A 55,038-nucleotide genomic window follows, 5' to 3' on the forward strand; every position below is an offset into this window, starting at 1 on the left:
CAGTTCTGCGCCTCGGTCAGGACCAGGTCGATCTCCTCAGCCTGCCGCTTCATCTCCGCCGGTCCTCTCAGTTCCCGCTCAGCCGCTTCATCTCGACCTCGTGCTCCTCGTCGGCCGCCGTGAAGTTGCGGATCGCGCTCCGCACGGAGTCGTGCGTCTGCTGGAGCACCTCGCGGTAGGCGGTCATCACGGCGACGAACGACCGCGGGTCGCCGTCGGCGCGGGCCTCGAACTTGTGCGCCATCTTGTCGCCGACGGGGTTGGCGCCCAGCGGGGCGGGGCGGGCGAGTCGGCCGGCCCGCTCCAGCCACGAGTCGACCTGGTCGATCTGCTCCAGGAGCATCCGGCGCAGCTCCTCGCCGGTGGCGGGGTCGAGCGACACCTGCCCCGAGTTCACGGTCTCCTGGAGGGCCGCGACCTTCTTGCCGAGGGTCGGGGCCTCCGGCGGCGGGGCCTGCTCGCCCCCGTCTTCGGCGATGTACATCGTCAATCCCTCGCGAAGGCAGCCTGCTGGACGGAACACACGTTCCCGGTGACCTCCAACGCCCGGCCAACGCGGGGCCAACGCGCCCGTCAGGGGCGTCGCGGCCGCTGTGCCAGACTCTCCGACCACAAGGTGACTGCCCCGAAAGGTTGCAGGATGCGGGTGAACCTGCTCGGTCCGGTGGAGCTGGTTTCCGCAGGTGGGGAGCCGGTTCGCCTGGGAGCGGCGAAGCGCAGGACCGTCTTGGCGGCCCTCGCGCTGGAGCTCAACCGGGTGGTGTCCGGGGACCGCCTCCTGGACGTGGTGTGGGACGGGTCACCGCCGCCGCAGGCGAAAGCCGCCCTCCAAGGACATATCGCCCAGCTCCGGAAGGTCCTGTCCGGCGGTGTAGCGCTCATCACGCGCGCCCCCGGCTACGTGCTCACCGGCTCGCGGGACGCGGTGGACGCGTTCCGGTTCGAGGACCTGGTGGCGCGGGCCCGGGACGCGGCGGACGAGCAGGCCGTCGACCTGCTGCGGGAGGCGCTGGCGCTGTGGCGCGGCCCGGTGCTCGCCGACGTGCCCGGCGACCAGCTGCGCGAGGCGGTGACGGCGCGGCTGGAGGAGCAGCGGCTGGTGGCCGTGCAGGACCTGGCGACCAGGCTGTTCCGGCTGGACCGGGCGGCCGAGGTGGTGCCCGGCCTGCGCGACGAGGTGGCGGCGGACCCGCTGCGCGAGGCCCTGGTGGCGCGGCTCGTGCTGGCCCTGCACTGGACCGGGCGGCAGGCCGAGGCGCTGGAGCTGTTCCACCGGACGCGGGGGCGGTTGGCCGAGGAGCTGGGCGTCGACCCGGGTCCCGAGCTGCGTGACGCCTACCAGACCGTGCTGGCCGGTGACGCCGTGCCGCCGCGGGCGCCGGTGAGCCACGCCCCGGCCCAGCTGCCGCGCGAGCACCGCGGGTTCGTCGGCCGGGAGCTGGAGCTGTCGGACCTGCGCGAGAGCCTGATGGGGCAGGACTCGGCGATCGGGCTGCTGGTCGGGCCGGCCGGGGTGGGCAAGACGGCGCTGGCGCTGCGCTGGGCGCACCGGGTGGCGGGCGACTTCCCGGACGGGCAGCTGTTCGTCAACCTGCGCGGTTTCGACGAGACCGAGCCGCTGGACCCGCGGACCGCGCTGGTCGGGTTCCTGCGGGCGCTGGGGCTGACCGACTCGCAGGTCGCGGCGGACCTGGAGGACCAGGCCGCGCAGTACCGGTCGCTGCTGGCCGGGCGGCGCGTGCTGGTGCTGCTGGACAACGCCCGGTCGGCCGAGCAGGTCCGGCCGCTGCTGCCGGGCTCGGCGCGGTGCCTGGTGCTGGTCACCTCACGGCACCGGTTGGACGACCTGGTGGTGACGGAGGGCGCGACGTCGCTGCACGTGCCGACGTTGCCGGAGGAGAGCGCGGAGCACCTGCTGGCGGCGCTGCTGGGTCGCCCGCGGATCGAGCAGGAGCCGGAGGCGGTGGCCGAGCTGTGCGAGCTGTGCGACCGGCTGCCGCTGGCGCTGCGGATCGCGGGCGCGCGGCTGGCGTCCCGGCCGCGGTGGACGATCCAGTCGCTGGTGGACGAGCTGCGCGACGAGCAGGGTCGGCTGTCGGCGCTGTCGCTGCCCGAGGCGGGGCGCGGGGTGCACGCGGCGCTGGCGGTGAGCTACCGGGAGCTGCCCGAGGGCGCGGCGCGGCTGTTCCGGCGGCTGGGGCTGCACCCGGGCACGGACCTGGACAGCTACGCGGCGGCGGCGCTGCTGGACATCAACGTGGTGAGCGCGCGGACGCACCTGCGGACCCTCGCCTACGCCAACCTGCTGCACGAGTCCACGCCGGACCGGTACTCGCGGCACGACCTGGTGCGGCTGTTCACCCACCACCTGGCGGCGTTCGAGTCCGAAGCGGACAACAAGCTGGCCGCGGACCGGCTGCTGGACTACTACCTGCACGTGGCGGACTCGGCGCGGGCGCACCTGTCGGACCACGTGCTGCCGTTCGGGCCGCCCGAGCACCGGCCCGCGTCGTTCCCGGCGCTGTCGTCGCACGCGGCGGCGCTGGACTGGTTCACGCTGGAGGAGGCGAACCTCGGGCTGGCGCTGGACATCGCGGTGAACGCGGGCGAGCGCGAGCGGACGTGGCAGCTGGCGCTGTGCCTGGACGCGTTCCACTTCCGCCGCGGCAACCGGCTGGACCGGCTGGCGCTGTGCCGGATCGGGCTGGCGGCGGCGCGGTCGCTGGGCGACGGGCACGCGGAGGCGACGTTGCTGCTGCGCCTGGGCTCGACGCTGGCCGACCTGGGTCGGATCGACGAGGCGGTCGAGGCGTGCACGCGCGCGGCGGCGCTGGCGGGCGGCGACCGGGACCTGGAGCTGGCGGCGCTGGCGAACCTCGGGTACTGCCTGATGGCGGACGACCGGCTGGACCGGGCGCAGGAGGTGATCATGGAGGCGCTGGAGGTGGCGCGCGAGGTGGGCGACGACCGGACGCAGGCGAACCTCCGGAACAACCTGGCGAACGTGCTGCTGCGCAAGCACCAGCCCGAGGAGGCGCTGCGGCACGCGACGGAGGCGCTGAACCTGTTCCCCGCGGCGCCGTCCAAGGCGCACACCGCGACCCTGCACACGCTGGGCGCGGCGTCGCAGCAGCTGGGGCGGTCCGACGAGGCGCTGGAGTCCTACCGGGCGGGGCTGGCGCTGGCGGCGCGGCTGGGCGACCGGTACCAGGAGGCGCTGTGCCACCGGGCCATCGGTGACGTGCTGGAGCAGTCGGAGGGCGCGGACGCGGCCCGCCCGCACTGGCTGGCGGCGTTCAACCTGTACCGCGACCTGCGCCTGGCGGACGCCGACGACCTGGCGCGCAAGCTGTCGCCGGCCGCGCACCCCGCGTCCTGAACGCAGAACTCACCGGTCCCGAACGTAAGACACGGCGGACCTGAACGTACGACTCGCGATGCCCGAGTGGACGACTCGCGATGCCCGAGTGGACGACTCGCGATGCCCGAGTGGAGGACTCGCGATGCCCGAGTGGAGGACACGCGCGGAGCGCGTGAAGCTGTCGGCGTGTCCTCCGGTCCGGCATCGCGTGTCGTCCGGTCAGACATCGCGTGTCGTCCGGTCAGACATCGCGTGTCGTCCGGTCAGGTATCGCGAGTCGTCCAGTCGGGCGTGGTGGGTTGTGCGGTCAGGAGACTGATTCGGCGGCGGCTCGGCCGGCCACGCGGCCGGAGAAGAGGCAGCCGCCCAGGAAGGTGCCTTCCAGGGCCCGGTAGCCGTGGACGCCGCCGCCGCCGAAGCCCGAGGCCTCGCCGGCCGCGTAGACGTTGGGCAGGGGGTCGCCGGACGGGGTGAGGACGCGGGCGGAGAGGTCCGTGTGCAGGCCGCCCAGGGTCTTGCGGGTCAGGACGGAGAGGCGGACGGCGATCAGGGGGCCGGCCTTCGGGTCGAGGAGGGGGTGGGGCTCGACCACGCGGATCAGCTTGTCGGTCAGGAAGCGGCGGGCCTCGCGCATGGCGTTGACCTGCGCGTCCTTGCCCAGGCCGGAGATGACCTGGCGGTCCCGCTCCACGATCGTGCGGCGCAGCTGGTCGGCGTCGATCAGGGACGTGCCGGTCAGCGCGTTCATGCCGGCGGCCAGCTCGGCGGGGGTCCGGCCGAAGATGAACTCGTCGGACAGCTCGGCGAACGCCTCGACGGGCGCGACCGCGCCGGGCAGGGCGCGCTTGAGCACCATCCTGACGTCCTTGCCGGTCAGGTCGGGGTTCTGCTCGGAGCCCGACAGCGCGAACTCCTTGCCGATGATCCGCTTGTTCAGCACGAACCACGAGTGGTCGTGGCCGGTCTTGACGATGTGCTCCAGCGCGCCCAGGGCGTCGAAGCCGGGGAACAGGGGCACGGGCAGGCGTTGGCCGGTGGCGTCGAGCCACAGCGACGACGGGCCGGGCAGGATGCGGATGCCGTGGCGGCTCCACACCGGGGCGTAGTTGGCGATGCCCTCGGGGTAGTGCCACATGCGGTCCTCGTTGACGACGTCGCCGCCGGCCTCCTGCACCACCTTGAGCAGCTCACCGTCCACGTGGTCGGGCACGCCGGACAGCATGTGCTCCGGCGGGGTGCCCAGGCGGGCCGGCCAGTTGCGGCGCACCACCTCGTGGTTGGCGCCGATGCCGCCGGAGGTGATCACGACGGCCTGGGCGCGCAGCTCGAACTCGGCCACGGCCACGCGGGAGCTGGGTTCGCCGCGCTCGACCGCGCTGGGCTCCAGCACGGAGCCGCTGACGCCGTCGACCTCGCCCCCGGTGCCGGTCAGGCCGGTCACGCGGTGCCGGAACCGCAGGTCGACGAGGCCGCGCGCGACGCCCTCGCGCACCCGTCGCACGAACGGCGCCACGATGCCGGGCCCGGTGCCCCAGGTGACGTGGAACCGGGGCACGGAGTTGCCGTGCCCGCCGGCCAGGTACCCGCCGCGCTCGGCCCACTGCACCAGCGGGAACCAGCGGACGCCCATGGCGTGCAGCCACGACCGCTTCTCGCCCGCCGCGAAGTGCACGTACGCCTCGGCCCACCGCCTCGGCCAGTGGTCGCAGTCGCGGTCGAACGCCGCCGAGCCCAGCCAGTCCTGGAGCGCCAGCTCGGCCGAGTCGCGGACCTTCAGTCGCCGCTGCTCGGGCGTGTCGACCATGAACAGCCCGCCGAACGACCAGAACGCCTGACCGCCGAACGAGGCCTCCGGTTCCTGGTCGAGCAGGATGACCCGGCGGCCCGCGTCGACCAGCTCGGCGGTGGCGACCAGGCCCGCGAGACCCGCGCCGACGACGATGACATCCGCATCCGCCCCATGTGCCATCGGGCGAGTCTAGATCGAAGCGCACGTCGCGCAAGACAGTTGAATATAATTCACTTTTCTGAGGTGGGGAGAGCGATGTCCTACGCATCGGGCGAGGTCAACGCCCTGTGGCGGCCGGTCGACGCGGTGCCGACCATCGACCGGCCCCTGACCCGGGCCCGGCTGGTGGGCACCGGCGACGTGACCGACGGGCGGTTCGGGTTGTTCGAGTGGCAGATGCGCCCGCGCGCGGGCGGGCCGGCCGCGCACTTCCACAAGACGTTCTCCGAGTCGTTCTACGTGCTGTCCGGAACGGTCCGGTTGTTCAACGGCGAGACGTGGGTCGAGGCGACCCCGGGTGATTTCCTGCACGTGCCGGAACGGGGTGTGCACGCTTTTCGCAACGACTCCGACGAGCCCGCGTCGATGTTGATCCTGTTCGCGCCGGCCCCGCCGCGCGAGGAGTACTTCCGGGAACTGGCCGAGATCGGCGAGAGCGGGCGGCGGCTCACCCCGGAGGAGTGGACCGAGCTGTACGCCCGGCACGACCAGTACATGGTCTGAGGCCACGGTCCGAGGCCACGGCCGGCACGTCGTCCGAGGTCGGGGGTCAGGTCGGGGTGAGGTCGAGGTCAGGGCGAAAAGGCCGCCGGCCGTCCGGTGAGGGGGGAGTACCGTCCGGCCGACGGCGGTCGGGCGTGCGTGGGCGCACCTGCAACGCCTCGGGGAGAGGTGCCGCTTCGGGCTGAGGGGGAGGCGCCCTAGCGGTCCTGACGTCCGGTGCGGCGTCCACCGCGCCGACCACCAGTAGAACGGACGGTGTCGAACGCCTGTTCCGCCGGTGGCCGGGAGGTGTCGGGTATCACCACGCAGGTCAGCCGCCTGTCGCGGGGCCCGGCTGAACCGGTGTCGTCAGGCTTCGCCGCGCAGGTCGGCCACCCGCCGCCTGGCCCGGTCGAGCCGCTCCTGCGCGCCGCTCGCCCGGCGGCGCGCCCGCTCGGCGGTCACCGCTGCCTCGTGCTCGGCCCGCTGCGCCCGCCGGAACTCGGCGTGCGCCGCCGCGGCCTGCTCGGCCCGCTCGTCCAGCTCCCGGGTCGCCTCGGCGAGCGCGGCCTCCGCCCGCCGCACGTCGGCGTGCGCGGCGTCGACGTCCTCGCAGGCCTCGGCCAGCTCCCGCTCCCGGCGGCGCTCGCGGCGGGGCGCCAGCTCGTCGCGCACGGCGCCGCCCGCCGGCGCGGACCCGGCCCGCTCGACCGGCTTGACCAGCCGCCCGGCCCGGATCCGGGCGGCCAGCACGCGGTCCGCGACCGCCGCGCCCAGGGTGGCGCGCACCTGCCGCACGGCTTCCGACCCGAGCGGGTGGCCCGCCGTGCGCGCCAGGTCCTCGGCCCGCCGCACCAGGGTGTTCAGCGCGACCCGCCGCCGCGTGCTCAGCTGCCGCAGCGCGTTCCCGCGCAGCTCCTCCGCCGCCCGCAGCTCCTCGCCCAGGGCCAGCAGGTCGCCCAGCACGTCGGCCTCGCGGGCCAGCGAGTTCAGCGCCCACGCCGACGCCGTCGGCTTGCGCAGCGCCGCGATCGCCCTGGCCAGGGCCTGGTCGCCGAGTTCGGCGGCCCGTCGGGCGTGGGCGTCCCGGGCCGCGACGAACCCGGCCGGCGGCAGCGCGTACAGCTCGTCGGCTATCCGGTCGATCGGCACGACGTCCACGATGCCGACCAGTCTGCTCGTCATCGAGTTGATGTGTGGTTCGTTACCGATATCGGGGGTGATTCGGCGATTCACCGTTGACACTGGTTGACACACCGGCCGGTTGGCTCTTGACTGGAGGTGTCGCGGTCGTTCTCGACTCGGGCCGCACATTTCGCGCATTCGCGCAAGAGGCCGTTCAGTCCAATTAGGACTTTCCTGTTGCGCTGTTCGTCCTATTGTCCGGGCGAACCCGGGGGGATGTGCTTGCGCCAATCTTTTCCCACGAAGGGTTTGCGCCGTGATCAACTCGGTAAGCCGGTGGAGACACCGCACCGGTGCGGCCTTGATGGCCGCCGTGCTGGGCACCGCTGGGCTCGGTCTCACCGCCGGTCCGGCGGTCGCGCAGGAGGCGCCGACCGCGCCTGCGCCTGCGGACAAGCAGCTCGACAAGCAGGACCTGGAGCGGCTGGCCGAGGCCGAGCGCGCCGGCCAGGCGAACGTCACGCTCCTGGTCGCCGCCGAAGAGGGCCGGAGCGACTCCGCCGCCAACGACCTCAAGGCCCTCGGCGGCGTCGTCGAGGCCACCGAGCGGGAGGTCGACTACCTGCGGGTGTCGGTGCCGCGCGACAAGGCCGAGAAGGCCGCCAAGCTCGCCTCGGTGAACTCGGTGGACGTGGACGGCCTGGTCAAGCTGGACGACCCGCGCCCGGACGGCGCGACCACCCCGCTGCCGCAGCCGGCGCCGGGCGCGAAGACGCCCAAGAAGAACCCCTACATGCCGACGCAGGACACCAACGCGGCGCAGTTCACCGACCAGCACCCCAAGTGGGACGGCCGGGGCGCCACGATCGCGATCATGGACTCCGGCATCGACCTGGACCACCCGGCGCTGGCCACCACGTCGACCGGTGAGCGCAAGATCGTCGACTGGTACAACGCGAACGCCACGAACTCCGGCGACGGCACGTGGGTCCCCGTGGCCGGCTCGTACGTCGGCACGTTCACCAGCGGCGGCGCGACCTACAAGGCCCCGGCCACCGGCGGCCCCTTCAGCTTCGGCCTGTTCCGCGAGACGGCGGGCGACCTGGGCCTGGCCAACAGCGAGACCGGCGGCGACATCAACCGCGACGGCGACCGCGCGGACGCGTTCGGCGTGCTCCAGGACCGCACCACCAAGGTGGTCCGGGTGGACGTCGACGGTGACGGCGACTTCACCGACGAGACGCCGATGATCGACTACAAGGTCAAGAAGGACGTCGGCCACTTCGGCGCCGACAACCCGGCCACGCCGGTGCTCGACACCGTGGCGTTCGTGGTGCAGACCGACCGGTCGATCTACGACAACGGCGGCACCGCGTACGTCAACATCGGCATCTCCGCCGCCGCGCACGGCTCGCACGTCGCGGGCATCACGGCGGCGAACAAGATGTTCGGCGGCAAGATGCAGGGCGCGGCCCCCGGCGCGAAGCTGATGGCGGTCAAGGTCTGCCTGTCCACCCCGTCGTGCACCAACAGCGGCCTGATCGACGGCCTGCTGTACGCGGCGCGCAACGGCGCGGACGTCGTCAACATCTCGATCGGCGGCCTGCCGCCGCTCAACGACGGCAACAACGCCCGTGCGGAGATCTACAACCGCACGATCGAGGAGTACAACGTCCAGGTGTTCATCTCCGCCGGCAACAGCGGCGCGGGCGCGAACACCGTGGGCGACCCGTCGGTGGCCACCAACTCGATCAGCGTCGGCTCCTACATCACCAAGGGGACCTGGCTGTCGAACTACGGCTCGGTCACCTCGCAGAAGGAGGGCCTGCACGGCTTCTCCTCCCGCGGCCCGCGCGAGGACGGCGGCTTCAAGCCGAACATCGTCGCGCCCGGCTCGGCGATCTCGACCACCCCGCAGTGGCAGAACCCGGGCCCGGTGGCCGGCACCTTCGAGCTGCCCGCCGGCTACGCGATGCTGAACGGCACCTCGATGGCCGCGCCGCAGGCCGCCGGCGCGGCCGCGCTGCTGGTCTCCGCCTACAAGGCCGAGCACGACGGGCAGCGCCCGCCGGTGTCCGAGCTGCGCAACGCCATCCAGTCCGGCGCCAAGTGGGTGTCCTCGCTCCAGGCCTACGAGCAGGGCGCGGGCCTGTTCGACACCAAGAAGGCGTGGACGCAGCTCAACGCGCACCCGAACACCCAGGCCGTCACCACCTCGGTGGCCGTCAACACCCTGCTGTCGGGCCAGCTGGCCACCCCGAACACGGGTGTCGGCATCCACGACCGCGAGGGCGTGAAGGTCGGCCAGGAGTACACCCGCACCTACACCCTGACCCGCACCGCGGGCCCGAACCGCAACCAGCAGTTCCTGGTGAAGTGGCAGGGCAACGACGGCACGTTCTCGTCGAAGTCCCTGGTCACCCTGCCGCTGAACACGCCGGTCAAGTTCGACGTGAAGGTCAAGCCCCGGACCGCGGGCGCGCACTCGGCCGTGCTGAAGCTCGACAACCCCGGCACCCGCGGCATCGACGTGTTCACGCTGAACAGCGTGTTCGCGGCGGACGAGTTCACCGCGGCGGGCAAGTACTCGGTCACCAAGACCGGCGAGGTCGGCCGCAACCAGTCGAAGTCGTTCTTCGTGCGGGTGCCGGCGGGCGCCAGCGCGCTGAAGGTCGACATGGCGGCCGGCGGCGAGGCGGGCAAGGGCCAGGTCCGGTTCCTGCGCTACGACCCGTACGGCGTGCCGTTCGACACCACCTCGTCCACCAACTGCTACAACCCCGACGCGGGCGCGGGCTGCGCCGGTGGCTCGCCCACCAGCCGCACCGCGGGCAACCCGACGCCGGGCGTGTGGGAGATCGTGGTCGAGGCGCGGCGCACCTCCGACGCCGCCTCGGCGCCGTACTCGGTGACCGCGTCGGTGCTGGGCACCTCGATCAGCCCGAACCCCGACACCATCGAGTCGGTGACCGCGGGCACGCCGGTCGAGCGCTCCTACCAGGTGACCAACACGCTGGGCTCGTTCACCGGCAAGGTCGTCGGCGGGGCGCTGTCCAGCGCCCGCATCTCGCGGCCGACCATCGCCAATGCCGAGTCGCAGTTCTACGACGTGACCGTGCTGCCGGGCGCGACGCAGCTGCGCGCCACCATCGGCCGCCCGTCCGACGTGACCGCCGACCTCGACCTGTTCGTCCTGAACTGCACCAGCGGCACCTGCGTGCCGGCGGGGCAGCAGGCGGACGGCGACTCGGAGGAGTCGGTGACGGTCAACAACCCGGCGCCGGGCCTGTGGCGGGTCAACGTGGACGGCTTCGAGGTGCCCGCGGGCACCACGGAGTACGACTACATCGACCTGTTCGCCACGCCGGGCCTGGGCTCGATCCAGGTGACGGACGCGGACTCCGAGCGGATCGCCGGCGAGTCGTGGACGGTGCCGGGCGTGCTGACGGCCCTGGCCCCGGCCGGCGCCGGCCGGGTGCTGCGCGGTGAGCTGACCGTGCAGACCTCGGAGGGCGCGGTCATCGGCCGCGGCACGGTGCTCGTGCAGAACGTGGTCTGAACGTGGTCTGACGCTCGACGCAGGTGAAGGGCCGTCCCCGGTCAACCGGGGGCGGCCCTCGTCTTTCACGGCACGGGACCTCTCATGGCACGGGGCCTCTTACGGCACGGGCCTCTTACGGCGCGGGGTCGCCGTTGGACAGCGGTTCGTCCACGTCCACCTGCCGCACGCCCTCGACGGCGGGCACCCGCGCCACCTCGTCCACCGGCACGGTCGCGCGGACGTACCCGGCCCCGGCGTCCGCGGACTCGACGGTCGCGCCCAGTCCCCGCAGCCCGGCCGCGGCCCGTTCGACCTGCCCGGCCTCGGTGGAGACGGTCACCCCGACCGTCCGCGCGCCCTCGGCCTTCGCCCTGGCCAGCGCGTTCCGGGCCTGGGGGCTGAGCTTCACCGGCACCTCCGGGGCGGCGGACGGGATCGCGGCGGACGAGGGCGCGGGCGGGGTCGTGGCCACCTCGGACGCGTCGCCCGGCGCCGCGGGCCGCCCGCACCCCGCCAGGGCGAGCGCCAGGACCGCCACCGCCACCGGTTTCCGCATGAAGACCTCCGATCGGACCCGCTGACAGGACGGACCCGCCGACGAGCCGGGCCCGCTGACAGGACGGAACGCGGGGTCAGCCCGGTTGCAGCGGCTGGTCGGGCCCGCGGAACGCCTGCACGCGCTCCTGCCCGTCCCGGCTGTCGCCGAACACCCGGTTGTCCGACGCGCCGTTGGCCGCCGGCTCGACGGCCCGCCCGCCGGCGCGGGGCAGGTCGCGGACCCGCACCTGCGGCAGCGAACCGGGGTGGTTGGACCGCAGCCACGACACCAGGTGCTCGCGCACCACGCACCGCAGGTCCCACAGCCGCCCGGCGTCGGACGCGCTCACCAGCGCCCGCACCCGCACGAACGACCCCACCGCGTCGGTCACCTGGAGCACGCTCACCCGGCCGTCCCACAGGTCGCAGCCCTCCAGGGCGTGCCGCAGCTCCTGCCGCAGGTCCTCCACCGGCACGGTCCAGTCCAGGTCCAGCTCGACCGTGCCGAGCAGCGCCGACTGGGTGCGCGTCCAGTTCTCGAACGGCGTCTTCATGAAGTACGACGTGGGCAGGATGAGCCGCCGGTCGTCCCACAGGTGCACCACGACGTAGGTCAGCGTGATGTCCTCGATGCGGCCCCACTGCTTCTCCACGACCACCACGTCGTCGAGCCGCACGGCGTCGCTGAACGCGATCTGCACGCCCGCGAACACGTTGCCCAGCAGGGACTGCGCCGCCAGCGCCGCGATGGCGCCGATCACCGCGGTCGAGGCCAGTATCGAGGTGCCCGCGGACCTCGCGTCCGGGAACGTCATCAGCACCGCGGCCACCGCGAGCAGGCCCACCACGACCACGGTGACCCGCCGGATCAGCGTGATCTGGGTGTGCACGCGCCGCGCGTGCCGGTTGTCGGACACGTCGACCCGGATGCGCGCCAGGGTCGCGTCCTCGACCACCACCAGCAGCGCCGCGAGCAGCCAGGCGCCGGCGAGGATGAGCGCTATCCCCGTGACGTGCAGCGCGACGGGCCGCCAGTCGCCGCGGGCGACCACGCTCAGGGAGACCTGCACGGCCGACAGCACGGCCACGGCCAGCGCGGGCCGGTGGGCGTGCTCGGCCAGCTCGGCGAACAGCCTGGACCGCCGTCCCAGGCGGCGCACCACCCGGTGGACGAGCGTGACGACCACCAGCGCGACCAGCAGGGAGCCGGCGGACGTGATGACGGCTGCGAGCACGAAGGGGCACCTCCTCGTTCTTCGGGTACGTCTTCTGGGCCGTACCCACGAGTGGAGCAGTTCAGGCGCGTCGGAGGAAGTGTGCGATTTTCCCCACGAAAGCGACCAACCGGTCGGGCGTGAACCGCTCCGGGGCGGTGACGGCCAGCCGGCCCGCCATCTCGGCCAGCGCGAGCATGGCGTGACCGAGCAGCTCGGCGTCCAGGTCCGGGTCGCCCATGGCCTCGACGCCGAGGTCGGCCAGCTCGTCGACCTGCGCCAGCACCCGGCCCCGCACCAGCTCGACCTGCATCCGGAACTCCGGCGGGGTGCCCTCGGGCGGCACCAGGACCAGTCGCCAGCGGTCCGGGGCCGCCACCACCGCGTTGACGAACGCCCGGACGGCGTCGGTGTAGACGTCCTCGGGGGAGCGGTCGGCGAAGTCGGCGCCCGGGATGGCGGCCAGCACCTGGGCGGTGGCGCGCTCGGCCTCGCGCCGGAGCAGGGCGTCGAGCACCTCGGCCCGGTTCGCGTACAGCTCGTAGACCACGGGCTTGGTGACGCCGGCCTGCCTGGCCACGGCCTCCATGGTGAGCGCGTCGAACCCGCCGCGGGAGATGAGGGCGAGCGCGCCGTCCAGGAACTGCTCGCGCCGCTGCTCGGGAGGCAGGCGCGGGGCGTACTTCCGGCGCGTTGTGCTCACCGGGCCATATTGCTACGGTGTCGTAGCTTTTCCAAAGCTACGACACCGTAGCAATTCAGGGGGGCGGTCGGCCGTGTACGTGGAGTCCGACGGTGTGCGGCTGGCGGTGTTCGAGCGAGGAGACCGCTCCGCCCCGACCGTCCTGCTGGTGCACGGCTACCCCGACACGCACCACGTGTGGGACGGCGTGACCGACGTGCTGGCCGAGCGGTTCCACGTGGTCAGCTACGACGTGCGCGGCGCGGGCCGGTCCGGCGCGCCGCGCGGGCTGGCCGCCTACCGGCTGCCCGTGCTCGGCCGGGACCTCCTCGCGGTGGCCAGGGCGGTCAGCCCGGACGAGCCCGTGCACGTCGTCGGGCACGACTGGGGCTCCATCCAGGCGTGGGAGGCCGTGACCACCCCCGGCGCGCCCATCGCCTCCTACACCTCCATCTCCGGCCCCTGCCTCGACCACGTCGGGCACCGGATGCGCGGCAGCGCCAACCCGGACCAGCTGCGCCGCTCCTGGTACATCGCGGCGTTCCACCTGCCGTTCGTCGCGCCCCTGGTGTGGCGGCACGTCGTGGGCCCCCGCTGGGGCGAGGTCCTGCGGCGCGCCGAGGGCGTGACGGCGCCCGTGTCGCCGACCGTCGTGGAGGACGGCGTGCGCGGCATGGCCCTGTACCGGGCCAACTTCGTGCCACGGCTGCGCGCGCCGCGCGTGCGGCGGACGGACGTGCCGGTGCAGCTCGTGCACCCCCGGCACGACCGGTACGTGACCGAGTCCCTGACCAAGGGCGTCGAGCGGTGGGTGCCGCACCTGCGGCGGCGCGTCGTGGACGCCGGGCACTGGGCTCCGGTCACCCACGCCCGCGCCGTCGCCGAGCTGATCACCGAGCACGTCACCAGCGCCCGCACGGCCTGATCGGCACGTCGCGCGGGGACACGCCGCGCAGCGCTTCCCAGGCCTGCCGGCGACCCAGGTTCCAGGTGCGCCAGTCGTCCTGCTCGACGCGGCGGCCCTGGAGGGCGCAGGCGCGCAGCTCGCTCGGGAGGGTGACCAGCACGGGCACGGCGTCGTCGGACAGGCGGCTCAGGTAGGTCACGTCGATGTCGCCGGTCGCGCGCCAGCGGTCGACGTTCCGCTCGGCGGTGAACCGGTCGGGGTTGAGCGCGGCGATCGCGAGCAGCGCGGCCAGGCCCGTGCCCAGCACGGCCCGGGGCAACCACCGGCCGTCCAGCTCCACGCCCGCCGCCAGCACCAGCAGGTAGACCACGCCCAGCCACAGCTCGCAGGCCGACACCAGGACGCGCAGCACCGTGAAGCCGTAGGCCTGCTGGTACACCCACATGCGGGTCAGCGCGGACGCGACGATCACCAGCGTGAGCACGGCCAGCGCGCCCAGCAGCAGGCGCAGCAGCCGGCGGTCACCCGGCTCGTCCCGCCCGGCCCGGCGCGCCGCGGTCGCGATCACGCCCAGGGTCAGCGCGGTGACCAGCAGCAACTGCCAGAAACCGGAGCGGGCGTGCTGGGCGTAGGTCAGGCCCGTGGTGGCGAGGACGTGGTCGTCACCGCCGAACAGGGTGGAGACCTGCACGCCCACGAACGCGGCGAACAGCAGCACCAGCGCGCCCACCGGCAGCGCCCAGTCCCGGCGGGCCACCGGGCTCGCCGGCCCGCCGGGGGCGTTGGGGTCGTCGTCGGCGGTCAGCGGCACGGCGATCAGGCAGCACGAGCCGATCGCGCCCAAGCCGACCGCGAAGAACAGCGCGACCGACTGGGGCGGGGCTTCGGGCAGCGCGGAGGCGAGCAGGTCGGCGAAGGCCTGGTCGGCGCTCGCGAGCAGCGGGGTGAAGACCAGCAGCAGCCCGGCGGTGACCAGGGCGGGCCGCAGGAACGCCGGCGCGCCCCCCGCCCTGAGCCCGCGACCGAGCCACGGCACGGACCGCAGAGCGGCGACCGGCACGGCCACCGAGCCGACGAACAGGCCCCAGGGCGTGCGACCACCGGCGACGGCCAGGGAACCGGCGGCGCAGCCGGCGATCGCGCAGAGGGCGAACAGCCAGGAGGAGGCCGTGAAGGCGCCCGTGGCGAACAGGGCGACGGAGAGGACCGCCCAGCCGGGCCTGACCCGGCGGAGCAGGGCGAAGACGAGCAGGGCGGTGAGGAGCCAGCCCAGGCCGGGTCGGTCGGGCGGGAGGAGGACGGCGGCCCCGGTGCCGGCGGCGGCGCCGATCAGGAGGACGCGGGTGGGGGAGGGGTGGGAGAGGGCGGGGGGATTGGGGTCTGCGGGTGTGGGGCTGACGGGTGCGGGGTCGGAGGGTGCGGGGTCGGAGGGTGCGGGGTCGGAGGGTGCGGCGTCTGCGGGCGCGGGGCTGGCTGGTGTGGGTTCGGACGACGTGGGTTCGGACGATGTGGTTTCGGGGGGCGCGGGGTCGCACGGTGTGGGGTCTGGAGTTGCGGGGTCGTTGGGGCGGGCAGGGGACATCGAGGCCTCCGAGGGCGTGCGTCATCGCCCCCCGACAGCTTCCGGCGAGCCGAAAATGTCGGTGGTCAGTGGTTGAATGAAATCAGGGGGTCCCCTGGGCGAGGACCCGTGCGAAGCGGTGCGCCAGAGCGCCAGAGGTCGTTGGCGCCAGAGGTGGTGGGCGCCAGAGGTGGTGGGCGCCAGAGCCCCAGCCGAATCCTCAGCCGCCCCTCAACCCGCCCTGGCCGGGAGGGTCGCCCGGATCCGGCACCCGGGCCCGTCCACCACCGCGATCGTCCCGCCGTGCAGGTCGACCACCCAGCGGGCGATGTTCAGGCCCAGCCCGGTCCCACCGCCGACGGCCCGCTCACCCCTGGTGAACCGCTCGAACACCCGCTCCCGCTCACCCGGCGCGATCCCCGGCCCGTCGTCGGCGACCTCCAGCACCAGGTCCTCGCCCACCGACGCGGTGATCCGGACCTCGCCGCCCGCCGGGCCGTGGCGGGCCGCGTTGTCCAGCAGGTTCGCCACCACCTGCGCCAGCCGGCCCTCGTCCGCGTACACCACCGCCCCCGCCGGTGAGACGTCCACGGTGAACCGCACCTCCCGGGCCGCCACCGAGGCTTCCGCCACCACGTCCGCCAGCAGCGGTTCCAGGGGGAACTCCGCCCGGTCCAGCGGGTGGGCGCCGGCGTCGATGCGGGACAGGTCCAGCAGTTCCGCGACCAGCCGCCCGAGGCGCTCGGTCTGGGCCAGCGCCGTGCTCAGGGTGGTCGCGTCCGCCGGCGCCACGCCGTCCACGACGTTCTCCAGCACGTTCTGCAACGCCGTGATGGGCGTGCGCAGCTCGTGCGACACGTTCGCGATCAGCTCGCGCCGCTGCCGGTCGGCCGCGTCGAGGTCCGCCGACATCTGGTTGAACGCCGACGCCAGCTCGCCGACCTCGTCCCGCGCCGTCGCCCGCACGCGCCTGCTGTAGTCGCCGGCGCGCATCGCCCGGACCGCCGCCGTCATCTCGCGCAGCGGCCTGGTCATCCCGTGCGCCAGGACCTGCGAGGTCAGCACCACGATGGCCATCGTCCCGACCGTGGTGCCGGGCGGCAGCCAGCCGATCCGGTGCCAGAAGAACGCGAACCCGGCCGCGAACGCCGCCACCAGCAGGATGCCGATCTTCAACTTGATCGACCGCACCGGGTCCAGCGGCCTGGGCAGCAGCTCGGCGACCGCCGACACGGCCCTCGTCACGACCGAACCGGAACCCGCTCCCGCCCCGGCCGCCGAACCCGCCCCCGCCTTCACGACGACACCACCTTGGGCACCTCCAGCGCGTACCCGACGCCGTGCACGGTGCGGATCAGGTCCGCCCCGAGCTTGCGCCGCAACGCCTTGACGTGGCTGTCCACGGTCCGCGTCCCCGTGCCCTCCTGCCAGCCCCACACCTCGTTGAGCAGCCGTTCCCGCGACTGCACGGCCCGTGGCCGCTCGGCCAGGTGCACCAGCAGCTCGAACTCGGTCGGCGTCAGGTGCGCCTCCTCGCCGCCGCGCAGCACCCGGCGCTCCGCCAGGTCGATCTCCAGGTCGGCCAGCGCGATCCGGGCCGCCGACGCCGACACCGCCCGCTCCACCCGCCGCAGCAGCGCGTGCACCCGCGCGGCCAGCTCGCGCATGGAGAACGGCTTGGTCAGGTAGTCGTCCGCGCCGACGGCCAGCCCCACCAGCAGGTCGGTCTCGTCGCCGCGCGCGGTCAGCATGAGCACCGGCACGGGCCGCCGGGCCTGGACGCGGCGGCACACCTCCAGCCCGTCGAACCCGGGCAGCATCACGTCCAGCACCACGAGGTCCGCGTCGTGCGCCCGTTCGACGGCCGTCGGCCCGTCGTGCGCGAGCACGACCTCGAACCCCTCCGCCCGCAGCCGCGCGGCCACGGACTCGGCGATGGTCAGGTCGTCCTCGACCACCAGGACCCGGCGTGTCGTCACGCGTCCGACTGTAGGTGCGCGCCGTGGAGGCGAGCGGGGAAAGTTGTGAACGTCCTGTGGAGGGTGATCCGCCGTGGTCGAGAGCGGAACGACGCCGGAACAGGTGACCTGGGTCACGGGCCGATCGGGTCCGCGGCCCCGGGCTCCGAGAGCCGCACCGAGGGCCGCGGGACACCTGGCGCCCCGGTGTCGGCGCGGCCGCCTAGGGTGGCGGGGTGGGTGATGCCGTGCTGGAAGCGGTGCTGGAGAGGATCACGTTCGCCAACGAGGAGACCGGTTACACGGTCGCCCGCGTCGACACCGGGCGCGGTGGGGACCTGGTGACCGTGGTCGGCTCGTTGCTGGGCGCGCAGCCCGGCGAGTCGATCCGGATGCGCGGCCGGTGGGGCTCGCACCCCCAGTACGGCAAGCAGTTCGTCGTCGAGGACTACACGACCGTGCTGCCCGCGACCATCCAGGGCATCCGCCGCTACCTCGGGTCCGGCCTGATCAAGGGCATCGGGCCGGTGCTCGCCGACCGGATCGTCACCCACTTCGGCGTGGGCGCGCTGGACGTCATCGAGCACGAGCCGCAGCGGTTGGTCGAGGTGCCCAAGCTCGGGCCGAAGCGCACGAAGATGATCGCGGCGGCGTGGGAGGAGCAGAAGTCCATCAAGGAGGTCATGGTCTTCCTCCAGGGCGTCGGCGTGTCCACGTCACTGGCCGTGCGCATCTACAAGCAGTACGGCGACAAGGCCATCGACGTCGTGCGCGAGGAGCCCTACCGGCTCGCCAACGACGTGTGGGGCATCGGGTTCCGCACCGCCGACGTGATCGCCAAGGCCGTCGGCATCCCGCACGACAGCCCGCAGCGCGTCAAGGCGGGCCTCCAGTTCACGCTGGGCGAGGCCACCAACGACGGCAACTGCTACCTGCCCGAGAACGAGCTGATCGCCGCCGCGATCAAGATCCTCCAGGTGGACGCGGGCCTGGTCATCGACTGCCTGGCCGAGCTGGTCGCGGAGGAGGGCGTGGTCCGCGAGGTCATGCCGGACGGCGAGCCCGCGATCTACCTGATCGCGTTCCACCGCGCGGAGATCTCGCTGGCCAACCAGCTGCTGAGGCTGTTGGGCGCGGACGAGGAGCGGATGCCCGCGTTCCGGCGCGTCGACTGGGGGAAGGCGTTCGCGTGGCTGGGCGCGGAGCTGGAGGACCGGCAGCGCGCCGCCGTCCAGCTCGCCCTGACCCGCAAGGTCGCCGTGCTCACCGGCGGACCGGGGTGCGGCAAGAGCTTCACGGTCCGCTCGATCGTCAGGCTGGCGGTCGCCAAGGGCGCGCGCGTGGTGCTCGCCGCGCCCACCGGCCGCGCGGCCAAGCGCCTGACCGAGCTGACCGGCCACGAGGCCCGCACCGTGCACCGGCTGCTGGAGCTGAAGCCCGGCGGTGACGCCGCCTACGACCGCGAGCGGCCGCTCGACGCGGACCTGGTCGTGGTGGACGAGGCGTCGATGCTCGACCTGTTGCTGGCCAACAAGCTGGTCAAGGCCGTCGCGCCGGGCGCGCACCTGCTGCTCGTCGGCGACGTCGACCAGCTGCCCTCGGTCGGCGCGGGCGAGGTGCTGCGGGACGTGCTGGCGGACGGCGGGCCCGTGCCGAACGTGCGCCTGACCCACATCTTCCGCCAGGCGCAGCAGTCCGGCGTGGTGACCAACGCGCACCGCATCAACAACGGCGACCACCCCGTCGTGCAAGGCCTGCCGGACTTCTTCCTGTTCCCGGCGGAGGAGGCCGAGGACGCGGCGGCGGTGACGGTCGACGTGGTCGCCAACCGCATCCCGCGCAAGTTCGGCCTGAAACCGCGCACGGACGTGCAGGTGCTCGCGCCGATGCACCGGGGTCCCGCGGGCGCGGGCGGGCTCAACGCGTTGTTGCAGGAGGCCCTGACGCCCTCGAAGCCGGACCTGCCCGAGCGCCGCTTCGGCGGCCGGGTGTTCCGGGTCGGGGACAAGGTCACCCAGATGCGCAACAACTACGACAAGAACGTGTTCAACGGGACCGTCGGGGTGGTCACGGCGATCGACGCGGTGGAGCAGAGGCTGACCGTTCGGACCGACGAGGAAGAGGACGTGGACTACGAGTTCGGCGAGCTGGACGAGTTGACCCACGCCTACGCCATGACGATTCACCGCTCACAGGGCAGTGAATACCCCTGTGTGGTCATTCCAATCACGAATTCCGCGTGGATGATGCTCCAGCGCAACCTCCTCTACACGGCGGTCACCCGCGCCAAGAAGCTCGTGGTGCTGGTCGGGTCGCGCAAGGCCATCGGGCAGGCGGTCCGCACCGTGGGCGCGGGGCGGCGGCACACGGCGCTGGACCACCGCCTCGCCCGGGAGCTGTGAGCGCCGCGCCGCGCCTTTGTCGTTGCGCGCCAACGGATCCAGCTCAGGGCGACGTCCCCCGCGTGTCCCGGCCCTGCCACGACTTCGAGCAGGACGCCGACCGCATCCGGCACTACGGCGTGGAACCGGTGCCGGGGCTGCTCCAGACCGAGGCGTACGCGCGGGCGCTGTCCAGGCGCGGCGGGGTCCGACCGGGCGGTGGTCGACGACGTGGTGACCACCCGCCCGGAGCGGCAGGAGGTGCTGTTCCGGCAGCGGGCCGCGCGGGCGGGGTTCGTGCTGAGCGAGAGCTGCCTGCGCCGGGTGGTCGGCGGGGAGGAGGTGATGCGGGAGCAGTGGGCGCACCCGGGCTCCGTGACCAGGCGGCGCAACGTGCGGATCCGCTCGGCCGGCACGAGACCACCGGGCCCGCGCGGGGCACGGGGGCGTGCGTGAGGCACGGGGGCGTGCATGGAGCGGCCGTGGCGCGGGAGTGGCCGGGGTGCGGCGGTGTTGGCGGTGCGCGGCGGTGTGGCACGCGAAGTCCCGCGCGGGTGGCCCGTCGCCGTTCCCGCGCGGTCGTTCGCGTCCCCTCCGGGAGTTCGGTTCCCGTCAGGCCACCGGGAAGGCGACGTCGCAGACCTCGTCCTCCGCTCCCGAGGACGCCCAGTCGCCGAAGTAGACCTCGCGCGGCGCGGCGACGACGGTGCGGCCGTTCTCCTCGGCCCACCGGGCGACGGCGTCGAACGCCGACAGGATCTGCGGGTACACGACCTGCGCCTTGCGCAGCCGCACGTAGGCCTCGGTGTGGGCCGGTTCGACGCGGGACGCCACCTCCGGCGGCGCGCTCGCCGCGTCGATCGGGTAGCAGACCTCGGCGGGGCCGTTGCTGTCCTCGTTGACCTCCCCGTGGTAGATCACGTACGGCGGGGCCGACGCGCCGCCGTACGGTTCGGCCGCCTTCCTCATGCGCTCCCAGGAGGTGAGGATCCAGTCCTCCAACTCCGGTTGCAGCAGGTGACGCTGCTCGGTGAGGATCACGCGTTCAGGTACTTCCCGTTGCTCGACCCGGTACATCTCCAGCAGTCCCTCTCCGCTCGACAACACGACGCGGAGGTGCGCGGCCAGGCTCCGCTGGACGGCGATCCGCTCCTCGACGCCCGCCCAGTACGCGGCGAGCAGCCCGGCGCGGTCGGGCTCGGGCGCGGCGGCGATCCGGGCGACCTCGGTCAGCGGCATGTCCAGCCGGCGCAGCAGCGCCACCAGCCGGGCCCCGGTCAGCTGGTCCTCGCGGTAGCCGCGGTAGCCGTTGACGCCGTTCACCCTGGCCGGGCGCAGCAGGCCCTGGCGCTCGTACAGCCGGAGCGCCTTGACCGACAGCCTCGACCGGCGTGCGAACTCGCCTGTCCCCAGGAGCCGTTCCACCCGCGCATCCTCCACGGACCGGAACCCTGGTGCCTGCCCCAGGGGACGGGTCAAGCGGACCGGCCGAGCCGGCTGGTCGAGCGGACCGGCCGAGCCGGCTGGTCGAGCGGACGGGTCGGGTGCGGCGGCCTACTGGCGGTAGTTCTCCACCGTGCCGGGTCCGCGGGCCTCCGCGCCGTCCGGGTCCAGGCCCGCGTCACGGCGCGCCCGGCGCTGCCGGAGCAGGTCCCACGTCTGGTCCAGGGCGACCTCCACGTCGCGCAACCGCCGGGCGTCGCCCTCCGGCAGCCCCTCGCCGGTGTGCGAGTTCTCCAGCCGGTGCTCTTCCTCCACCAGCGCGGTGATGCGCGCGACCAGTTCCTCGTCCTCCACCACTCCTCCTCCACCCGGCCCCCGGGCCGGCCGCCGTCCGGGTCAAGATCCGGGTACCTCCGGGGGCAACCCTGAAACACACCGGTCGCGACCTGCGGTCATAACGCACAGCAATGGCCGGTTGGTGGGTGGGCAAGCAGCGCCGGGTGCTCCATCCTCCGAAGCACCCTGCCTAGGAGGAACGCGTGAAGTCGAGAAGACGCTCCCTGCTGACGCTGGCCGTGGCCGGTGTGGCGGCGGCCGCCGTGGTCACCGCGAGCCCCACGACCGCCGGACCCGCCCCCGAGGTCGCGGCGGCCCCGGCCGGTCCCACGTACGTGTACAAGGTGCGCGCCCCGCTGGGGTCCGCCGCGCAGGACCTGCTCGGGCGCGGGTTCGACGTGCTGGAGGACCGCGACGGCGAGCACCTGTTCGTGCTCGGCGACGCCGCCACGGGCGCCGGCCTCCGAGGAGCCGGGTTCACGGCGTTCGTCGACGAGGTGCTGCCCGCGCCCGAGTGGCAGCCGCCGGCCGCGAGGTCGCAGGTCGACGCCGCCAACGTCAACGAGACCTACTACGGCGGCTACCGCACCATCAACGCCCACTGGTCGCACCTGGACCAGGTCGCCCAGGACCGCCCGGACCTGGCGACCGTCGTCGACTACGGCGACTCGTGGCGCAAGACGCAGGGCGCGGGCGGCTACGACCTGCGGGCCGTGTGCCTGACGAAGAAGAACGCGGGCGACTGCGAGCTGAACCCGAACGCGACCAAGCCCCGGTTCTTCGTCATGGGCCAGCTGCACGCCCGCGAGCTGACCACCGGCGACGTCGCCTGGCGGTGGATCGACCACCTCGTCCAGGGCTACGGCGCCGACGCCGAGGTCACCGCGCTGCTCGACAGCACCGAGGTCTGGGTGGTGCCGATCGCCAACCCGGACGGCGTGAACATCGTCCAGCAGGGCGGCAACTCGCCGCGCTACCAGCGCAAGAACGCGAACACCACGAACGGGTCGAACTGCTCGGGCACGTCGTCCTCGCACGTCGGCATCGACCTCAACCGCAACACCGACTCGCACTGGGGCGAGTCCGGCACGTCGTCCAACCCGTGCGACCAGACCTACAAGGGCCCGTCGGCCAACTCCGAGGTCGAGACGCGGGCGCTCCAGGGCCTGTGGCGCTCCCTGTACCGCGACCGGCGCGGCACGGGCGCGGGCGACGCCGCGCCCGCCGACACCACCGGCGTCGTCATCTCCATGCACAGCTACTCGAACCTGGTGCTGTTCCCGTGGGGGTGGAGCGCGACCCAGAAGACCGGCAACGACGCCGCGCTGCGCGGCATGGCGCGGGACATGGCGTCGCTGGCCGGCGGCTGGCAGTACGGCCAGCCCGGCGAGGTGCTCTACAACGCGGCCGGCGCGACCGACGACTGGGTGTACGACGACCTGGGCGTCGCCTCGTTCGTGTGGGAGGTCGGGCCGTCGTCGGGCACGTGCTCCGGGTTCCTCCCGGCCTACTCGTGCCAGGCGTCGACGTTCTGGCCGACGACGCGGCCGATGCTGATGTACGCGGCGAAGAAGGCCGCCAACCCCTACGGCGGCGCGGGCAACCCGCCCACCGGGTGCGAGCGGCGGACCAACGACGCGGACGTGGCCATCCCGGACAACGGGGCGGCCGTGACCAGCACCATCACCATCACCGGCTGCGAGGGCGGCGCGTCGGCGTCCGCGCGGGTCGAGGTGCGCGTCAAGCACACCTACCGGGGTGACCTGGTGGTCGACCTGCTCGCGCCGGACGGGTCGGCGTACCGGCTGAAGTCGTCGAACGGCGACTCGGGCGACGACATCGACACCACGTACACGGCGGACGTGTCGTCCGAGGCGCGCAACGGCGCGTGGCGGCTGCGCGTGCAGGACGTGTACTCGGCGGACACCGGCCACCTGGACTCGTGGAGCCTGACCGTGTGAGCCAGGCGGGCCCGCGCGTCCCGGCGCGCGGGCCCGCCCCTCGGTGACCGGGACGGCCCGGAGCGGGTGGCGCGAACGTGGAACTCGGGGGTCCAGAGCGTTCGACGCGGTGGTCCTGAACGTTCGACTCGCGCGACCTGGGCGTACGACTCGCGCGACTCGGGCGTGCGACACGCCGGTGGGATCACCCGGTCGGGGGTGGTGGGCTGCTGTTCGCCGGAGGGGGAACCGGTGCGAAGTTGCTCTGCTCGGACCGTATTCGGGAGGTCGTGAGGTCATCCGCTTGTCGCGACCGGACAACGGTGTCCGGTCGCCCGGGCCCCCGGGCCCGGTAGCGCTAGCGGAAAGAGATCACATGCGCTCCTCTCCCAGGCGTGGCGTGCTGCTGGCGGTCGCCGCGCTGGTCGCCTCCACCACCCAGGCCACGGCACCGGCCGCGGCCGCGCCCGTCGCCTCCAGGTGCGGTCCGCTCGACGTCGTGTTCGTCCTCGACGACACCGGCAGCATGGGCGGCGCCATCGCCAACCTGAAGACCGGCGTCAACGCGATCGTCGACGACGTCGTCAGCGCGTCCGGCGGCGACTACCAGCTCGGGCTGGTGACCTTCAAGGACGACGTCACCGTCCACAGCGACCTGGCTCCCGGCAACGCGGCGGCGGTGACGGGCTACGTCACCAACACCCTCGCCGCGGGCGCGGGCGGCAGCGAGCCCGAGGCGTCCGACGAAGCCCTGAACACCGTGGTGAACAACCGGGCGGCGGCGGGCAGGCCGCAGAACGCCGACTTCGCCGGCACGTGGCGGTCCAACGCGATGAAGTTCGTCGTGCTGGTGACCGACGCCCGCCCCGGCGGCTTCGACGACGCCCACGGGCCCACCGACGTCGCCAACGCCGCGCAGTGGGCCAACGACGCCCTGGCGCGCGGCATCAAGATCAGCCCCGTGCACGTGCCGACGTCGACGGCGCACAGCCCGGTGATCGGGCCGATCATGCAGAACTACGCGACCACGACCGGCGGCCTGTACCTCCAGGCGTCGGCGACCGGCGAGGGCACGGCCGACTCGATCCGGAAGTTCCTGACCGACTGCCGGCGGACGGACGTGTTCGTGCGCGACCAGGTGACCGACACCGGCGCCGAGCCCAACCCGAACGGCACGGTGTGGAACAGCCCGGACATCAAGGTGTGCCCGGGGCTCGCGGACTGCGCGGGCATCCAGCCGGTGGTCGGCGCGACGAACTACGTCCACGTGAAGCTGAACAACCTCTCCGGCTCGGCCACCGGCACGCTCAAGGTCTACCGCACCCCCGCCGGCGGCGGCACGACGTGGAACAGCGCCACCAACGGCGACTGGGTGTTCGTGGGGCAGCAGGCGCTGACCGTGCCGACGGGCGGGGTCGTGGCCAAGGTCCCGTGGGCGAACGTCCCCGGTCCGGGCCACTTCTGCCTGCTGGCGCGGTGGGTGTCGGCGACGGACCCGATGACGTTCGCGGAGGGCCCGAACACCGCGCTCAACACCAAGAACAACAACAACATCGCCTGGAAGAACCTCCAGACCGTGCGCGGCCGCGTGCTGGAGCCGGTGCGGTCCTGGTTCACCCTGGGCAACGCGACCGGCCGGGAGGAGGTCAGGACCGACCTGGTGCTGACCGGTGAGAAGCCGGTGGCGGGCGCCGTGGTGATCGACCTCGGCCGGGAGCTGTTCGAGCGCTGGCGCGCGGGCGGCGGCAAGGCGGAGGGCGTGAAGCAGGTCGGCGAGACCGCGTTCCAGGTCGACCCGAGGCGGGCGGCGCTGCTCGGCGTGCCGCTGCGGGCGGGCGAGCGGTTCACCGCGGAGCTGACCTTCACCCCGGAGGCGCCGGGCGACTACCTGGTGAACCTGGTCCAACTGGTGGAGGGCGAGGACCACGGCGGCGTCGCCTACCGAGTGATCACCGACCGCTGACGAACGAACCCACCCGCCCGACCTGGACGTACGACACACCCGACCTGGACGTACGACTCGCCGAAACCCCGGCGAGTCGTACGTCCGGGACCCGCGAGTCGTACGTCCAGGTCGCGCGAGTCGTACGTCCGGACATCGCGAGTCGAACGTTCAGGTCCACCGTGTCGAACGTTCGGGACCGGTGAGTTCTGCGTCGGGATGCGGAAGGGCCCCGCAGGGGGGACGCCTGCGGGGCCCTTCCGGGTGGTGCGTGCGGGTTTACTTCAGGCCGCTGGCGATGGCGGTGACCAGCTCACCGTTGCTGGTGTCGCCGTCGAGGGACCAGAAGAAGGCGCCGCCGAGGCCCTGGTTCTTGGCGTAGGACATCTTGCCGCCGATGGTGGCCGGGGTGTCGTAGCTCCACCACTGGTTGCCGCAGTGCGCGTACGCGGTGCCGGCGATGGTGCCGGTGGCCGGGCACTTGGTCTTGAGGACCTTGTAGTCCTCGATGCCGGCCTCGTAGGTGCCGGGCGCGGCGCCGGTGGCGGTGCCGCCCGGGGCGGACTGCGTGACGCCGGTCCAGCCGCGGCCGTAGAAGCCGATGCCCAGCAGCAGCTTGGACGAGGGGACGCCCTTGCTCTTCAGCTTCTGGATCGCGGCGTCGGAGTTGAAGCCCGCGGTGGGGATGCCGGGGTAGGACGTCAGCGGGGAGTGCGGGGCCGTCGGGCCCTGCGCCGCCCAGGCGCCGAAGTAGTCGTAGGTCATGACGTTGTACCAGTCGAGGTACTGGGCCGCGCCGCCGTAGTCGGCCGCGTCGATCTTGCCGCCGTTGGAGCCGTCGGCGGTGATGGCCGCGGTCACCAGGTAGTTCTGGCCGAAGCGGGTGCGCAGCGCCTGGGAGAGGGTCTTGAACGAGCCGAAGCCGCTGGTGTCGCAGGTCAGGCCGCAGGCGTTCGGGTACTCCCAGTCGATGTCGATGCCGTCGAACACGTCCGCCCAGCGCGGGTCCTCGACCAGCTTGTAGCAGGACTCGGCGAACGCGGCCGGGTTCTGCGCGGCCTGGCCGAAGCCGCCGGACCAGGTCCAACCGCCGAAGGAGAACAGCACCTTGATGTGCGGGTACATCTTCTTCAGCTTGCGCAGCTGGTTGAAGTTGCCGCGCAGGGCGCCGGTGTCCCAGCTGTCGGCGACGCCGTCGACGGAGTTCGCGGTGGTGTAGCCCATGTCGTAGTCGGCGTAGGCGTCACCGATGGTGCACTGCCCGTTCTGCACGTTGCCGAACGAGTAGTTGATGTGCGTCATCTTCGCGGCCGAGCCGGAGGTGTGGATGTTCTTCACGAAGTACTGGCGGCCGTAGACGCCCCACTGGGTGAAGTACCCGAGGTTGATGCGACCGTGCGGCTGCGGGTTGCCCGTGGTCGTGGTCGTGGTCGTCGTCGGGGTGGTCGTGGTGGTGCTCGTCGTCGTGGTGGTCGTCGTGGTCGTGGTGGTGGTCGGGTTCGACCCGCCCGCCTCGCACGACGCGCCGTTCAGCTTGCAGTTGGCCGGGGCGGAGTACGCGCCCGAGTAGGTCACGTTGAAGCCGAAGCTGACCGAGCCGCCGACGCCCACGTTGCCGTTCCAGCTCGGCTTGACCGTGACGTGCTGGCCGCTGGTGGTCTGCGAGCCGTCCCAGATCGAGCTGACCCGGTGGCCGGCCGGCAGGTCGAACTCGACGGTCCAGGTGCTCAGCGCGGTGGTGCCGCTGTTGCGGATGGTGAACTTGCCCTCGTAGCCCGTGCCCCAGTCCGAGCCCTTGCTGAAGGTGGCCGAAACGCCGCCCGCGCCGCTCGCCGCAGGCGCGACGACCAGCCCCACCACCAACGTGGCGACCGCCACGAACAACGCTGTGACATGCCATCGGATCTTGGACATCGTGCTCCTCGTCAGGGAAGGAGTGCAGGGGATGTCACCATGTGGTTCAGACCACTTAACGGTCAAGGTCTAGACCATTTGTGTCACTCGAATGGAGTAGTGATCGTACCTCCGGAATCGGTTCCGCGGAAGCCGACCACTAGGGGGCTCCGCCGAAGCCGACCACTAGGGGGTTGTCAGACTTCGGTAGCACTCCGATCACCACCGTGGAGTGACGCCACGGCGCCGTCGTGACGGCAGGCTGGTGCCCTCAACGTCCAAGGGAGGACACGTTGAAGGTCAAGAGGGGAATCGCCCTGGCCGCCGCGATGGGGTTGGCGGTCGTGGGCGCGAGCGGGACGGCGGTGGCCGCCCCGGGCGGTCACCGGATCGACCGCGAGGTCGTGCAGGGGGCGCTGGACGAGATGGCGGCCACCGGGGCGCAGGGAGTCCAGCTCCGGGTCGTCGACGGGCGGCACGAGTTCACCGCCCGCGCCGGCACGGCCCGGGTCGGCTCGCCGCGCCCGGTGCCGACCGACGGCCGGTTCCGGATCGGCAGCATCACCAAGACGTTCGTCTCGACGGTGGTGCTCCAGTTGGTCGGCGAGGGCCGGGTGGAGCTGGACGCGCCCGTGTCCCGCTACCTGCCGGGCCTGCTGCCGGACGGCGACCGGATCACCGTGCGGCACGTGCTCCAGCACACCAGCGGCCTCTACAACTACACGGACGGGCTGCCGCTGGACCCGAGCGAGTTCGAGTCCATCCGGTACAAGACGTGGACGCCGGCCGAGCTGGTCGCCCTGTCCACGGCCAAGCCGCTGAACTTCGAGCCGGGCGCCGACTGGAGCTACTCCAACACCAACTACGTCGTGGCCGGCCTGCTGATCGAGGAGGTCACCGGCAAGCCCTACGGCCGGTCGGTCGAGCAGCGCGTCCTGCGCCCGCTCGGGCTGCGCGACACGTCCGTGCCGGGCACGCGGGTCGAGGTGCCCGGACCGCACGCCCACGGCTACGTGCGGGCGCACGGCCAGGTCGTGGACATCACCGAGCTGAACCCGTCCGTCGCCTGGGCGGCCGGCGAGATGATCTCGACGACCGCGGACCTGGAGCGGTTCATCGACGCGCTGCTGGACGGCCGCCTGCTGCGGCCCGCCCAGCAGCGGGAGCTGCTGACCACCGTGGAGGAGGGCTACGGCCTGGGCATCGAGTCCACCGAGCTGCCGTGCGGCGTGACCGCGTGGGGTCACGGCGGCGGCATCCCCGGCTACTCCAGCACGCTGCTGAGCACCCCGGACACCAAGACGCGCCTGGCGGCCTCGGTGACCTCGACGCCGGACGGCGGGCCGGTCAACGGGGCGATGGAGTTGTTGACCGAGGCGTTCTGCTGAGCCGGGTGTTCTGCTGAGTGGGGTGTTCGGCTGAGTGAGGTCGTCCGCCGGGTGAAGCGGTTCCGCCGAGCGAGGTGGTCCGCCGAGCGAGGTGGTCCGCCGAGTCGGCTGCTCGGTGCGAGGGGGCTCCCCGATCCCGGGGGAGCCCCCTCGCGTCCGACCGCGCCAGGGGGTGGGGCGCGGTCGGAGGAGGGCGGCGGCCGGGGCGGCCGGCTGCCGCCGGGGTCAGCGGGTGGCCAGGAACTCCTCCAGCCGTCCCACCACGAACGCGTGGTCCTCGGCCTGGGGCAGGCCGGAGACGCCGACCGTGCCGACCACGCCGACGCCGGCCACGGTCACCGGGAAGACGCCGCCGTGCGCGGCGTAGCGGTCGGGGTCCAGGCGGGAGTCGGCCTCGAACGTCCGGCCCCTCGCCCGGAAGCCCTCGCCGACGCGGTAGGAGCTCTGCCCGTAGCGGTCGACCACGCGGGACTTGCGGTCGATCCACGCGTCGTTGTCCACCGACGTGCCCGGCAGGGCCGCGTGGAACAGGCGCTGCCCGGCGCGCCGCACCGAGATCGTCACGGGCAGCCCGGCCGCGCGGGCCGCGTCCAGCAGGAACGCGCCCAGGGCGAGCGCGACCTCGTTGTCGAAGGACGTGAACACCAGCCTGGCCTCCTGCTCGGCCAGTTCGTCCAGCAGGCTCACGGCGACACCACCCCGTCCGGCGCCCCGGGTCGACCACATGTCGACAAATCGTCAGATGACCTGTTCCTGGTCGGGGACTCCTCCGCCGGCCCGGACCGCGCGGGGCGCGAGTCGGACAACCTGGTGCTCAGGGACATGAACCCATTAAAGCAACACTGTGTAGTAATAGCCAGGCGTGCCATGATGACCCCGTGCCCAACTTGCGCTTCCTGCGGGGATACAACGACGCGGTGGTGCTGGGCCTGGCCCGGTCCGGCGCCGTGACCAGGGTCGAACTCGCCGAGCGCAGCGGCCTGACCCCGCAGGCGGTGTCCAAGGTCGTCGGCAGGCTCATCGGCGACGGCCTCCTGGTCGAATCCGGCACCCGCAACGTCGGCGTCGGCAAACCGCGCACCCTGCTCAAGCTCGTCGCCGACAGCAGGCTCGCGCTCGGCGCCCAGGTCGAGCGCGACGAACTGCGCGTCGTGCTCACCGACCTCGCCGGCACCGTCCTCGACCGCGCCGTCGCCCCCCTGCCACCCGACTTCGACCCGCCCACCTTCGTCACCGAGCTGACCCGCCTCGTCGACGGGCTCCGCAACGACCGCCTCATCGGCGTCGGCATCGGGTTCGTCGGACCCCTCGACCACCGCACCGGCGTCGTCCACGACCCCACCGGCCTCACCGCCTGGCACGACGTGCCACTGCGCTCGTGGGCCGAAGAACGGCTCAACCTGCCCGTCGTCCTCGACAAGGACACCAACACCGCCGTGGTCGCCGAGGCGTGGCGACGCGGCGAAGAACTGCGGGACGCCGTCCTCGTGCTCGTCGGCACCGGCCTGGGCATCGGCATGCTGCTCGACGGGCGCGTGCACCGCGGCGTGCGCACCAACGCCGGCGAGTACGGGCACACCACCCTCCAACTCGACGGCCCGCGGTGCGTGTGCGGGCGAGCCGGCTGCGTCGAAGCGCTGCACAACCTCGCCGCCGCCCGCGGCGACCTCGTGGGAGCGACCTCCGTCGTCGGCGTCGCGGTCGCCGACCTCGTGCAGCTCCTCGACATCGACCACGTGGTCCTCGCGGGCCGCGCCGTGCTCGCCGAACCCACCGCCTACCTCGACGGCGTCCGCGCCCGGCTCCCCAAGGACGAATGGCTGCCCGTGGACGTGTCGATCACCCCCCTGGGTGACGACGTGGTCGCCGCCGGAGCCGCCATGCTCGTCCTGAGCGAGTTCTACGGCCGACCCCGCTGACCCATTTTGGAGATGCCCTGCTCACGGGCACTCGTGCGGGTGATTCACTATCCGGCATGTATGCGCTCCGGTACGCCGTCGGCACCGACCCCGGCCTGCGCCGTGAAGCGAACGAGGACTCGGTGTACTACAGCGAGCGCCTGTTCGCCGTGGCCGACGGAATGGGCGGCCACGCGTACGGCGAAGTGGCCAGCTCGATCGCGGTCGGCGTCATGGCCGAACTGGACACCGACACCGACGACCCCCTCGGCGCCCTCTCCGAAGCGGCCCGCCAGATCGCCATCCGGCTGACCGACCTGGCCGAGGAGAACTTCGACATGCGCGGCATGGGCACCACGCTCACCGCGCTGCTGTGGGACGGCGAGCGGTTCGCCGTCGGGCACATCGGCGACTCCCGCTGCTACCTCGTCCGCGACGGCGAGCTGACCCAGGTGACCCGCGACCACACCATGGTCCAGGCCCTGGTGGACGACGGGCGCATGTCCGCCGAACAAGCCGACGAGCACCCCGGCCGGTCCATGCTCATGCGCGCCCTCCAAGCGGGCAGCGAGCACGACCCGGACCTGTTCTTCCACGACGTCCACGAGGGCGACCGCTACCTGCTCTGCTCGGACGGCCTGTCCGACGTGGTCTCCGCCGGCGAGATCGCCACCCTGCTCACCACCGACCCGGACGGCGACGACACCGTGCGCGCCCTCATCGCGGCCGCCAACGAACGCGGCGGACCCGACAACATCACCTGCCTGCTGGTCGACGTCGCCCCCGCGAACAACCCCGCGTGGCTGCCGAACTGGCTCGCGCGCTGAGGACGGGAGCCCAGACCCGTGCAAGCTGACCTGCCCCCGCACGTCGACCTCGCGTGGCGCGACCCGGACCTGGAGCACGCCGCCCGCGCCCTCGTCGTCCGCGACATCGCCCCCGCCCTCGAGCTCCTCGCCCGCGACGCCCCACCCGACCAGCGCGACCTGCGCGTCGAGGTGCTGGGACAAGCGGGGCAGGACGTCCTGGTCGACCTCGACGTCGCGGCCGAGCACGAACCCGACCGCCTGCTGCTGCTCGGCAGCGCCCTCAACGCCGCCGCCTGGTGGGCCAGGGGCGCGCTGTACGCCGAGCACACCACCGACGAACAGCTCGAACGGTTCATCGACCTCACCAGCCGGGCCAGGGAGGCGCTGAGGCGCGCCACCGAGGCCGCACCGGCCGACTCGGCGCCGTGGAGCGCTCTCATGAGCTGCGCCCTGGGCGCCCCCGAACGCGAAGGCGAAGGCGGCGAGGTCTTCGCCGGCGTGGTGGCGAGGGCGCCCGACCTGGTCTCCGCCCACGAGCGCAGGCTCCAAGGCCTGGCCGCCAAGTGGTACGGCAGCCACGAGCAGATGCTCGACTTCGCGCGGGGGAGGGTCGTCGACCTGCCGAACGGGCACCCGCTGCTGGCCCTGGTGCCCGCGGCCCACATCGAAGTCCACCTGCACGACAGCACCGCACCCGGCATGATCCGGAGGTGGCGGGCCATGGACTACCCGGGGCGGCGGATCGTGCGAGCCGAGGTCGGCGCCGCGTCGGACCGGCTGCTGGCCGGCGGGGGAACCGAACGGGCCCACGCGCGGTGGATCAGGGCGAACCAGGTGTTCGCCGCTTACTACAACTCGGTGGCGGACGTGGCGGGGTTGAAGCCCGAGGACGCGGCGCGGTTGGCGCGGCACGTGGCCGAGGGGGGCGAGCGGCCGGCCAGGTGGCCTTGGGGGTACTTCGGCGATCACCACGTGGCGTTCGAGAAGGCCCGGAGGCTCGCGGCGGAGTTCCGCTGAGCGGGGTTCCGCTGAGCGGAGTTCCGCTGAGCGGATCGGGCAGCGGGTGTCGCGGGTGAGTGGTAGATCTTGACGGCGGGCGGGTTGACGGCCTGAGCTGGGGCTTGGCCGAGAAGACGACACGTACGTGGCACATGGACCGGGTTCGGGATCGATGTCAACGCCTCGAACGTTGCCGGAAATATGGAGGCGGCGAGGCGGGGGTGCGATGCGAATATGGGTGTGGATGCGGGTGTGGGTGTGGGTGCGGTGCGATGTGCAGGCCGGGGCTGAGAGCGGTGAGGGCCGGGCTGAGCGGTTGTCGGGCTGAGCGGTTGTCGGGCTGAGCAGACGTCGAGCATCGGGCTGAGCCAGCGTCGGGCCGAGTGGAGCGAGTGGGTCGGGGCGCGTTGAGCAGGTCAGGGTGTCGGTACGCCGAGCAGGTCACGCAGGCCTTCCTCCCCAGCAGGCGTGAGGCGGACCGCCCGGCCGCTCCCCACTCCGCGCACCCAACCCCGCTCAAGCAGGTGGGCGCACAGGTACGCGCCCGCCGCCCCCGCGAGGTGGGAGCGGCGCTCCGTCCAGTCCAGGCACGCCCTGGCCGGCGCACGACGGGCCGTTGGACGGAACCCGAGGCCGGCGAACCAAGCCAAGCCCTCGTCGGTGACCGCGCACGAGTCGGTGAGCAGGCCGCAGTCGGTCATGGTGTCGGTGATGGCCACGCCCAGGCGGCCCGCCAGGTGGTCGTAGCAGGTGCGGCCCTGGCGCAGGGACTGGTCGGCGGTGACGGCGCGCAGGGTGTTCGCGGGCTTCGCCGGGCCAAGGTAGGCGAGTAGGCCCTCCAGCAGTCGGGCTTGGTCGGGGCCTGCCAACTGGACGTAGCGGTGCCTGCCCTGCCTGCGCTCGACCAGCAAGCCGCCGTCCACGAGGCGGGTCAGGTGCTCGCTCGCGGTGGACGGTGCGACGCCTGCCTCGGTGGCCAGTTCGCCGGCCGTCCACGCTCGGCCGTCCATCAGGGCCAGCAGGAACCGCGCACGGCTGCGGTCGGCCAGGAGGCCGGCCAGGGTCGCGAGTTCGTCGGCTGCCACGGGCGCCATTGTGGCCGGTGGATTGTTCGGCGCCCGCCGAAGTGAATCGGATCTACGTTGGCGCCGTGGTGGATCACGGAGTGCTGCTGGACGAGGCCTACGTCGTGCCGTCGGGGGCGCAGGGTGGGGCGGGGGCGAAGGGTGGGGCGGGTGGGGTGGGAGCGCAGAGCGGGGTGGTGACCGAGGGGGCGCCTCGGCCCGGGGAAGGGTCGGGGATCGCTTGGTTGCGGTCGCGGGTTGTGCGGTTCAGTGAGGGGGCCGACCACGCGCGGCGGCGCGGGGTTGTCGTTCGGGTGTTGTCCGGGGTGGACCCGGCGGATCTGCGGCGGCCCGGTGACCCGGTGGCGGTGCTGGCCGAGGCGCTGGGCGTGCCTCGTTCGGTGACGCGGGACGTGACGGCGGTGGCTCGCTGCTACCACCCGCACGTGCCGGTGGAGCCCGGGGCGGACGGGGCTGTCGCGCGGCTGGTCGCGGCGTTCGGCGGGGTGTGGGACGAGGAGACGGCCAACCGCATCGGGCTGCTGGTGCAGGCTTGCGCCGCCACCCGGGCGCTGATCGCGGGTGCCGAGCCGCCGGTGCCGGTGACGCGGCGGGTCGCGCCCGGTGGCGAGGTGGTCGAGGTGGACCTGAGGGGTGCGGAGTTCGGCGCCGGGCGGCACGCCTGTCCCGGGCGGGAGCACGCGTTGGCGCTGGCGGAGGGCGCACGGCTGTTCCACCGGCTGCACGACGACTTCCTGGTGCTGCCCAACGCCTGGGACTTCGCGTCGGCGGCCGCGTTCGTGCGGGCCGGGTTCCCGGCCGTGGGCACGACCAGCCTCGGCGTGGCGGCGGCGCACGGTCTGCCGGACGCGGCCGGGGTGGCGCGGGAGGAGGCGGTGGCGCTGGCGCGGCTGCTGGTGCGGCTGCCCGTGCCGATCACGGTTGACGTCGAGGCCGGGTTCGACCGAGCCGGGTTCGGCCGGGCCGGGGCCGCCTGGGCAGGGGGCGGCGGCGACGTGCGCGAGTTGGCCGCCGAGCTGCACGAGCTGGGCGTGGCCGGGGTGAACGTGGAGGACGGGCGGGGCGACCGGCTCGCCGACCCGGCCGACCACGCGGCGGTGGTGCGGGCGTTCAAGGAGGCCGCGCCCGGACTGTTCGTCAACGCCCGGGTCGACGCGCACTGGCTCGGCGTGGACCGGGGCAGCACGCTCGACCGGGCCCGGCGGTACGTGGACGCGGGCGCGGACGGGGTGTTCGTGCCGGGGCTGCGGGACGAGCGGGGGATCGTGGAGGTGGTGGCGGCGGTGCCGGTGCCGGTGAACGTGCTGGCGCAGGGTGACGTGGGCCGGTTGCGGGAGCTGGGGGTGCGGCGGGTCAGCACCGGGTCGCTGCCGTTCCGGGCGGCGCTGGGCGCGGCGGTCCGGACCGCGCTGGCCGTGCGGGACGGCGGGCGCGATCCGGACGAGGTGCCGGGGTACGCGGAGGTGCAGGGGCTGCTCGACTTGTGATGCCCGTGCCGGACCTCGTCGGAGGCGAACGACTCTTCGTGCGCTGTTGAATTCCTCCCACGTGCGAGCAGCTCCCGAACGCTGTTTCGTGGCGAACCGTCCAGTATGGACAGTCTTGTTCCTCGCCGGTTCTTCGGCTGCCGGTGGTCCGGGGCGACCGAAGCCGCTCCGACGACGTGGAGCAGTGCATCAGAGTTCGGCGTCCGGGAGCCACGATTGTGTCGAGGTGGCCCTTGCCGCAGACGCCGCCTTGGTCCGTCACTCCCGTAATATTGCGGGAACGCCGTTGTGTTTCTCGTCGGCGGCATGGGCGGCATTCCTCGGCTCGCTGCGGCATTAGGCACGTGAGCCTCTCGACGGTGCGGTGTGGAGCAGCAGTGCCAACAGGAGCACACCCAGCGCCACACCGCTCACCCCACCCGTGACCCACGCCCCGTACACGCCCAGCGCGAACACCTCGCTGCCCAACCCGGCCACCGACGTCACCGTGGCCCGCGCGCCACCGGTGATCCGCTCCTGCAACCGCGCTTCCGCCGCCACCCACACCAGCCGGTACGCGCCGTAGAACAGGGCCACCGCCACCAGACCCGCCGCGTGCCCGGCCGCACCCGCCAAGGCCAGCAGCACCGCCGCGCCACCCAGCAACGCCCCCAGCGGCGCCCCCGACAGCAGCCGCGCCCCACCCAGGGCCGCGCCCGCCGCGCCGACCAGCGGAATCGCCAAGGTGGCCAACGGCACCCACGCGACGGGCACGCCCCAGTCACGCGCGACCAGCGGGAAGTACTCCTCGAACGCGTCAACAGCCGCCAACGCCGCCACGAGCAGCACCGCCGCCCGGACGCCCGGCGCGCGCACCGCCTCGGACAGACCCGACCGCAGCACGGCCAGGTAGCTCTCCGGCTCGGGGCGCGGCGTCTCCGGCAGCCGGGTCGCGACGAGGGCCGCGGCCAGGCACGTCGCCACGCTCACCCACCCCGCCAGGGCGAAGCCACCGGTCGCGAACAGGACCGCGGCCAGCACCGCGGCCGGGATCTGGGCCAGCAGGCCGACCGCGGTGACGCGGCCCAGCACCCGCCCGAACGCCGACTCCGCGCCGACCGCGGCGAGGCCGTCGTGCAGCAGGGCTTCCAGTGCGCCGGAGGACAGCGCGCCGCCGACGCCCCACAGCGCGAAGCCCAGGGCGAAACCGGTGAAGCCGGGCGCGGTCAGCCACAGGGCGTAGCCGGCGGCCTGGCACACGCCGGCGGCGACGACCGACCAGCGGCGGGAGAACCGGTCCGCGAACGCGCCGAACGGCACCTCCGCCACCACCGCGACCGCGGACCAGATCGCGAACAGCGCGGAGACCTCGACGTCCGACAGCCCGGTGTCGGCGAACAGCAGCGCGTACAGCGGGTAGATCGGCACGGTGTCGGCCAGCGCCGCCCACCCCACCGCGAGGCGGGACAGCGGCCGGGCCGGGGGCGGCAAGGGGCGTCAACGGAACGGCACGACGCCAACCTAGCCACCGACGGCCCGGCCGTCACCGGGTTTCCACCCGGACCGGCCCGGGTCAGACCGGCTCGGACTCGGGTTCGGCCTGCCGCTCGTCAGCGTTCTTCCGCTTGGTCCCCAGCAGCACGTCGACGGCCAGGAACGCCAGCAGCGACACCCCGAACAGCGGCACGAACCAGCCGACCGCCACCGCCACCACGGCCACCACCGCCAACTGCCCCCGCGGCACCTTCCGCCACTGGCCGCGCGGCACCGGCCGGCCGAACCCGCGCGTCGGCCGGCGCAGCCACCACACCCGGTAGCCGAGCACGACCAGCGTCACCAGGCCCAGCCCGAGCGCGAGCAGCACCAGCTGGTTGGGCCAGCCGAACAGCACGCCCATGTGCGCGTCGATGCCCCACCTGGCCAGTTTCGCGGCCGGCGGGTAGTCGCTGAACCGCACCGTCTCCGCCACCTCGCCGTACACGATGGAGATCGCGTCGACCTGCGTGGGCCAGCCGCGTCCGATCTCGGTGACGTGCCACGGCATCCCGACCATCTCCGGCACGGTGATCTCGATGGTGGGCGCGTCGATGTCGCTGGAGGTCCGGGCGGTCTTCAGGATGGAGTCCACCTCGCCGGGGAACACCGGGATGGGGTTGCTCATGTCGTGGCCGGCGTGGTCGCCCGCACTGAGCGCGGGCGTGGACCAGTTCAGCGCCTTGCGCAGGTCGGCGACGTTCTCGCCGGCGTAGGTGGACCAGGTCAGGCCGGTCGCGGACAGGAACAGGGCGCCCACCAGCACCCACAGGCCGAGCGTGGCGTGCCGCTTGGTCGTGGGCTTGAGGCGCTGCGCGCGGCGGCGGCTGAACCACAGGAACACGCCGCCCAGCGCGACCACCCACAGCCAGGACGCGGCCAGCTCGCTGTAGAGCCGGCCGGGTTCGCCGAGCAGCAGGTTGCGGTGGACGGTGTCGATCGTGGTGCGCAGCGGCAGGACGCCGCTGGTGCCGTAGGTGTCGAGGGTGCCGACGACGGTCCCGGTGCCGGGGTCGACGAACACCGTGGGCCGCGCGTCGCCGCCCTCGTCGTTCGCGAACAGCACGCGCGTGGTGGCGCCGGGCTCGGGGGAGGGGCGGACCGCGACCCACTTGCGGCCCGGCAGGGCGTCCTGCGCGGCCTTCACCTGCTGGGAGAGCGGCACGGTCTGCTCGGAGGCGGGCACGCGCAGGTGGTCCTTGTAGATCCACGACTCCAGCTGCGGTGTCGCGGCGTAGAGCACGCCGGTCAGGGCGGCGATCAGCACGAACGGGCCTACCAGCACGCCCGCGTAGAAGTGGAAGCGCAGCACGAGGCCGCGCCAGGACTCGGTCATGGGGGAACTCCTAGGTGCGGGAGACGCCACCGCTCGGGCAGGGGCGGTGGTGCGGGAGAGGGCGACCTAGGAGACGGGTGGGCCGCGGCGCGGCACCGTGCGGCGGCGCAGCACCTCCGCCAGCGGCTGCGGCGGGTGGGCGGCGATGGGGATGCGCAGCGGCGCGACCGCGGGCGGCGGGCTCAGCCTGCGCGGCAGCACGGCCGCCACGGCGGCGGCCAGCCGGAACACGGCCTGCTCGAAGCCCGCGAGGGCGATGATGACGATGGCCGTGGCCAGGGCGTGGCCCAGCAGCATGGCGGGCGCGGGCACCAGCTCGCGCGGGTCGTGGGACAGCACGACGAGGAAGACGTGGGCGGCCACCTGCACCGCGCCGACCAGGCTGAGCAGTTCGCCGAAGCCGAGCTGCTGGTCGGTCAGCGGCAGGCACGTGCAGCCGATGGCCAGCGCGAACACCAGCAGGTGCGGCAGGGACGGCAGGTGACCGCCGCCCCCGGCGTGGGCGAGGACGGCCAGCAGACCGGTGGACAGCCCGACCGCGCCGCAGCGCACGGCGCGCGCGGCTCCGCGGGTCGCTGCTGGTGCCACGACTCAGCAGCGTAGCGGCGGAGGAGGTGTTGAAGAAGGGCTGTTGAGACGGGCCGTCCCCGTCCTGAACGTAGAACTCGGGGGTCCTGGACGTTCGACACGGTGGTCCTGAACGTTCGACTCGCGCGTTCTGGAGGTACGACTCGCGCGTTCTGGGCGTACGACTCGCGCGGCCGGAACGTACGACTCGCGGTGTCCGAGTGGAGGACACGTGATGTCCGAGTGGAGGACACGCGCAGGGGCGCGTGTTGTTGGTTGGGCACCGCGAGTCGTCCGGTCAGGGGCGGGGGTAGCGGTCCCGGGCCCAGGTGGCGTAGGTGCGTGCCGGGCGGCCCAGGACTTCGGGGACGTCGGTGGTGGTGATCGAGCCCGCGCCGGTTCGGACCGCGGCCACGGCTTCGGCCAAGGCGGGGGGCAGGGCGTGCAGGGGTACGTCTGCTGTGGACACGGGGCGGTTGAGGACGGTGGCCAGGATGGCGGCTTGCGCCGGTGCGCTGAGGAGTTCCGGGCCGGTCAGCGTGTAGGTCCGCCCGTGGTGGTCGCCGGTGAGGGCGGCCACCGCCACCTCCGCCACGTCGCGGGGGTCCACGACGCCCAGTTCCACGTCCCCCAGGGGGTTGGGCACCGGTTCGCCGGCGGCGATCAGCGGCGCCCACTGGAGCGAGTTCGACGCGAACAGGCCGGGGCGCAGCACGGTCCACTCGGGGAAGGTCGTGGTCCGCTCCTCGCCGGGGCGGTGCAGCTCGGTGACCGGGCCCACCGGCATCACGGACAGCTTCACCACGCGGGTGGTGCCCGCCCGTTCCGCCGCGTCCAGCAGGGCCCGGTCGTAGGCGGGCATCACGTCGGTCCCGGGACCGAGGAGGAAGAGCGTCGACGCGCCCGCGAACGCGGCGTCCAGGGAGGCCGGGTCGGTGTGGTCGCCGCGCACGTGAGCGCCGGTGGAGGTGTGCGGTGGGGAGGTGCGCGGTGGGGGAGGGGTGCGGGTCAGGGCGCGGAACGGGGTGCCGCGGGCGGCGAGCAGGCGGACCACTTCGCGGCCGATGGTGCCCGTGGCGCCGGATATGACGATCATGGGATCAGCCTCGCGCCGGGGTGGGGGAATCTCTTGGAGATTTCGGCGGTTGTGGAGCCCTGTGGACGAGCGACTGCGACCCTGGGTGACCGGCATCGCCTCTCGGACGTTCGCCGATGACACGTACGTGCAAGCGCCCGACACCGCCACGACCATCGTGCTGTGCTCCGCGTCGGAGGGGATGCACGTGGTCGGGCCGCGGGACACCGCTCGCTACTACGCGGCGCGGGGAGGAACGGGGGCGCGGCGGACTGCGGTTCGGTTGACGCCGGGGCGGGCGCAGGCCCTGCTGGACGTGCCGGTGGACGAGCTGGTCGACCGGGTGGTGCCGCTGGGTGAGTTGTGGGCCGGAGTCGGGGGAGGGGCTGCGGGCGGAGGCTGGGGCGGGGCCGGGGGCGGCGGTTCGCGGGACGCTGCCGCGTTGGTCTCGGTCGTGCTGGAGCGGGTCGCCTCGGTCGACCCCGGGCCGTCCGAGTTGGTGCTCGCGGCGGCGCGGTTGTTGCGCGTGCGCGGGGTGGCGGAGACGGCGCGGGCGCTGCACGTCAGCGAGCGGCAGTTGCGGACGGTGTTCACCAGGGCGGTCGGGTTGTCGCCCAAGCGGTTCGCGCGCGTGGATCGGGTGCGGCGGGTGGTGGCGCGCGGTGGGCACGGCGGGTGGGCGCGGGTGGCGGCTGAGCTGGGGTACTTCGACCAGGCGCACCTGATCGCCGAGTTCCGGGCCGTGATGGGGGTGCCGCCCGGGGCTTACCTGAAGGGGGACCTGCCGGCGGCCACGTTCTGCTGAGCGGGTGGGCGGGGGTGGCGGGGGAGGGCGGGTCAGAGGGGGCGGGCGAAGAAGAGGGCTGTTTCGCCCTCCGCCGGTGTGGACCGGTAGAAGGTGGTGTCCAGGCCGCACAGGGTGAACCCCATGCGCTGGTAGGCGCGCACCGCGGGCACGTTCACGCTCGACGTCTCCAGCCACAGCGTCCGCAGTCCCAGTTCGCGGCCGTGCGCGGCGGCCCGTTCCACCAGGGCCCGGCCGACGCCCCGTCCCCGGTGCCCCGGCGCCACGGTGAGCTGCCGGACGACCAGCCGCCGGTGCCACTCGACGACCTCCAGCGCGACGAAACCGCGCACCCGCGGCCCGTCGGCGGCGACGAACACGTCACCGGGGGGCTCGTCGTCCGGTGGGAAGACCTTGGTCAGCGGCGGGTCGACGGGGACGGCGCGCAGGGTGAGGCGCTCGGGTTCGGCGAGCACCTCGAACACGGTGTCCGTGGTGAACGAGTCGTCCAGCCGGGTCAGCCGGTCCAGGTCGGCGGGTCGGGCCGCGCGCAGCTCCACGACTTGAGGCTAGAGGCGGGCGGTGCGGACGGAGGAGCAGGTGATCGCCACGGCCTGCGCGACCAGGCCCCCCACCGCGATCCACAGCGCGGTCGCCATGCCGAGCCGGTCGGCGAGCAGCCCGCCCAGCGGCGCGCCGAACACGATCATGGCCCGGTTGAACGACCGCATGGTCGCGTTCATCCGGCCCTGGAGGTGGTCGGGGGTGACGGACTGGCGGTAGCCCATCTCCACCGGGCTCTCCAGGCCGATCGCGAAGTAGAAGACGAGCTGCGCGGCGCACAGCAGCGCGAACCCGCCGGTGGTGGACGTGGCGAACGGCAGCAGGACGTAGGCGGCGGGTGAGAGCCAGCGGCCGGCGAGCATCACCGGGCCCTCGCCGAACCGCCGTCCCGCCGGACCGGACAGCGACGCGCCGAGCACGCCGCCGACACCGCCGACCGCGAACGTCACGCCGAACAGGAACGGGTCGAACGCCAGCACGTCCAGCACGAACACGGTGTAGATCGCGCCGACCATGGCGGAGCAGAAGAACCACGCGTGCGTGGCGATCGCGAGCGGGCGCAGCACGGGGTGGCGGTAGATCCAGCGCACCCCGTCGCGGATCTCGCCGCGCAGGTCGCGCTTCGCCGGGACGGGTTCGGGTTCCGCGGTCCTCAACCGGGCCAGCACCAGACCGGAGACCAGGTAGGTGAAGGCGTCGAAGAGGAACGCGAGCGGCCCGCCGACCAGCTTCACCAGCGCGCCGCCCGCCAGCGGGCCGAGGCCCTGCGCCGCCGACCTGGTCTGCTCCAGCCGGGCGTTGGCGTCGGTGAGCTGCGCGGTGGGCACGAGGCGGGGCAGGAACGACTGGTGCGCCGCGTCGTGGAACAGCGACAGCGTGCCGAACACCATTACGATCGCGGCGAGCAGCGGCAGGGTGAGGGCGCCGGTGAGCGCCAGCACCGGGATCAGCGCCAGCACCGCGGCGCGGGCGAGGTCGGTGCCGATCAGCAGCGGCAGCCGGCGGCGGCGGTCGACCAGGACGCCCGCGACCAGGCCGAGCAGCAGGTAGGGCAGCCAGCGGGCCGCCTCCAGCAGACCTGCGACGGTGGCGGACGCGCCGAGCGTCAGCACGGCCACCGCCTTGAGCGCGAGCGTGGTGACGTGCGTGCCGGCCAGTGACACGGTGTCGGCGGTCCAGAAGCGGACGAACTCGCGCTGCCGACCCAGTCTGGTGTGCGTCATGTGCTCCCCCTGCCCACCCTGCCAGACGGGGTGATCAGGGGAAAGCAGGTTCCGCCCGGCGAGCGCCCGGTGGCGGGTGCGGTTGGCGTGCGGGGCCGGTTGGCGGGCGGCGCCGAGCGCGGCAGCGGTGGGCGGCTCGGGTGAGCCCGGCGCTCAGCAGGCGGCGGCGCGGTCGAGCAGGAGCTTGCGCTCGCGCTCGTTGCGGGTCAGGTCGGCGGCCCGCTCGAACTCCGACCGCGCCTCGGCGGACCTGCCCAGCTTCACCAGCAGGTCGCCGCGCACGCTGGGCAGCAGGTGGTAGTCCCGCAGCACGGGCTCCTCCAGCAGTTCGTCGACCAGCTCCAGCCCCACCGCCGGGCCGAACGCCATGCCGATCGCCACCGCGTGGTTCAACGCCACCACCGGCGACGGCGTGACCAGCGACAACGCCTCGTAGAGGCCCGCGATCCGGATCCAGTCGGTGTCCTCGGGCACGCGTGCCCGCGCGTGGCAGGCGGCGATGGCGGCCTGGAGGGTGTACGGGCCGCGCGGGCCGGGCGTCGACTCCGCCCGTTCCAGGGCGGCCAGCCCGCGCCGGATCAGCAGCTGGTCCCACCGGGCCCGGTTCTGCTCCAGCAGCAGCACGGGTTCGCCGTTCGGGCCGACCCGGGCCCGGGACCTGGAGGCCTGGATCTCCATCAGCGCGACCAGCCCGTGCACCTCGGGTTCGCGCGGCGCCAGGCCCGCCAGCACGCGGCCCAGGCGCAGCGCGTCCTCGCACAGCGCCGGGCGCATCCAGTCGTCGCCCGAGCTGGCCGAGTAGCCCTCGTTGAAGATCAGGTAGATCACGCCGAGCACGGACGCCAGGCGGGCGCCCCGTTCGTCCTCCGCCGGGACCTCGAACGGGACGCCCGCCTTGGCCAGGGTCTTCTTCGCCCGCACGATCCGCTGGGCGACGGTCGGCTCGGGCACCAGGAACGCGCGGGCGATCTCCGCGGTGGTCAGGCCGCCCAGCATCCGCAGGGTCAGGGCGACCTGCGCCTCGGTGGACAGCACCGGGTGGCAGGCGGTGAACACCAGGCGCAGCACGTCGTCGTCGATGTCGCCGACGCCGGTGCTCGCGTCCGGCGCGTGGTCGTGCCCGGTGTCGCGGCCGACCTCCTCCAGCTTGCGCCGGTAGTTCTGCGAGCGGCGGATGAGGTCGATGCCGCGGTTCTTGGCGGCGGTCATCAGCCACGCGCCCGGGTTGCGCGGCACGCCGGTCTCCGGCCACTGCTCCAGCGCGCTGACCAGCGCGTCCTGGGCCAGCTCCTCGGCCAGTCCCACGTCCCGCACCATCCGCGCCAGACCGGCGATGAGGCGGGCGGACTCCATGCGCCACACCGCCTCAACGGCGCGACGCGCGTCGGTAGCCATCACGACCCGGGATCAGATCAGCTACCGACGCGCGTCGGCAAGGCGGGTGGCCCGGCACGGGCCGGTCAGCCCTTGGCGCGGTCCTCCAGCTCGGCCCGCAGCTCGTTCTCGCGGTCGACCAGCTCCTGCGGCGCGTTCTCGAAGTCCTCGGAGCTGAAGACCTGGCGGATCTCGATCTGGGACTCGGCGCCGGTGGGGTTCGGCACCCGCTTGACCCACTCGACGGCTTCCTCCAGCGACTTCAGCTCCAGCAGCCAGAAGCCCGCGATCAGCTCCTTGGTCTCGGTGAACGGGCCGTCCACCACGGTGCGCTGGTCGCCGGAGAAGTACACCCGGGTGCCGTTGGAGCTGGGGTGCAGCCCCTCGCCGGCCAGGAGCACGCCCGCCTTGACCAGCTCCTCGTTGAAAGCGCCCATCGCGAGCAGCTCCTCCTCGGTCGGCATCGCGCCGGCCTCGGTGTCCGCGGTCGCCTTCACGATCACCATGAAACGCATCGTCTTCTCCGTTCGGTTCGTCCAGCCGGTACATCCTGGCCTCTACTACCGCGACGAACGGGCGGAACGGAGGATCGACACCACCCGCGATTTTTCTTCAAGATTTTTTACCGACCTCCTGACCTGCTGTTTCGTCGTCAACGGTCAGACGATGGGCTTCCCGCCGGTGACGCCGACCACCTCGCCGGTGATGTAGCTCGACTCGCCGGACGCCAGGAACACGTACAGCGGGGCCAGCTCGGCGGGCTGCCCGGGCCGCCCCAGCGGCGTGTCCTCGCCGAAGCTCTCCACCGCGTCGGGCGGCATGGTGGCCGGGATGAGCGGCGTCCACACCGGACCGGGCGCGACGGAGTTCACCCGGATCTTCCGGTCGGCCAGGTTCTGCGCCAGGCCCTTGGTGAAGTTGACGATGCCGGCCTTGGTGGTGGCGTAGTCGAGCAGCTGCGGCGACGGCTGGAAGGCCTGGATGGACGACGTGGTGATGATCGTCGAACCCTCGCCCATGTGCGGCACGGCCGCCTTGCACAGCCAGAACATGGCGTAGAGGTTCGTCTTCAGCACCCGGTCGAACTGCTCGGTGGTGATGTCGAGCAGGCCGTTCTCCTGGGCCATCTGGTGGGCGGCGTTGCTGACCAGGACGTCGATGCCGCCGAACTCCTCGACCGCGCGGGCCACCACGGCCGCGCACTGGGACTCCTCGACCAGGTCGCCGGGGACGGTGACGGCCTTGCGCCCGGCGTCCTCGATGAGCCGCGCGGTGTCGCGCGCGTCCTTCTCCTCGGCGGGCAGGTACGAGATGAGCACGTCCGCGCCTTCGCGCGCGAACGCGAGGGCGACGGCCCGGCCGATGCCGGAGTCGCCGCCGGTGATCACGGCCCGCTTGCCGGTGAGCCTGCCGGAGCCCCGGTAGGTCGCCTCGCCGTGGTCGGGGGTCGGGTGGACGTCGTCGGTCAGGCCGGGGTGTTTGATCACGGTGTCGGACATGACCGCAGGGTGCCCACGCTCCGGCGCTTCGAACACGCGTCGGCGGCGCGCCCCGGAAGTGGGACGCGCCGCCGCGACGGGGGCAGGGGGCTTACCGGCGGAAAGCGCGCCCGAGGGTGAAGGCGCCCGGCCCGAAGACGGCCAGCAGCAGGAACACCCAGCTGTAGACGGCGGCCAGTTCGCCCGCGTTGTGGATCGGCAGCAGCGCCTCCGGCTGGTGCACGACGAAGTACGCGTAGGCCATCACGCCGGACAGCACGAACGCGGCCGGTCGGGCGGCCACGCCCAGCAGCAGCAGGACCGCGCCGGCCAGCTCGATGACGCTGCCGTACCAGCCCGGCCACGAGCCGAGGGGGACCGCGCCGCCCTGGCCGTCGACACCGCCGAAGAAACCCAGGCCCATCAGGCCGTGGAAGCCGAACAGGAACGACACGACGATCCGGAAGACGCCCAGGACGACGTCGTTGCGCTTCGCGGTGCGGGCGTCGGTGTTCTCGTTGGTGGTGCGGGCGGCGGTGTTCTCGGTGGTGGTCATGTCCAGGTCCCCTCTGCGGTGGTCTCACCCCTGCGTCGAACGGGGACCCGGCGGGATCGACACGTCCGCCGAACTTCTTTCCAAGATTTTTTCGGGCGCGGGGGCTTCGAGGGTGAACCTGCTGGTCGGAGGGGGCAAGGGCTGCCCGCGGCGGAAGAACCGGACCTGGCGCGGGTCCTCCGCCTCGGCCCGCATCGCCTCCAGGTCGGCCTCCGTGGGCACGCGGGCGACGGACGGGCCGGGCCGGTGGTCCAGCGGCGGCGCGGGCGGCAGGTGCTCGTCGGGCAGCGGCGGCAGGTCGAGCCGCCAGGCGATCAGGCCGGGCGTCCCGGGCACCTCCTCCGGCTCCGGGTACGACCGGCCGGGCCAGACGTAGGGGACATCGTCGGGCACGCCGGGGAACTGCGGGCCGTAGTGCTCCGGCTCCTTGCGGATCAGGGAGGACTGGTGGCTGCGGTGCAGGTCCTCGTCGCCCAGCCACGGCGGCAGCAGGCCCTCCTCCAGGCACCACGACCACGTCGGCTCCCGCCCGCCGTTGTAGTCGAGCAGGACCGCGCGCACCCCGTCCCGGTGCCCGCGCCGCCGCCACTCGTCGCACACGGCCACCCCGTAGGCGACCAGGGCGGGGGTGAAGCCGCGCCACATCACGACCGCCGGGTGCCGCTTCCAGCCGTACTCGGGCCAGACGAGCGCGCGGAGCACCTGGAGCGTCTCCACCCGCTGCTTGCCGAGCCTGCGGGTGTCGAGGGCGGCCGCGCTGCGGCCGAACGTGGCGCACGGCAGGAACGTCTGCACCGGTCCCGTTTACCCGGTTGGGCGCGGATCAAGCGCCTCGTCGCCACATCGGGTGGTGGGGGAGGGGAAGGGGAGGAGGGAAAGGGCGGATGCGGGTGGCGTCCGGCCGGCGGTGGTTGGTCGTGGGCGGGTCGGGGCAGGCGGCCGGTTTCGTCGCGGGCGGTTGGCGGAGTGGCGGGCGGTTAGGGTGGCCGGGTGGAGTTCCAGCGCGCCCGGCGGCCCGAGCAGGTCGAACAGCGGCGGCGCGCGATCCTCGGTGCGGCCCGCGACCTGCTGCTGGAGCGGTCCCTCGCCGACATCAGCCTGCGCGAGCTGAGCTGCCGCGTCGGCCTGGCCAAGTCGAACGTGCTGCGGTACTTCGACAGCCGGGAAGCCGTCTTCCTGGAGGTGCTCGACGCGGAGTGGTCCTCCTGGCTCGACGCCCTGGGAACCACGCTCCCCACCGACCGCGACGAGGTGGCCGTGGCGACGGCGATCGCGTCGTCCCTGGCCGGGCGGCGGATGTTGGGCGCGCTGCTGGGCGGTGCGGGCGCGCTGGAGCGCAACATCACCGTCGACACCGCCCGCTGGTTCAAGGGCCGCGCGGGCGCGCACTCGACGCGGCTCGCCGACCTGGTGCGCGCCCGCCTGCCGGTGCTGGACGAGGCCGGGGCGCGGCACTTCGCGGACGCGGTGGTCGTCATCGCCGCCGGGCTGTGGCCACGGGCGGAACCGACCGAGGCGGTGGCGGTGGTGCTGCGCGAGTCGGGGTCGGCCGAGCCCGCCGAGGCGTTCGCGGCCGGGTTGACCGAGGCGCTGGTCAACCAGCTCGTCGGGCTGGTGGCCCGGTCGGCGAAGGGCTGACGCACCCGCACCGGGACCCGCACCTGCACCGGGACCCGCACTCGCGCCGGGGACCCCGCCGGTTATTCCCGCGATCGCCCGCGAACCCCACCTTCCCACCCTCTGGTCGCCCCTCCGCGCACCCCTCCGACCGACGCAGAATCCCGGTGGAGCGACCGAAAGGGGCGGCAATGGGAGACGGCTTGCACCTCGCCGTGGCGCTGGACGGGGCCGGCGACGCGCGGCACACCCCGGGTTACTGGGTGGACCTCGTGCGGGAGGCCGAGCGCGGGCTGCTGGACCTCGTGACGATCGAGGACGACCTCGGACCGGACGGCCGGCTGGACGCCGTGCTGGTCGCGGCCAGGGTGGCGCCGCTGACCAGCCACATCGGCCTCGTGCCGACCGTGGTCACGACGCACACCGAGCCGTTCCACGTGTCCAAGGCCATCGCGACCCTGGACTACGTGAGCACCGGCCGCGCGGGGGTGCGGGTGAAGGTCTCGGCCGACCCGGGGCACGCCGGGCACTTCGGGCGGCGCGAGGTCACCCCGGACGACCTGCCCGCGCTGCTCGTCGAGGCCGCCGACCACGTGGAGGCGCAGCGGCGGCTGTGGGACAGCTGGGAGGACGACGCGGAGATCCGCGACGTCGCCACCGGCCGGTTCGTCGACCGCGACAAGCTCCACTACGTCGACTTCGAGGGCGACTTCTTCAGCGTCAAGGGACCCTCGATCACGCCGCGCCCGCCGCAGGGGCAGCCGCCGGTGGCGGTCCTGTCCCACGAGCCCGCCGTGCTGGACCTCGCGCGCCGCGCGGCCGACATCGTCTTCACCACGCCGCACGCGCTGGACGAGGCAGTGGCGCACGCCGCCGACGCCGCGCCGCTGCACCACTTCGCCGACCTCGCCGTCGACTTCGGCGGCAGGACCGGGACCGGCTCGCCCGACGCCCTCGTGTTCACCGGCACGCCCGCCGGGCTGGCGGACCTGCTGGCCGAGTGGCACGCGGCGGGCGTGCGCGGGTTCCGGCTGCGGCCCGCGTCGCTGCCCGACGACCTGTCGGCGATCGTGTCCGGGGTGGTGCCCGAGCTCCAGCGGCGCGGCCTGTTCCGCACCGCGTACACCGCCACCACGCTGCGCGGGCACCTCGGCCTGCCGCGCCCCGCCAACCGCTACGCCGCCTGAGAGAGGAGCCGCGTGATGCCCAAGCAGGTCCACCTCGCCGCGCACTTCCCCGGCGTCAACAACACGACCGTGTGGAGCCACCCGGACGCGGGCAGCCACATCGAGTTCTCCTCGTTCGCCCACCTCGCCCGCACCGCCGAGCGCGCCAAGTTCGACTTCTTCTTCCTCGCCGAGGGCCTGCGCCTGCGCGAGCAGGCCGGGCTGATCTACGACCTCGACGTGGTCGGCAGGCCCGACACGTTCACCGTCCTGTCGGCGCTGGCCGCCGTCACCGAGCACCTCGGCCTCGCCGGCACGATCAACTCCACGTTCAACGAGCCGTTCGAGGTGGCGCGGCAGTTCACGTCGCTGGACCACCTGTCCGGCGGGCGCGCCGCGTGGAACGTGGTGACCTCGTGGGACGCGTTCACCGGCGAGAACTTCCGGCGCGGCGGCTTCCTGCCGCAGGAGCAGCGCTACGCGCGGGCCGAGCGGTTCCTCGACGCCGCCACGGCGCTGTTCGACTCGTGGCGCGACGACGGCCGGTTCGCCTACCGCGACGAGCACTTCGACATCTCCGGCCGCTTCGGGCTGCCGCGCTCGCCCCAGGGCCGGCCGGTGGTCCTCCAGGCGGGCGACTCCGACGAGGGCCGCGAGTTCGCCGCCGCCAAGGCCGACGCGATCTTCTCCCGGCACGCCGGCCTCGACGCGGGCCGCGCCTTCTACGCCGACGTGAAGGGCAGGCTCGCGAAGCACGGCCGCCGGCCCGAGGACCTGGTCGTGCTGCCCGCCGCCACGTTCGCGCTGGCCGACACCGACGCCGAGGCGCACGAGCTGGCCCACGAGGTGCGGCGGCAGCAGGTCAGCGGGCAGACCGCGATCAAGGTGCTGGAGCAGCTGTGGAACCGCGACCTGTCCGCCCACGACCCGGACGGCCCGCTGCCGACCGTGGACCCGCTGGTGAGCGGGGAGGACCACATCGCGCGCGGACGGGCGAGCGTGCGGATGCACAAGGACCCCGTGGCGGTGGCGCGGCAGTGGCGGGAGCTGGCCGAGGCGAAGAACCTGTCGATCCGCGAGCTGGTCATCGAGACGAGCGCGAAGCAGACGTTCATCGGCTCGCCGGAGACGGTCGCGGCGCAGGTCGACGAACTGGTGCAGGCCGACGCCGCCGACGGGTTCATCCTCGTGCCGCACGTGACGCCCGGCGGGCTCGACGACTTCGCCGACCGCGTGGTGCCGCTGCTCCAGGAACGCGGCGTGTTCCGCACCGAGTACACCGGGCCGACGCTGCGCGACCACCTCGGGTTGAGGCCGCTGCCCTAGGGTGAGGGGTGTGAAGGCACTCGTGGTTCGAGGTGGCTGGGACGGGCACTCGCCGGTGGAGGCGACGGACGCGTTCCTGCCGTTCCTGCGCTCGTCGGGGTTCGCGGTGGACGTGTCGGACACCCTGGAGGCCTACGACGAGGGGTTGCGGGCCTACGACCTCGTCCTCCAGTGCTGGAGCGACGGCGAGCTGACCGAGGAGCAGTTCGGGCACCTGGAGGCGGCCGTGCGGGCGGGCACGGGCCTGGCCGGGTGGCACGGCGGGCTGGTCGACGCGTTCCGGCACTCGCGCGGGTACATGCGCATGGTGGGCGGGCAGTTCGTCGCCCACCCCGGCGACTTCGTGGAGCACCGGGTGGACGTCGTGTCGACCCACCCGGTGGTGGCGGGGCTGAGCGGGTTCACCGTGCGCACCGAGCAGTACTGGGTGCTGACAGACGGGTTGAACGACGTGCACGCGACCACGACGTTCGCCGCCGAGGAGCCCTGGCACGCGCCGCTGACCGTGCCGGCGGTGTGGACGCGGCGGTGGGGCGCGGGACGCGTGTTCGCCTGCACGCTGGGGCACTTCCCGGCGGACCTGGAGGTGCCCCAGGTGCGGACGATGGTCGAGCGCGGCCTGCTGTGGGCAGCCGGCCGCGAGTGAGGTGTCAGCGCGTGCCTTCGAGGAACGCGCGCCAGGCGGTGGGGGAGAAGGTCAGGCGCGGGGCGGTGTTCTTGGAGTCCCGCACACCCACGGACACCGGCTCGAACGCCACCTCCACGCACTCCGTATTCGCGCCGCCGCTGTAGCTGCTCTTACGCCACTGCCTCGCCTCCGGGTGCACTCTGTTCCTCCCGCAGTCGGTCGTAACGGTCCGCCCACTTGGCGAACACCAACCGCGATTCTTCCTCACTCAGAGCCACCAGGTCGAGGTCGTTGCAGCACTGGCGGAACCGGTTCGTGGTCTCGAACTCATCCGAGAACAGCGCTACAGGCCCGCCATCGAGGTAAGAGACCGGTGGGTGGTCGTCGAAGGTCATGAAGCTGAAGGCGGAGTTCAGCGACGCCGGCAGCGCGGCCGCGAACGTCACCAACCGCACGCCACCCCGGAACAGCAGTTGCAGCATCTGCTCGTACATCACCTGGGGGCAACCCACCGCACGCATCAGGGCCGCCTCGTGGATGAAGAAGCGGCCCCATGGCGCCCGGGGCTTGTTGAAGATCTCCTGCCGGGCCATCCTCTCGATCACCCGGTGCTCGCCGTTCGTCGTTCCGATGAGTTCACGTGCGTAGTCCGCTGTCTGGAGGAGGCCGGGAACCATGAGGATCTGGTAGGACCAGATGACCCTGGCGGTCTGCTCGTGCAGGAGCAGTGCGCGCAAGGCATCGGGCACCGCGAGTTCATGTTCGCGGACGAGATGACCTGTGCTCGACTCCTCCGCCAAGGACATGATGTGGTCGTAGGTGGACTGGTCGGCGCGGAGGTGGCCGACGTAGCGGGCGATGTCCACCGCGCTGGTGCCGCGCGTCCCGCGCTCCAATTTCGATATCTTCCCGGCCGACCACCCCAATTCTTCGACGAGATCTCCGAACTTCAGTTCCGACTCGTAGCGGGCGCGGCGGAGGGCGTCGCCCAGCTCACGACTGAGCGCATTCGACATGCGTGAATCCATGCGGGCACGCTAAGACTGTCCCGCCGGTCTCTACCAGCCTCAACCGGTTTTTCCACCCCATGGGGCCACAGTTGTACCCGAGGGGCGGACGGTTCCCGATCGCTTTTGTTGCGCCGACGCAACAAAAAGAGCGGTAACCGAGTTAATCGGCACCGGGGCAAGGCGTTCACCCGTGACGGAACACCCGGCCGCGCCGCGAACAACCGCACCCGGCCTCCCACGGGCGGCTGTTGCGGGCCTCACCGCCTTGCTGCGGGGTCGAGAAGGGGAGGGAACCGGAGGCGGCGGTGCTGCTCTCGCGGTTCACCCGGGTGGTGGACGGCTGCGCGGGCCACCTGCGACCGCTGCTCACCGAGGCCCTGGGAGCAGCCGGGGACATCGCAACCCGTCTGACGGGAGGAGCCGCACCCGATCCGCCCGTGGTCCCGCCGGAACGGATCGAGCAACTGCGCCGCGAGTTGCCACCTCCGATCGCACGTGGCGAGCGTGGCCGCAAAACACACGGCCGCTGGTTCGACTCCAACGGCAACGCCGAACCGATCGTCAGCGGTGAGGATGCCGATTCCGACGCGGCCGACGCGATGCTGAAGGACACGGGAATGCGCGCCGCGTCGACCACGACGGCGGACGTGGAGATCAAGCTTGCCGCGCGCATGGTCCGTGACGGGATTCGGCACGCCACGGTTTTGATCAACGACACCCCGTGCGTCGGGCGCTTCGGTTGTGACACCCTCGTCCCGATCCTGCTCCCGGCGGGGGCAACGCTCACCGTGCACGGCATGAATGCCAAGGGTGAGAGGTTCCGCAAGCGGCACACAGGAGGTGCCAACCCGTGGTGGCGCTAGAAGCGTGGTTCGACAGGGAAGCGGAAGGGCCGACCATCGTGCACACCCCGGCCGAATTGGACGCGGTGTCGGACACCGTGGCCGGTTGGGCGGGGCCCAACACCGTTCAACTGCTCATCGCCGAGGACCCGGGCCGCGCGATCCTGGACGTGGGGTTGGACGCCGAGTACGCGCGCGGAGTCCTCTGCTACTCCGGCCCCGACGCGCCGGATGGGCTTATGAGTAAGGGCTCGGACACGGCCGAGGAGCCGCCTCTCTACTACTTCACCGGGTCGGACACCGAGTTCCCCGTGGACGCCGAAATCCCCCTCGCCGAGGTGCGCCGGGCCGCGCACGAGTACCTGGGCACCGGGGGCGCGCGGCCGGCCGGGATCGAGTGGCAGCCGCGCTGACCGGCGCGAACCCCGGCCCTCAGGCCCCCTCGGACAGCGGCGCGGGTTCGGAGTCGGCCAGGTTCTCCGGCAGCCTCAGCCCCTCGTGCAGCGGCACCAGTTCGGACTGGAGCACCAGGGCCGCGCCGCCGATCGCCGACGCGGTGGCGGCCGACCGCGACAGCCGCACGTCGACCCGGTGGGCGGCTCGGGAGAAGAACGCCCGGTCGAGTTCGTCGCGCACCACCGGCAGGTAGACCGAGCCCGCGATGGCGAAGCTCGGGCCGGTCAGGACCAGGACCTCCAGGTCCATGATGTTGGCCAGGGTGCGGGCGGCGGTGGCGATGTACCTGGCCGAGCGCTCCAGGATGGCCAGCGCGGACGGGTCGCCCCGGCGGGCCGCGCGGCTCACCGCGGCGAAGTCCGACGAGACGGACTTGGGCCTGCCGGTGAGGCCGGCGGCGCGGGCGAGGGCCGCGTCGGCGCGGGCGGCGGCGACCACGGCGGCCGGGCCGGCCAGGACCTCCACGCAGCCGCGCGCGCCGCACCAGCACTCGGGGCCGTTGGCGTCCACGCAGATGTGGCCGATCTCGCCGGCGTTGCCGCTGGTGCCGCGGTAGGTGATGCCGTTGATGACCAGGCCCGCGCCGATGCCCGTGCCCATGTAGATGGCGGCGGAGATGGCGGTGCCGCCGATGCCGCCCGACCAGTGCTCGCCGAGGGCGGCGGCGGTGGCGTCGTTGTCGAGCACGACCGGCAGCGCGGTGGCCCGCTCCAGCGCCTGGCCGAGGGGGAAGTCCTCCCACTTGCGCATGGACGGCGGGGTCAGGCCCATGCCGGTGGCCGAGCTGAGCGGACCGGGTGAGACCAGGCCCAGGCCGAGGACGCGGTTGCGGTCGACGCCGACGCCCTCGATGAGCGCGTCCACCTCGTTCGCCATGCGCTCCACCACCGCCTGCGGCTCGGCCGCGCCCGCGCCGGCCCTCGTGATGCGCGCGACGACGGAACCGCCCAGGTTGGTGAGCACGTAGGTGATGCCGGCGTGGTCCAGGTGCACGCCCACCGCGTACCGGGAGGAGTGGTTGAGCTGGAGCAGCACCCGCCGCTTGCCGCCGGTGGACTCGGCCCGGCCGGTCTCCACCACCAGGCCCTCGTCGATGAGCTTGCGGACCACGGTGGAGATGGTCGCGCCGGTGAAGCCCGTGGCGTTGATCAGCCCCACGCGGCTGATGGTGCCCGCCGCGCGGATCACGTCGAGCACGGCGGCCTTGCTGCTCGCGTGCTGGGTAGCCCGCGCAGGTCCGCTCACGTGGCCTCCGTCTTGGTTCGCTCGTCGGACGAAGGGTAGCAACTTGACCCGCAGATGAAGGAGAGGTGTTGACTTCGTTTCTTCATTGACTTAACAATCTGCCTCAACGCGGGACCGCGGCCGGTCCTGGGCCAGGAGAGGAATCAACGATGTTCCTGAAGGCAAGGCGCTCCTCACGGGCGCGCACGGTGGCGGCCGGGCTGGCCGCGGTGGCCGTGCTGGCGACCGCGTGCGGCGGGTCGAACAACTCGGGCGGCGGCGGCGAGAACGCGGACACGCTCATCGTGTACACCGGCCAGTCGGGCGACTGGCAGCTGAACTTCAACCCGTTCGCGCCCTCCACGCTGGAGGGGCCGGGCACGATCTTCGAGCCGCTGTTCTACTTCAACCGGCTCCGCACCGTCGACCCGCGCCCGCGCCTCGGCAAGTCCTACGAGTGGAACGCCGACGGCACCCAGCTCGACATCGAGCTGCGCGACGACGCGAAGTGGACCGACGGGGAGAAGTTCACCGCCCAGGACGTCGTGTTCACCCTGGACATGGTCAAGAAGAACCCGTCCATGAACGGCACGGGCTACAAGGGCGAGGCCACCGCGGTCGACGACACGCACGTCACCGTCAAGTTCACCGAGCCGTCCTTCATGGAGGGCCCGCAGGTCCTCGGCGCGATCTACATGGTGCCCGAGCACAAGTGGAAGGACATCGCGACCCCGGCGACGGACGTCGTCAACCAGCCGGTCGGCACCGGGCCGTTCCTGCTGGAGGAGTTCAAGCCCCAGGCGTTCACGCTGAAGGCGAACCCCGGCTACTACGCCGGCGAGCCCGCGCTGAAGAAGGTCCGCTACGTCGCGCTGTCGGGCAACCAGTCCGGTGAGGCCGCGCTGCGCCAGGGCCAGATCGACTGGCAGACCGGCCCCGTGCCGGACATGGCCAACATCGAGAAGAACTACCCCGGCTACAAGGGCATCACCTTCCCGATGAACCAGGCCGCCCTGTTCACCTGCTCGAACGCCGAGCTGGGCTGCCAGGGCCCGCAGACCGACGTGGCCGTCCGCAAGGCCGTCTACTACGGGATGAACCGCACCCAGATCAACTCCCTGGCCTTCGAGAACACCGCCAGCGAGATCTCGCCCGGGTTCGCGCTGCTGGAGCGCGACAAGGAGGTCATCTCCGGGGAGCTCCAGGAGAAGACCGCGCCGATGCAGCCGGACGTGGCCAAGGCCACCGCGGCGCTGGAGTCCGCCGGCTACGCCAAGGGCTCCGACGGCATCTACGCCAAGGACGGCAAGCCCGTGGCCATG

51 protein-coding genes and 2 pseudogenes (1 of these 53 only partly in view) are annotated in these 55,038 nt (G+C 72.9%); 24 read left to right on the forward strand and 29 right to left on the reverse strand.

What is annotated here, in order from left to right:
• Both ABD223_RS31255 and ABD223_RS31260 read right to left on the reverse strand, forming a co-directional pair.
• Positions 1 to 53, reverse strand: partial view of a PPE domain-containing protein gene (locus ABD223_RS31255; protein WP_344040224.1) — the beginning only. Its footprint begins 1,597 nt before the window's first position; the window shows 53 of its 1,650 coding nt (coding positions 1-53); it begins with the start codon at positions 51 to 53; its stop codon lies beyond the left edge, outside the window.
• Between the two features lie 14 nt (positions 54 to 67).
• On the reverse strand, positions 68 to 484 hold the full coding sequence (locus ABD223_RS31260; protein WP_344040225.1) for a hypothetical protein: 417 nt from the start codon (positions 482 to 484) through the stop codon (positions 68 to 70).
• A gap of 156 nt (positions 485 to 640) precedes the next feature.
• Here ABD223_RS31260 and ABD223_RS31265 point away from each other — a divergent pair, with 156 nt between their 5' ends.
• The gene (locus ABD223_RS31265) at positions 641 to 3,379 is read left to right on the forward strand and encodes an AfsR/SARP family transcriptional regulator (protein ID WP_344040226.1); all 2,739 of its coding nucleotides are present in this window, start codon (positions 641 to 643) and stop codon (positions 3,377 to 3,379) included.
• Positions 3,380 to 3,668: 289 nt separating this feature from the next.
• On the opposite strand, the gene ABD223_RS31270 is transcribed toward ABD223_RS31265, so the two are convergent.
• The gene (locus tag ABD223_RS31270; RefSeq protein ID WP_344040227.1) at positions 3,669 to 5,330 is read right to left on the reverse strand and encodes an FAD-binding dehydrogenase; all 1,662 of its coding nucleotides are present in this window, start codon (positions 5,328 to 5,330) and stop codon (positions 3,669 to 3,671) included.
• 75 nt (positions 5,331 to 5,405) lie between these two features.
• On the opposite strand from ABD223_RS31270, the gene ABD223_RS31275 reads away from it, so the two are divergent.
• A complete protein-coding gene (locus ABD223_RS31275; protein ID WP_344040228.1) occupies positions 5,406 to 5,873 on the forward strand; it encodes a cupin domain-containing protein in 468 nt (155 codons plus the stop codon).
• A gap of 348 nt (positions 5,874 to 6,221) precedes the next feature.
• Here the strand turns inward: ABD223_RS31275 and ABD223_RS31280 are convergent, their stop codons facing one another.
• Positions 6,222 to 7,037 carry a hypothetical protein gene (locus tag ABD223_RS31280; protein WP_344040229.1) on the reverse strand — a complete coding sequence of 272 codons (816 nt, stop codon included), beginning with the start codon at positions 7,035 to 7,037 and terminating at the stop codon, positions 6,222 to 6,224.
• Between the two features lie 304 nt (positions 7,038 to 7,341).
• Between ABD223_RS31280 and ABD223_RS31285 the strand changes: the two genes are divergently transcribed.
• The gene (locus ABD223_RS31285) at positions 7,342 to 10,536 is read left to right on the forward strand and encodes a S8 family serine peptidase (RefSeq protein WP_344040230.1); all 3,195 of its coding nucleotides are present in this window, start codon (positions 7,342 to 7,344) and stop codon (positions 10,534 to 10,536) included.
• A 115-nt stretch (positions 10,537 to 10,651) separates the two neighbouring features.
• Here the strand turns inward: ABD223_RS31285 and ABD223_RS31290 are convergent, their stop codons facing one another.
• From ABD223_RS31290 to ABD223_RS31300, 3 genes are all read right to left on the reverse strand, one after another.
• On the reverse strand, positions 10,652 to 11,074 hold the full coding sequence (locus ABD223_RS31290; RefSeq protein ID WP_344040231.1) for a lipoprotein: 423 nt from the start codon (positions 11,072 to 11,074) through the stop codon (positions 10,652 to 10,654).
• A 76-nt stretch (positions 11,075 to 11,150) separates the two neighbouring features.
• Complete coding sequence (locus tag ABD223_RS31295) at positions 11,151 to 12,290, reverse strand: mechanosensitive ion channel family protein (RefSeq protein ID WP_344040232.1); 1,140 nt, start codon at positions 12,288 to 12,290, stop codon at positions 11,151 to 11,153.
• Between the two features lie 61 nt (positions 12,291 to 12,351).
• On the reverse strand, positions 12,352 to 12,972 hold the full coding sequence (locus ABD223_RS31300) for a TetR/AcrR family transcriptional regulator (protein WP_344040233.1): 621 nt from the start codon (positions 12,970 to 12,972) through the stop codon (positions 12,352 to 12,354).
• 73 nt (positions 12,973 to 13,045) lie between these two features.
• Here ABD223_RS31300 and ABD223_RS31305 point away from each other — a divergent pair, with 73 nt between their 5' ends.
• Entirely contained in the window at positions 13,046 to 13,876 is an 831-nt protein-coding gene (locus tag ABD223_RS31305; protein ID WP_344040234.1) for an alpha/beta fold hydrolase, read from the forward strand.
• Here the strand turns inward: ABD223_RS31305 and ABD223_RS31310 are convergent.
• The 3 genes from ABD223_RS31310 to ABD223_RS31320 all read right to left on the reverse strand — a co-directional run bounded on the left by ABD223_RS31310 (position 13,854) and on the right by ABD223_RS31320 (position 17,398).
• On the reverse strand, positions 13,854 to 15,440 hold the full coding sequence (locus tag ABD223_RS31310; protein ID WP_344040235.1) for a DUF4153 domain-containing protein: 1,587 nt from the start codon (positions 15,438 to 15,440) through the stop codon (positions 13,854 to 13,856). The two genes, ABD223_RS31305 and ABD223_RS31310, sit on opposite strands and share 23 nt — an antisense overlap.
• Positions 15,441 to 15,650: 210 nt before the next feature.
• Positions 15,651 to 16,664, reverse strand: a complete 1,014-nt coding sequence (locus ABD223_RS31315) for a HAMP domain-containing sensor histidine kinase (RefSeq protein ID WP_344040236.1) — start codon at positions 16,662 to 16,664, stop codon at positions 15,651 to 15,653.
• 50 nt (positions 16,665 to 16,714) lie between these two features.
• Positions 16,715 to 17,398 (reverse strand): response regulator, encoded by a 684-nt coding sequence (locus ABD223_RS31320; protein ID WP_344040238.1) that lies wholly within the window; start codon positions 17,396 to 17,398, stop codon positions 16,715 to 16,717.
• Positions 17,399 to 17,613: 215 nt separating this feature from the next.
• Between ABD223_RS31320 and recD2 the strand changes: the two genes are divergently transcribed.
• The 3 genes and pseudogenes from recD2 to ABD223_RS31330 form a co-directional block, all read left to right on the forward strand.
• The gene (gene recD2, locus ABD223_RS31325; RefSeq protein ID WP_344040239.1) at positions 17,614 to 19,779 is read left to right on the forward strand and encodes an SF1B family DNA helicase RecD2; all 2,166 of its coding nucleotides are present in this window, start codon (positions 17,614 to 17,616) and stop codon (positions 19,777 to 19,779) included.
• Positions 19,780 to 19,841: 62 nt separating this feature from the next.
• A pseudogene (locus ABD223_RS43700) lies at positions 19,842 to 19,946 on the forward strand (Scr1 family TA system antitoxin-like transcriptional regulator); the annotation flags it as partial.
• A gap of 25 nt (positions 19,947 to 19,971) precedes the next feature.
• Positions 19,972 to 20,214: pseudogene (locus ABD223_RS31330) on the forward strand (Scr1 family TA system antitoxin-like transcriptional regulator); the annotation flags it as partial.
• A gap of 156 nt (positions 20,215 to 20,370) precedes the next feature.
• Here the strand turns inward: ABD223_RS31330 and ABD223_RS31335 are convergent.
• Together ABD223_RS31335 and ABD223_RS31340 are read right to left on the reverse strand one after the other, a co-directional pair.
• A complete protein-coding gene (locus ABD223_RS31335) occupies positions 20,371 to 21,183 on the reverse strand; it encodes a MerR family transcriptional regulator (protein WP_344040241.1) in 813 nt (270 codons plus the stop codon).
• Positions 21,184 to 21,312: 129 nt separating this feature from the next.
• Positions 21,313 to 21,555 (reverse strand): DUF2630 family protein, encoded by a 243-nt coding sequence (locus ABD223_RS31340; RefSeq protein ID WP_344040242.1) that lies wholly within the window; start codon positions 21,553 to 21,555, stop codon positions 21,313 to 21,315.
• Positions 21,556 to 21,740: 185 nt separating this feature from the next.
• Here ABD223_RS31340 and ABD223_RS31345 point away from each other — a divergent pair, with 185 nt between their 5' ends.
• Positions 21,741 to 23,498, forward strand: coding sequence for a M14 family zinc carboxypeptidase (locus tag ABD223_RS31345; RefSeq protein WP_344040243.1), 1,758 nt, complete (start codon positions 21,741 to 21,743; stop codon positions 23,496 to 23,498).
• 355 nt (positions 23,499 to 23,853) lie between these two features.
• Positions 23,854 to 25,440 carry a vWA domain-containing protein gene (locus tag ABD223_RS31350; RefSeq protein ID WP_344040244.1) on the forward strand — a complete coding sequence of 529 codons (1,587 nt, stop codon included), beginning with the start codon at positions 23,854 to 23,856 and terminating at the stop codon, positions 25,438 to 25,440.
• Positions 25,441 to 25,698: 258 nt separating this feature from the next.
• Here ABD223_RS31350 and ABD223_RS31355 read toward each other — a convergent pair whose 3' ends face one another.
• A complete protein-coding gene (locus ABD223_RS31355; protein ID WP_344040245.1) occupies positions 25,699 to 27,333 on the reverse strand; it encodes a glycosyl hydrolase family 18 protein in 1,635 nt (544 codons plus the stop codon).
• A gap of 272 nt (positions 27,334 to 27,605) precedes the next feature.
• Between ABD223_RS31355 and ABD223_RS31360 the strand changes: the two genes are divergently transcribed.
• Complete coding sequence (locus ABD223_RS31360) at positions 27,606 to 28,700, forward strand: serine hydrolase domain-containing protein (RefSeq protein ID WP_344040246.1); 1,095 nt, start codon at positions 27,606 to 27,608, stop codon at positions 28,698 to 28,700.
• 225 nt (positions 28,701 to 28,925) lie between these two features.
• Here the strand turns inward: ABD223_RS31360 and ABD223_RS31365 are convergent, their stop codons facing one another.
• Positions 28,926 to 29,426 (reverse strand): heme-degrading domain-containing protein, encoded by a 501-nt coding sequence (locus ABD223_RS31365; RefSeq protein WP_344040247.1) that lies wholly within the window; start codon positions 29,424 to 29,426, stop codon positions 28,926 to 28,928.
• A 152-nt stretch (positions 29,427 to 29,578) separates the two neighbouring features.
• Here ABD223_RS31365 and ABD223_RS31370 point away from each other — a divergent pair, with 152 nt between their 5' ends.
• From ABD223_RS31370 to ABD223_RS31380, 3 genes are read left to right on the forward strand one after another with little or no spacing between them, the layout of a single operon-like run.
• Positions 29,579 to 30,619, forward strand: a complete 1,041-nt coding sequence (locus tag ABD223_RS31370; protein WP_344040248.1) for an ROK family transcriptional regulator — start codon at positions 29,579 to 29,581, stop codon at positions 30,617 to 30,619.
• Positions 30,620 to 30,675: 56 nt separating this feature from the next.
• Positions 30,676 to 31,425 carry a PP2C family protein-serine/threonine phosphatase gene (locus tag ABD223_RS31375; protein ID WP_344040249.1) on the forward strand — a complete coding sequence of 250 codons (750 nt, stop codon included), beginning with the start codon at positions 30,676 to 30,678 and terminating at the stop codon, positions 31,423 to 31,425.
• 18 nt (positions 31,426 to 31,443) lie between these two features.
• Positions 31,444 to 32,424 (forward strand): hypothetical protein, encoded by a 981-nt coding sequence (locus tag ABD223_RS31380; RefSeq protein WP_344040250.1) that lies wholly within the window; start codon positions 31,444 to 31,446, stop codon positions 32,422 to 32,424.
• A 398-nt stretch (positions 32,425 to 32,822) separates the two neighbouring features.
• Here the strand turns inward: ABD223_RS31380 and ABD223_RS31385 are convergent, their stop codons facing one another.
• Entirely contained in the window at positions 32,823 to 33,500 is a 678-nt protein-coding gene (locus ABD223_RS31385; RefSeq protein WP_344040251.1) for an ArsR/SmtB family transcription factor, read from the reverse strand.
• 296 nt (positions 33,501 to 33,796) lie between these two features.
• On the opposite strand from ABD223_RS31385, the gene ABD223_RS31390 reads away from it, so the two are divergent.
• A complete protein-coding gene (locus ABD223_RS31390) occupies positions 33,797 to 34,978 on the forward strand; it encodes an isocitrate lyase/PEP mutase family protein (RefSeq protein ID WP_344040252.1) in 1,182 nt (393 codons plus the stop codon).
• 184 nt (positions 34,979 to 35,162) lie between these two features.
• Positions 35,163 to 35,318 (forward strand): DUF397 domain-containing protein, encoded by a 156-nt coding sequence (locus ABD223_RS31395; protein WP_344040253.1) that lies wholly within the window; start codon positions 35,163 to 35,165, stop codon positions 35,316 to 35,318.
• Here the strand turns inward: ABD223_RS31395 and ABD223_RS31400 are convergent.
• The 4 genes from ABD223_RS31400 to ABD223_RS31415 all read right to left on the reverse strand — a co-directional run bounded on the left by ABD223_RS31400 (position 35,315) and on the right by ABD223_RS31415 (position 39,489).
• Entirely contained in the window at positions 35,315 to 36,448 is a 1,134-nt protein-coding gene (locus tag ABD223_RS31400) for an MFS transporter (protein WP_344040254.1), read from the reverse strand. The two genes, ABD223_RS31395 and ABD223_RS31400, sit on opposite strands and share 4 nt — an antisense overlap.
• 82 nt (positions 36,449 to 36,530) lie before the next feature.
• On the reverse strand, positions 36,531 to 37,826 hold the full coding sequence (locus ABD223_RS31405; protein ID WP_344040255.1) for a PepSY-associated TM helix domain-containing protein: 1,296 nt from the start codon (positions 37,824 to 37,826) through the stop codon (positions 36,531 to 36,533).
• A gap of 66 nt (positions 37,827 to 37,892) precedes the next feature.
• Positions 37,893 to 38,414 carry a hypothetical protein gene (locus tag ABD223_RS31410; RefSeq protein ID WP_344040256.1) on the reverse strand — a complete coding sequence of 174 codons (522 nt, stop codon included), beginning with the start codon at positions 38,412 to 38,414 and terminating at the stop codon, positions 37,893 to 37,895.
• 277 nt (positions 38,415 to 38,691) lie between these two features.
• The gene (locus tag ABD223_RS31415) at positions 38,692 to 39,489 is read right to left on the reverse strand and encodes an NAD(P)H-binding protein (RefSeq protein ID WP_344040257.1); all 798 of its coding nucleotides are present in this window, start codon (positions 39,487 to 39,489) and stop codon (positions 38,692 to 38,694) included.
• A gap of 61 nt (positions 39,490 to 39,550) precedes the next feature.
• Here ABD223_RS31415 and ABD223_RS31420 point away from each other — a divergent pair, with 61 nt between their 5' ends.
• Positions 39,551 to 40,273, forward strand: coding sequence for a helix-turn-helix domain-containing protein (locus tag ABD223_RS31420; protein ID WP_344040258.1), 723 nt, complete (start codon positions 39,551 to 39,553; stop codon positions 40,271 to 40,273).
• 32 nt (positions 40,274 to 40,305) lie between these two features.
• Here ABD223_RS31420 and ABD223_RS31425 read toward each other — a convergent pair whose 3' ends face one another.
• The 4 genes from ABD223_RS31425 to ABD223_RS31440 form a co-directional block, all read right to left on the reverse strand.
• Entirely contained in the window at positions 40,306 to 40,812 is a 507-nt protein-coding gene (locus ABD223_RS31425; RefSeq protein WP_344040259.1) for a GNAT family N-acetyltransferase, read from the reverse strand.
• 9 nt (positions 40,813 to 40,821) lie between these two features.
• Complete coding sequence (locus tag ABD223_RS31430; RefSeq protein WP_344040260.1) at positions 40,822 to 42,039, reverse strand: MFS transporter; 1,218 nt, start codon at positions 42,037 to 42,039, stop codon at positions 40,822 to 40,824.
• Between the two features lie 153 nt (positions 42,040 to 42,192).
• Complete coding sequence (locus ABD223_RS31435) at positions 42,193 to 43,392, reverse strand: RNA polymerase sigma factor (RefSeq protein ID WP_344040261.1); 1,200 nt, start codon at positions 43,390 to 43,392, stop codon at positions 42,193 to 42,195.
• Between the two features lie 107 nt (positions 43,393 to 43,499).
• Positions 43,500 to 43,928 carry a YciI family protein gene (locus ABD223_RS31440; protein WP_344040262.1) on the reverse strand — a complete coding sequence of 143 codons (429 nt, stop codon included), beginning with the start codon at positions 43,926 to 43,928 and terminating at the stop codon, positions 43,500 to 43,502.
• On the opposite strand from ABD223_RS31440, the gene ABD223_RS31445 reads away from it, so the two are divergent.
• Positions 43,918 to 44,124, forward strand: a complete 207-nt coding sequence (locus ABD223_RS31445; RefSeq protein ID WP_344040263.1) for a hypothetical protein — start codon at positions 43,918 to 43,920, stop codon at positions 44,122 to 44,124. The two genes, ABD223_RS31440 and ABD223_RS31445, sit on opposite strands and share 11 nt — an antisense overlap.
• Here ABD223_RS31445 and ABD223_RS31450 read toward each other — a convergent pair.
• The 3 genes from ABD223_RS31450 to ABD223_RS31460 form a co-directional block, all read right to left on the reverse strand.
• Positions 44,073 to 44,912 carry an SDR family oxidoreductase gene (locus ABD223_RS31450; RefSeq protein ID WP_344040264.1) on the reverse strand — a complete coding sequence of 280 codons (840 nt, stop codon included), beginning with the start codon at positions 44,910 to 44,912 and terminating at the stop codon, positions 44,073 to 44,075. The two genes, ABD223_RS31445 and ABD223_RS31450, sit on opposite strands and share 52 nt — an antisense overlap.
• A 91-nt stretch (positions 44,913 to 45,003) precedes the next feature.
• Positions 45,004 to 45,447 (reverse strand): DoxX family protein, encoded by a 444-nt coding sequence (locus ABD223_RS31455; RefSeq protein WP_344040265.1) that lies wholly within the window; start codon positions 45,445 to 45,447, stop codon positions 45,004 to 45,006.
• A 24-nt stretch (positions 45,448 to 45,471) separates the two neighbouring features.
• Complete coding sequence (locus ABD223_RS31460) at positions 45,472 to 46,242, reverse strand: MSMEG_6728 family protein (RefSeq protein ID WP_344040266.1); 771 nt, start codon at positions 46,240 to 46,242, stop codon at positions 45,472 to 45,474.
• 195 nt (positions 46,243 to 46,437) lie between these two features.
• Between ABD223_RS31460 and ABD223_RS31465 the strand changes: the two genes are divergently transcribed.
• From ABD223_RS31465 to ABD223_RS31480, 4 genes are all read left to right on the forward strand, one after another.
• Positions 46,438 to 47,085, forward strand: coding sequence for a TetR/AcrR family transcriptional regulator (locus ABD223_RS31465; protein ID WP_344040267.1), 648 nt, complete (start codon positions 46,438 to 46,440; stop codon positions 47,083 to 47,085).
• A gap of 170 nt (positions 47,086 to 47,255) precedes the next feature.
• The gene (locus ABD223_RS31470; RefSeq protein WP_344040269.1) at positions 47,256 to 48,251 is read left to right on the forward strand and encodes an LLM class flavin-dependent oxidoreductase; all 996 of its coding nucleotides are present in this window, start codon (positions 47,256 to 47,258) and stop codon (positions 48,249 to 48,251) included.
• Between the two features lie 15 nt (positions 48,252 to 48,266).
• Positions 48,267 to 49,556 carry an NtaA/DmoA family FMN-dependent monooxygenase gene (locus tag ABD223_RS31475; protein WP_344040270.1) on the forward strand — a complete coding sequence of 430 codons (1,290 nt, stop codon included), beginning with the start codon at positions 48,267 to 48,269 and terminating at the stop codon, positions 49,554 to 49,556.
• A 10-nt stretch (positions 49,557 to 49,566) separates the two neighbouring features.
• The gene (locus ABD223_RS31480; protein ID WP_344040272.1) at positions 49,567 to 50,202 is read left to right on the forward strand and encodes a ThuA domain-containing protein; all 636 of its coding nucleotides are present in this window, start codon (positions 49,567 to 49,569) and stop codon (positions 50,200 to 50,202) included.
• 4 nt (positions 50,203 to 50,206) lie between these two features.
• On the opposite strand, the gene ABD223_RS31485 is transcribed toward ABD223_RS31480, so the two are convergent.
• Both ABD223_RS31485 and ABD223_RS31490 read right to left on the reverse strand, forming a co-directional pair.
• A complete protein-coding gene (locus ABD223_RS31485) occupies positions 50,207 to 50,383 on the reverse strand; it encodes a DUF397 domain-containing protein (protein WP_344040273.1) in 177 nt (58 codons plus the stop codon).
• Entirely contained in the window at positions 50,355 to 51,212 is an 858-nt protein-coding gene (locus ABD223_RS31490; RefSeq protein WP_344040274.1) for a helix-turn-helix domain-containing protein, read from the reverse strand. Before ABD223_RS31490 ends, ABD223_RS31485 begins: the two co-directional genes overlap by 29 nt.
• A gap of 287 nt (positions 51,213 to 51,499) precedes the next feature.
• On the opposite strand from ABD223_RS31490, the gene ABD223_RS31495 reads away from it, so the two are divergent.
• Positions 51,500 to 52,057, forward strand: coding sequence for a DddA-like double-stranded DNA deaminase toxin (locus ABD223_RS31495; RefSeq protein ID WP_344040275.1), 558 nt, complete (start codon positions 51,500 to 51,502; stop codon positions 52,055 to 52,057).
• Positions 52,045 to 52,449, forward strand: coding sequence for an Imm1 family immunity protein (locus ABD223_RS31500; protein ID WP_344040276.1), 405 nt, complete (start codon positions 52,045 to 52,047; stop codon positions 52,447 to 52,449). Before ABD223_RS31495 ends, ABD223_RS31500 begins: the two co-directional genes overlap by 13 nt.
• Before the next feature lie 19 nt (positions 52,450 to 52,468).
• Here ABD223_RS31500 and ABD223_RS31505 read toward each other — a convergent pair whose 3' ends face one another.
• The gene (locus ABD223_RS31505; RefSeq protein ID WP_344040277.1) at positions 52,469 to 53,737 is read right to left on the reverse strand and encodes an ROK family transcriptional regulator; all 1,269 of its coding nucleotides are present in this window, start codon (positions 53,735 to 53,737) and stop codon (positions 52,469 to 52,471) included.
• A 149-nt stretch (positions 53,738 to 53,886) separates the two neighbouring features.
• On the opposite strand from ABD223_RS31505, the gene ABD223_RS31510 reads away from it, so the two are divergent.
• Positions 53,887 to 55,038 (forward strand): ABC transporter substrate-binding protein (locus ABD223_RS31510; protein WP_344040278.1); only part of this gene is annotated, 1,152 nt, incomplete at its 3' end.

This window comes from Saccharothrix xinjiangensis (genome assembly GCF_039527585.1).
GTDB classification, from domain to species: domain Bacteria; phylum Actinomycetota; class Actinomycetes; order Mycobacteriales; family Pseudonocardiaceae; genus Actinosynnema; species Actinosynnema xinjiangensis.

What these genes read in the sequence shown, in the direction of transcription:
- ABD223_RS31445 (WP_344040263.1), top strand. Translation starts at nt 43,918, where the DNA reads ATGAAACGCATCGTCTTCTCCGTTCGGTTCGTCCAGCCGGTACATCCT.
- ABD223_RS31455 (WP_344040265.1), bottom strand. Translation starts at nt 45,447, where the DNA reads ATGACCACCACCGAGAACACCGCCGCCCGCACCACCAACGAGAACACC.
- ABD223_RS31350 (WP_344040244.1), top strand. Translation starts at nt 23,854, where the DNA reads ATGCGCTCCTCTCCCAGGCGTGGCGTGCTGCTGGCGGTCGCCGCGCTG.
- ABD223_RS31440 (WP_344040262.1), bottom strand. Translation starts at nt 43,928, where the DNA reads ATGCGTTTCATGGTGATCGTGAAGGCGACCGCGGACACCGAGGCCGGC.
- ABD223_RS31470 (WP_344040269.1), top strand. Translation starts at nt 47,256, where the DNA reads ATGGGAGACGGCTTGCACCTCGCCGTGGCGCTGGACGGGGCCGGCGAC.
- ABD223_RS31475 (WP_344040270.1), top strand. Translation starts at nt 48,267, where the DNA reads ATGCCCAAGCAGGTCCACCTCGCCGCGCACTTCCCCGGCGTCAACAAC.
- ABD223_RS31415 (WP_344040257.1), bottom strand. Translation starts at nt 39,489, where the DNA reads ATGATCGTCATATCCGGCGCCACGGGCACCATCGGCCGCGAAGTGGTC.
- ABD223_RS31375 (WP_344040249.1), top strand. Translation starts at nt 30,676, where the DNA reads ATGTATGCGCTCCGGTACGCCGTCGGCACCGACCCCGGCCTGCGCCGT.
- ABD223_RS31365 (WP_344040247.1), bottom strand. Translation starts at nt 29,426, where the DNA reads ATGTGGTCGACCCGGGGCGCCGGACGGGGTGGTGTCGCCGTGAGCCTG.
- ABD223_RS31435 (WP_344040261.1), bottom strand. Translation starts at nt 43,392, where the DNA reads ATGGAGTCCGCCCGCCTCATCGCCGGTCTGGCGCGGATGGTGCGGGAC.
- ABD223_RS31430 (WP_344040260.1), bottom strand. Translation starts at nt 42,039, where the DNA reads ATGACGCACACCAGACTGGGTCGGCAGCGCGAGTTCGTCCGCTTCTGG.
- ABD223_RS31265 (WP_344040226.1), top strand. Translation starts at nt 641, where the DNA reads ATGCGGGTGAACCTGCTCGGTCCGGTGGAGCTGGTTTCCGCAGGTGGG.
- ABD223_RS31490 (WP_344040274.1), bottom strand. Translation starts at nt 51,212, where the DNA reads ATGGATTCACGCATGTCGAATGCGCTCAGTCGTGAGCTGGGCGACGCC.
- ABD223_RS31450 (WP_344040264.1), bottom strand. Translation starts at nt 44,912, where the DNA reads ATGTCCGACACCGTGATCAAACACCCCGGCCTGACCGACGACGTCCAC.
- ABD223_RS31310 (WP_344040235.1), bottom strand. Translation starts at nt 15,440, where the DNA reads ATGTCCCCTGCCCGCCCCAACGACCCCGCAACTCCAGACCCCACACCG.
- ABD223_RS31275 (WP_344040228.1), top strand. Translation starts at nt 5,406, where the DNA reads ATGTCCTACGCATCGGGCGAGGTCAACGCCCTGTGGCGGCCGGTCGAC.
- ABD223_RS31260 (WP_344040225.1), bottom strand. Translation starts at nt 484, where the DNA reads ATGTACATCGCCGAAGACGGGGGCGAGCAGGCCCCGCCGCCGGAGGCC.
- ABD223_RS31290 (WP_344040231.1), bottom strand. Translation starts at nt 11,074, where the DNA reads ATGCGGAAACCGGTGGCGGTGGCGGTCCTGGCGCTCGCCCTGGCGGGG.
- ABD223_RS31385 (WP_344040251.1), bottom strand. Translation starts at nt 33,500, where the DNA reads ATGGCGCCCGTGGCAGCCGACGAACTCGCGACCCTGGCCGGCCTCCTG.
- ABD223_RS31285 (WP_344040230.1), top strand. Translation starts at nt 7,342, where the DNA reads ATGGCCGCCGTGCTGGGCACCGCTGGGCTCGGTCTCACCGCCGGTCCG.
- ABD223_RS31280 (WP_344040229.1), bottom strand. Translation starts at nt 7,037, where the DNA reads ATGACGAGCAGACTGGTCGGCATCGTGGACGTCGTGCCGATCGACCGG.
- ABD223_RS31405 (WP_344040255.1), bottom strand. Translation starts at nt 37,826, where the DNA reads ATGACCGAGTCCTGGCGCGGCCTCGTGCTGCGCTTCCACTTCTACGCG.
- ABD223_RS31355 (WP_344040245.1), bottom strand. Translation starts at nt 27,333, where the DNA reads ATGTCCAAGATCCGATGGCATGTCACAGCGTTGTTCGTGGCGGTCGCC.
- ABD223_RS31270 (WP_344040227.1), bottom strand. Translation starts at nt 5,330, where the DNA reads ATGGCACATGGGGCGGATGCGGATGTCATCGTCGTCGGCGCGGGTCTC.